Raw genomic sequence first — 47,460 nt, 5'->3', positions numbered from 1 at the left:
AATTTTAGCTCTGTTAAATAGCAGTCAACACTTAACGGAAATAAATTTTTAGGAAAACATATGAAATTTTTATTGGGTGCGCTCTTTACCGTATTTGTGGCAATCGTTAGCGTGTTTGCGGTTGTTACTAGTGGCGTTGTCAATGTGGGAGCTGACCAAGAGCATAGCCCAATGATGTTTAGCTTTTTAGAAACTGCTCGCAATCGTTCCATAGAAAATGCCAGTAAAGATATTGTGGTACCAGATTTAGAGAAGGTTGAGCTAATCAGTTCTGGTGGCGCGGACTATAAGGATATGTGTGCAGGCTGTCACTTGTCTCCGGGAGTGGCACAAACTGACTTTAGTGAGAGCTTATATCCAAAGCCGCCCAACATTACCAAGGCTGATATTGTCAAACGTTATCAAACAGAAGACGGTGCAAAGCAAAGCTTTTGGGCAATCAAGCACGGTATTATGGCATCTGGAATGCCTGCGTGGGGCGCGTCCCATGATGACGGTAGAATGTGGGCAATGGTAGCCTTCATTAGATCGTTACCTGAATTAGATGAAAGCCAATACACGATGCTAACCACTAGGATAGATGGCGATATGATGGACATGTCATTTGACGGTGATATGAATATGTCAGATGGTGGTGATATGGGTATGAATATGTCGGATGATGGATCTGGAATGCAGCATTAATACTTTCTAGATATGAAAGCCTCCTAACTCACGGTTGTCGCTATTAATAATGCAGTACTGAACAGTGCTGCATTTAATGTTTTTAGTTAAGTACATAAGAATTCAAATATAGGGTGTAAGTTTTAGAATATCGAGCATAACAATAGACGTTTAGGAGTAATTTAATGAGACATTACACACATGTGCTTTCTAATGGACATAGCTGGTTATCCGGTCGTGTCCTTTTATTGGTGGTGACATCGTCACTCTCGTTAACGCTAGCCGCTTGCAGCCAATCTAATACCAGTGGCTCTGATTCTCAACCAGTAAAGGTTGAACAGTCTGCTACCCAGAATGCACAAGTACAAAATGAAAGTTCTGCTCCTACAAATGCTCCCGTTAACAGCTCGTCATCATTACTCAAAAACGTCTCAGCCACGGTTTATAAAGATGCCAACTGCGGCTGCTGTAAAGAATGGGTAGGCTATGCAAAAAACAATGGATTAAGTGCAACCACGCACGATGTGGAAGATCTATCCTTATTTAAGGAGCGTTATGGCGTACCACAGCAAATGCGCTCTTGTCATACCACCGTTACCACCGACGGTTTTGTCTTTGAAGGGCATGTCCCTGCTAAACACATGGCTGAATTCTTAGCAAATCCTCCTGCACAAGCTATTGGACTTGCCGTACCGAGTATGCCGGTTGGTAGCCCCGGTATGGAGTATGAAGGTAAATTCATGCCTTATAAGGTAATGCAGCTTAATAAAGACGGCACCACAGAAGTCTATGCTGCTATTGAGTCTCCTCAGCAGCAGCTGTAGTGTTGGCTTAGATGTGAATAGATTCTGTTAAATATCGAAAATATTATAACTATAAGCTTAACCACCATCTCTCAAATTAAATCAGGTTATCATTATGAATAAAAAGAACATACTGAACCGCCGACGTTTTTTAACCGGATCCTCTGCTGTCCTTGGTGCCTCCTTGATGCCGACTATTGCTAGTAGCGCATTGGGACAATCGAGTCGCTCAGGCAGTCAGGGCGCTACTATTAATAGTGATCAAAACGTTCATAAAGTACCTGTATTGACAGGGAAAGAGTTTGATTTATACGTCAGTAAACAGTCCGCTATTGTGAACGGCAAAAAGAGCATGGCGACGCTCATCAATGATTCACTACCAGCACCGACGCTAAAAATGCGTGAAGGCGATACGGTGGTGATACGTGTTCATAATCAGATGGATGAATCAACCTCTATCCATTGGCATGGACTACTAGTACCGTTTGAGATGGATGGGGTGCCGGGCATTAGCTTTGATGGCATTCCTGCGAACAGCACCTTTACTTATAAATTCAAATTAAAACAATCAGGCACTTATTGGTATCACTCACACAGTGGGTTCCAAGAACAAACCGGTATGCTGGGTGCCATTGTGATTGAACCTAAAGGGCGTGAGCGTCATCCTATCGACGAAGACCATGTGATCGTGCTTAGTGATTGGACCAGCCGCAACCCGCATAATCTCTTGAAGCTGCTCAAACAGCGCGCCGACTTTGACAACTACCATCTACCAGACTTCAAAAAACTGCTTGCTGATATTGCCGAAACGGATATGAAAACCGCGTTTGATAAGCGCAAAATGTGGAATCAGATGCGCATGATGCCCACTGATTTTACGGACTTGTCGGGTGAAAACACATTTACCTACCTTATCAATGGCAAAACGACCGCAGCTAATTGGGCGCAAATCGTCAAAGCAGGACAGCGCGTTAAATTACGCTTTATCAATGCCTCAGCGCAAACCATCTTTGATGTACGCATACCCGGTCTTAAAATGACAGTCGTCTCAACGGATGGTAATGATGTCGCACCAGTCGCTATTGATGATTTTCGTATTGGCGTGGCTGAGACCTATGATGTCATTGTCACCCCGACCAAAGATGCGCATACCATATTTGCCCAAAACATAGACCGTTCGGGCTATGTCGCAGCAACGCTTGCCACCAAAGAAGGTGCTCGTGCGGCAACGCCTGCTATGGACAAAATTGAATGGCTCACCATGGCAGATATGATGGGTGCTATGGGTGCTAATGGTTATAAAGCTAAGCACGCTAAAACAGAATATGACTTTAAGTCTGATATGCGTGTGGACAGTCCACGTATGAACCTTGACGATCCAGGTATCAACCTGCGCAATATTAATAGAGAGGTATTGAATTATAGTCAGCTACGCTCTGTCGATGAGGCAATATTTGCGGAGCAGCGCAAGCCTACCCGAGAGATCGAGCTACATTTAACCGGTAACATGGAGCGCTATATTTGGGCGTTTGATGGGGTTAAGTTCAGTGAGGCCACGCCGGTCAATATCAAGCCGGGTGAGCGCGTGCGTATTACCTTAGTCAATGACACGATGATGAATCATCCGATGCATTTACATGGGATGTGGAGCGATTTGCGCATGCCTAACGGTGAGTTTCAGGTGCGCAAGCATACTATGATGGTGCAACCAGCTCAAAAAATTAGCTTTGATGTCACAGGAGAAGCTGGTCGATGGGCATGGCATTGTCATCTGCTCTATCATATGGAAGCCGGTATGTTCAGAGAAGTGGCGGTCGTTTAAGCAAATCTTTGGTTGATAGGTGAGAGATGAGATGAAAATACATAAAGTGGGTTTACGGTTCGCTGGGGTATCATCATTGGTATTACTAGCATCATCATTTGCTAATGCTGCTGACCCTGCCACTGCTAAAAAAGACATGACTATGTCAGATATGGACCATAGTAGTATGGACATGTCGGATATGGATCACAGCAAAATGGATATGTCTGGTATGGGCATGTCGGATATGGATCATAGCAAAATGGATATGTCTGGTATGGGCATGTCGGATATGGATCACAGTGGCATGGATATGTCAGGCATGGACCATGGCAGTATGGATATGTCAGGTATGCAAGGTGGTAAAGCTCCAGCTGATGCTCGCAGTCCTGACTATTCAAACGGTGTTCCCTATGGACGCTATGGTCAGCCTATGATGATGGGTGATATGCCATTATGGGGCGTTTCTGTAGACGATTTAGGCTATCAGTTTGATGACGATCAGATTAATTATGAGGTTAGTGCTTGGTATGGCCTAGATGAGCGCCGTCTATCTTTACGTAGTGAAGGTAGTGTTCAGACCAAAGATGAGAAAGACATTGATAGTCTGACCTCATTGTCTTACTGGAAGCCGCTAAGTATTTTTTGGAATGGCGAAGCAGGGGTCGCCTATGATACCAAGAATGATAAGCCTGCCATTATGGCCGGTATTGTCGGCACAATGCCTTACTTTATTGAAACAGATGCTAGAGCATATCTCTACACCGATGGTCAAGTTAGGCTTGATCTTGGTGCAGAATATGAATGGCGTTTGAGTCAGCACTGGGTTGTGATACCGGAAGTTGGTCTGTCAGCTTTTAGTAAAGACGATATTGACAATCATATCACCAAGGGATTCAATGAATTAGAGACTGAAGTTAGACTGACTTATGAAACCTTAGGTCGTCAACTGGCACCTTACGTCGGTGTGAGCTATGAGACGGCTCTTGGCAGTGCGCGTGACCAGCGGCGTCAAGAAAATGAATCGGTTGATAGCAGTAGTTTGACTGCCGGTGTTAAATTCTGGTTCTAACATTGTCAAAATTATAGGAGATATATTATGAATACTTCTGATCAAAACAGCATGAATCATCAAAGCCATCAACAGGGCATGAATCCTTATGTGAAGTTCACTTTGATGATTCTGACGTCTACGATTGTAATGTTTATCATGATGTATTTTAATACCTATCAATTGGATCATGTTTATTTTAGTGAGACCCGAGCTTATATGGCGCTCTACATGGGTGCCGGTATGGCCGTCATTATGCTGGCCTTTATGGGTAATATGTATAAGAAGACCAAGGTAAATCTACTGGTTTATGGAATAAGTGTAGTAATGTTTGCTGTAGGTATTTGGGGTGTGCGTTCCCAAGCAACGGTTGATCAAGTCGATTGGATGCAAGCCATGATACCTCATCACTCGATTGCCATTTTGACGAGCTCAAGAGCAGATATTGAAGACCCTAGAGTACAACAGCTCGCTGACGATATTATTAAAGCGCAAAAGCGTGAAATCGCTGAGATGCAAGCGCTTATTGAAGAGCTCGAATAGACGGCTATATATAGAGGTATGGCAAGCTAAGAAATTGATTATGAAAAAATGGTGATACCTGGTATCAGCGCTATAGTCTTCGCTGGTACCTTTACCTTAAAAGGACAGATTGCACAGATAATTAATGTGATTTTTTACCTACCCCTTCAACTGCAGTAACTGCTCTTTGTTTTACTGTTCTTATTTCAAAACCTCTTATTCCTATATCGAAATGTTCAATATCTGTCGATTGCTATTCTTGAGTGATAGTAAGCATCTAAAAGTATACGCTCGCCCACCACTGTCAATATGAGTGCTATGAGTCTTGGAGAAATACTATGATGGAAGGCATGGGTTGGGGTTGGATGGCTCTCTGCTTGTTGTTTGCGCTACTATTTTGCGCAGTACTAGTACTAACAATCATGGCACTGCTCAAGTATTTGCGTGATAAAAACTAAATTCCAATTGAAAAGTATAGAAATTATTTTTTAGAGGTTTTTAGATTAATGATTAGATGAATAGCAATCGAGGATTGATGATAGTGCTTTAAGAGTTGTACTTATTATAAATATTTATTGTCTTCAAGGAGTGGTTTTATGAAACATATTGCCGATGAAAAATCTATCAAAGGTGGTCAGTACGATAAAGTACCAGAAAATTATAGTGGTACGGTTTATATCTGCCCGATGCATCCTGAGGTTAGAGATACTGAAAAGAGCGATTGTCCGATATGCGGCATGTTTCTTAAACCTGAAGACGAGGTTGCTGAATCCAACAACCATGAAGATAGTCATGCGCATTGTCATGGAGCGGATGCTAATAATAGTAATGAGGTAAATTCTGTCGAAGACGATAAGTACGACAAGATACCGGAAAATTATAGCGGTACGGTCTATATTTGTCCTATGCATCCAGAAGTAAGAGATGTTGAAAAAAGTGACTGCCCAATATGTGGCATGTTTCTTAAACCTGAAGACGAAGTTGCTAAAGATGATAGTCACGCTAGCTGTCATGGAAAGGATACTGATAGTAGCGGAGTAAAATCTGTTAAAGGCGGTAAATACGATAAAGTACCTGCTGATTACGATGGCACGGTATATACCTGTCCTATGCATCCTGAAGTGAGAGACGTTAGAAATAGCGGTTGTCCGATATGTGGTATGGCGCTTGAGCCCGAAACGCTTACTATCGGTGAAGAGGACACCTCAGAGCTTGACGACATGACTCGTCGTTTTTGGATATGTACCGTGTTGACTGTACCGCTATTAATATATGTGATGAGCGGTATGTTTGACTTAAACGTAGTTAATTTTAGTCAGTATGGTATCTCCTCAAAGATCTTACAATGGGCTGAGTTAGTGCTCGCGACCCCTGTAGTGCTTTGGGGCGCCGCCCCGTTTTTCGTCCGTGGCTGGCAGTCTATAAAAAGCCGCAATCTAAATATGTTTACCTTGATTGCGATAGGCGTAGGCGCTGCTTATATTTTTAGTATTGTCGCGACCTTTTTTCCCGATATTTTCCCAGACAGTTTCAGAGATGCCTCTGGTCAAGTCGGAGTCTACTATGAAGCGGCAGCGGTCATTGTGACCTTGGTGCTACTGGGTCAAGTATTAGAGCTCAAAGCTAGAAGTCAAACTTCAGGTGCGATTAGAGCTTTGCTTGAGCTCGCACCACCAACCGCAAGACGTGTCGATGAAAACGGTGAAGAAGTCGAAGTCTCGCTTGATGAGGTCGTCACTGGCGATAAGCTACGGGTTAAACCAGGTGAGAAACTACCCGTAGATGGTACAGTGATCGATGGTAATAGTAATGTTGATGAATCAATGGTGACGGGTGAGCCAATCCCTGTATCAAAAGTAGCAGGAGATACAGTGACTGGTGGTACGGTAAATGGCACCGGAACGCTATTAGTCGAAGCGGTCAATGTTGGAGCAGATTCAGTATTATCTAAAATTGTACAAATGGTTGCTGAAGCCCAGCGTAGCCGCGCACCTATACAGAAATTGGTAGATAAGGTAGCTGGGTGGTTCGTACCGATCGTGCTTATTTGCTCCGTCATTACCTTTATTGTCTGGGCGATATTCGGCCCTGAGCCCGCTATGGCCTATGCCTTGGTTAACGCGATTGCGGTACTGATTATTGCTTGTCCTTGTGCCCTTGGTCTAGCGACGCCGATGTCCATTATGGTTGGTACCGGCAAAGGCGCGCAAAACGGCGTCCTCATCAAAAATGCTGAAGCGTTAGAGAGTATGGAAAAAGTCGATACCATTGTCGTCGACAAGACCGGAACACTGACCGCTGGTAAGCCCGAGCTTACCGCAATTGATGCGCAGGTAGGTCAAGATGAAGACGAGTTCCTCGCATTGGTAGCCTCAGTAGAAAGCGCTAGCGAGCATCCTTTAGCAGAAGCTATCGTTAGAGCAGCTCAAGAAAGATCACTCATTATTCCTAAAGCTACTGACTTTAATTCGACTACTGGCGAAGGCGTACAAGCCGTGGTCGATGGTAAGAAAGTCGCTATTGGTAACTCTAAGCTTATGGAAAGCCTAAATAGTTTTGATAATGAGCTGTCCACTAAAGCTGATGTCCGTAGAAAAGACGGTGAAACGGTAATGTTTGTGGCTATAGACGGTAAAGCTGCTGGTATTATTTCAGTTGCTGACCCTATTAAACCAAGCACTAAAGAGGCTATTTCACTGCTTCATGACGCAGGTTTAAAAGTTGTGATGCTAACCGGTGACAACGAAAAAACCGCGCAGGCAGTCGCCAATAAACTAGGTATTGATGAAGTTCATGCGGATGTCTCACCAGAGGATAAAAACCGTATCGTCAAAGAAATGCAAGACAGCGGTAAATTGGTCGCTATGGCGGGTGATGGTATCAACGACGCACCAGCGCTAGCGCAAGCTAATGTTGGTATCGCTATGGGAACCGGTACCGATGTGGCGATGGAGAGTGCGGGCATTACCCTGCTAAAAGGTGATTTAATGGGCATTGCCAAAGCTTATAAGCTTAGCCACGCCACCATGCGCAATATCAGACAGAATCTGTTTTTTGCCTTTATCTACAATGCACTTGGTGTTCCTATTGCCGCAGGTGTGCTCTATCCCACATTTGGGCTTCTGCTCAGTCCGATGATAGCAGCGGCAGCGATGAGCTTGTCGTCATTCTCGGTGATTGCTAACGCGCTGCGATTGCGCCGTTTGAAACTATAATTCTGGTACGGTAAAAAGTGTTCTAAAGCACACTGACACATACTGGTCTAAACAAGATCACAAAATATAAGGATACCGTTATGGGCAGCTTTTCTATTACACATTGGCTGATTTTATTGGTCGTAGTGGTGGTCGTATTTGGTACTGCCAAGCTTAAAAATGTAGGTAAAGATTTAGGCGGTGCGGTGAAGGGTTTTAAAGAAGCGGTCAAAGATGAAGAACCCGAGAATGCTCGCAAAAATCATGTGCTTAGCCATGAAAATAGTACGCCAGCTGCAAGTAATGATTTAAATACGCGTGTAGGTAATCAGGCTGATGATATGGAAATCAGCCCTATTTCCACTGATGACCAGCCTAAAGTATGAAGCGCGCCGCTTATAAATAGCGGCACTAAGTAGTCTATTAATATATGTGACTGTTATGTTTGATATTGGGTTTTCCGAATTACTCTTGTTTGGCGTCATTGCTTTAATCGTATTGGGCCCAGAAAAACTGCCGCAAGCCGCACGTACCGCTGGGCAATGGTATGCCAAACTGCGCCGTACAGTATCCACTCTACAATCTGAAATAGAAGCTGAGCTTGATCTAGCTGAAACACGTCAACAAATGCAAAATGAACTTGCGAAAATCCGTCAGACCGAGTCGGATATGAAGCGCGAATTAGCAGAAATGCGTGGCAGTATGCAAAAGTTTGAGCAGTCACAGAACCAAAGCCTAGACGCTTCACATCAGTCAATCACCCCTTATGATAAAGACCATCAACAGAATACTACCTCCTCGTTCATTAAACAGGAGGCGGATCAGTGAGCCTATTTAAACGGCAAAAAAGTCGACAAGAAAAAATAACAGATATAGAGTTTGAGGCGCCAACAGATACAACACAGAATAGTGAGTCTGGAGATACGTTAGGTACGCTTGGCGATATGCCTATTACCGGACATTTAATCGAGCTGCGTACGCACTTAATAAGAATATGCGTGGTCGTCTTAATTATATTCTTAGTATTGGTGGGATTTTCACGCGAGCTTTATAATCTTTTATCAGACCCATTAGTGGCGCAGTTACCCATCAATTCGACCATGATTGCCACTGATATAACGTCAAACTTTATGGCACCCATTCGCTTAACGATATTCGTCGCCGCATTTTTAGCAATGCCTTATATCCTGTATCAAATTTGGTCATTTGTAGCTTCCGGCTTATATAAAAAAGAGAAGAAAATTGCCATTCCTGTACTGCTATCTTCGATATTTCTATTTTATGCTGGTGTTGCTTTTTCCTACTTTGTCGTACTCAAAGGGGTATTGAAATTTTTTATTATGTTCGCTCCGCAGAACGTTATACCAATGACCGATATTGACAGTTATCTGAGCTTTGCCCTCAAGCTATTTATGGTGTTTGGACTGACTTTTGAGATTCCAGTGGTTACCTTATTGCTGATAATGGCCGGAATCGTTTCTACTCAAATTTTAGAAGATAAGCGTCGTTATATCATAGTCGGCTGTTTTGGGATCGCCGCGGTAGTGACACCGCCTGATGGTGTATCAATGCTGTTGTTGGCGATTCCTATGTGGCTATTATTTGAGCTGGGTTTACTCTTAGCAAAGATATTAATTAAAAATGAACGAAATAATGATTTAGTCTCAGGGAATGAAACATTAGAAAGTAGCTAGCACTACTTAAATACGCCAAGAACCTTTTTTACTTTTTACTTTTTACTAGAGTATGTCAGCGTGAGTACTCTACTTAGCGACGGACTCTAAATGGAACACCCAACTAATAACAACGAAAAAAATGACGGTCTTGCAAATCGACTTAACCAAGAGTGCTACTGCATTACCCTTGATCGTAAAGCGCTTAATACAAGCCTTCAAGATCAATTGGTAGAAACTAGAAACAATCCAATAGGAGCGAACGAGCTTAATAAGCTTTTTTCAGCAACACCCGTGTTCGTTCCCAAAACAGAGATAGAGGCGATGGAGCGAATCGTCAGGGCTATCGAGTCAGCTGCCGAACTGCCATTGTATCAAGAGCAAGTGCTGTCGTGGGCACCAGAAATAGCTGCTTTCGACCCAGGCCCAATAGGGGCCCTCATGGGTTATGACTTTCACTTGGGTAGCGATGGACCTCAGCTCATCGAGGTCAATACTAATGCCGGTGGCGCATTTCTGAATGTGTTGCTCGCTCGCGCACAAAAACGCTGTTGCAACCCCTCAGAGCAAAGCGCTGCAACCAATCAAATGCTAGATAGGTTCGAGGAAGCAGTGTTTGACATGTTCAAACAGGAATGGCAGCGACAGTCCGCTGTTGCTATGCCCAATCGGATAGCCATTGTGGACAATGACCCCGAGAGTCAGTTCATGTTCTTAGAGTTTGAGTTAGCCTGTCAACTGCTCCAAGCTAGAGGTATTGATACTGTGATACTTGATCCCTCTGAACTCGAGTATATCGACGGTACGTTAACAGCCCATGGCCAGAAAATCGATATGATTTACAATCGGCTTGTCGACTTTGCATTTGAGGACCCTGACCATGTATTGCTTAAGCAGGCTTATTTAGAGGGTGCTGTGGTAGTGACACCCAATCCCCGCGTACATGCTATGTTGGCCAATAAGCAAAACCTGACATTGCTATCAGACTCCCAAATATTGCGCTCTTGGGGTCTGGATGAGGCTGCAGTGGAGTGCCTCGAAAGGTCTGTACCGAGGACTAAGATTGTATCAAGAGACGATGCAGCAGAGTTGTGGCTTACTCGGCGGCAACTGTTTTTTAAGCCAGTTGCTGGTCATGGAAGCAAAGGCGTTTATCGCGGTAGCAAACTGACTCGACGCGTCTTCGAAAACATTCTGGATGAAGATTATATCGCACAGACCTTTGTCCCTGCAGGAGAGAGATCACTCAAAATTGATGACATCGTAACAACAAGAAAGGTAGATATACGTCTTTATACGTATGGCGGAAAACTGTTACTACCTGCTGCGCGTGTGTATCAAGGTCAGGTGACTAACTTCCGTACGCCAGGCGGTGGATTCGCGCCTGTCTTTCAGGTGTGATCGTCTAGGTCTTATTTAGATGGCATTAGGCTGTTATAAGTCCGGTTAACTAATTCAATATTCTTCTTACCTAACCCCAGTTCGGGATAAGCCACATTGTAACTCATTGATACTATTTACAATGTAGCCACCTGCCCTTGCTGAGGCATGTTTTTGATGGTGGGTTTATAGGGAAACCAGCGATAAGCAATCAAACCTGACAGCAAGTTTGTAATAAAACCCGTGACACTACGATGGCGTGAATGCTCAATCTGACACAAGTTTTTCAGCTCCCCAAACACCGTCTCAACCAAAGAGCGATGATTGAGTAGCGCCTCATCTATCGGCTTGAGTACTTGCGGTTTCATATTACGCCGAAGTTTCGTTATCAGCCTAGTATCACTGTGTTTTGTGAGCCACTCGTTCAGTGCTTTACTGATATAGCCTCTATCCCCAAACACCTTGCCAAACACAGGCGTTGCCATATCCTTAACAGGCACTCTGTCATCCGTATTACCCGCAGTGACTTTAACAGATACAAGCTCGCCCTTGTGATTGATAATGGCGTGCAGCTTAAAGCCGTAAAACCAGCCCATGCTGCTTTTGCCTCGGGTTGCAAGTCCCTTAAAGACTTTATGACGGTAGATACGTTTGTTATGACAAACTGCTATCTTGGTTGAATCAATATAGCTGATACCTGTACAGTCGCCCATCATGCTTTGCAAGTAGGCACACAGTGGCATGATACTGCGCGGCATAAGCTTTATAAATCGTGAGTAGCTCGGCAGGTTTGGAAACTCCTGTTTCATCATGCCATGCATATGGTGGTAGTAAAAAGACTTAAACTGTCGATACCGCCGTTGATGAAACAGTACCAAGATGGTCATAATCTCTGCTACACTTATCTGGCATGCTCTTAACCTTTGGTGTCCCGTTGCGATTAAGTGAGCGTCAAACTCAGGTTTGAATTGCTAATAAAAGTCGTCAATATGGCAGTATAGTTCGGTTAGGTTGTCCATGTAAGAAGTCCTTGTTGTGAAGTTTGTCTTGGTAAACTTACTTTAGCAACTTTGGACTTCTTTTTTATCTTTTTTGAGCGCTTATCCCGAACTGGGGTTATCATAACTAAAGAAGCGAAGTAATACTCAAATACTCAAATACTCAAATACTCAAATACTCAAATACTCAAATACTCAAATACTCAAATACTCAAATACTCAAATACTCAAATACTCAAATACTCAAATACTCAAATACTCAAAATCATTTTGACTATCTGTATCAAGGCTTGTCAAATTACAATGGTCTGTTATCAGCAGTTCCTTTTATACAGTCTGTTTTAAGTAGTTTATTAGCGTAAATAGGGTCAAGAAAAATATTGATTACGTTTTAGGCTATGGTATTTCAGCCGAATCTCTTATAGCCGAATCATCATCGCAACGATGATATTTATACCAGATTGATTATCAAAGTAGGCTTCCCTGCGTATAGCAGGGTTTCCCCTACCTATTCAAATCATCTGTCTCATCTTTAAAGGTTTCTACAACGACAGCAAAAATGTCATCCCAAACTGCCTCATTTGCCAAAAACGGATAATCCTTAAGTAGCTTATTACTTTTAGCACCTTTATTTTGTAGCATGCTGCGAATGATTCTATCGGCATAGCTGTTGGGCATCTCAATAATCTCTTTTATCGCCAGTCGTGCATGGTCATGTTGTCTTAGGTACTGTGACTCGTTATGCATCTCTTTTTCAATAACATGCGCAATCAGTCCTGATAAGTACTGAACATGAGGCGTCAGGTCCATAAAGCGCCATGCCGGTTGAATAAGGTGACTGTCTTCAAAATTTAAGTTTGAGCGAATACCATCAGGGTAAGTAATCGCTTGTTTATCAAAGCTGTAATGATCACGGATTTGCTTCATAAGGGGCACAGAGACACGGTCTAAGATTTTATCATAGGCATGACGGTCTGAGGGATGCTCAGCAATGGCTTGTGATATAGGTAGGATAATCGGCTCATGAATGACTTGGTCTCGTCTAAGGACATCATTAATTAAAAAGCGATGTACGCGGCCATTGCCATCCGCTAATGGATGAATATACACAAAGGCAAAGGAGACAACAGCACTACGCATCAGTGCTGATTGTCCCTCAGTCTTCTCCATAAATACCTGTAATCCTGCTAGCTTATTAGCAATGTCATCAGCAGGTGGCGCGATATAATGCACAATTTCTTTAAAGCCATTCACCTGGGTATGCGACACAAAAACTGGAGATTGACGGACGCCATACTGCTGGATGACCGTTTTGCTACCAAGTATCTCTTGTTGCAACTCTGCTAGCGACTCAGGATCAAGCGGAATATCGCCCTTGCCGGTACGCCGTGCCATCACATCGGCGAAACGTTCAATACGTTTTAACTCTTTCCCTTCACCTTCTATAGTAAAACTGGCTTTACTCTCTCGTAATGTCATCCATACGGAGGCACGCATCAGTAAGTCTTGCCCAAATTCATCGTTCAGCTTGTCAACCATTGTGGCAATATCGAGTGCAGCGGCTTGCGTAAACAACTCTGTTTTCACCAATTGAGGACAGAAATGACGGGTTCCTGCAAGATTGTCATTGATACGCCAACGAGCATTCTTTATGACATGCGCAGGGCTTGAAGTAACCTGCTTCTTAGCATCTAGAGCATCCACATAGTTACCGCCTAAATTACTCGGTACTGCTAACTGCTGACCCATGAGCCATTCATACAAGAAAGCCATTCTACGGGCATAGCTGCCTGTGGGCTCAGCGTTTACCCATGCTTGTACGTCATTAGCCCCTATCTGCTCAAACAGACGAGCCAGTAACTCCAAATTCAGTACTTCATGACGCATGTGAAACTGTAAGTGCGCAATGATCGTGTCCAGTGGACGCGCGGTTTCCTGATAAGCATTATGGATGACATCACCGTCTTTATAGGTTTGCCTGCGCCCACCGATACTACTGCTGACATATAAAGGCGAAACCAGCTCGATGCTGGCATAACGGATAAGCCATGCTGCGCCAATAGGGTCTGAAGTAGGGGTATTCATCATGAGGGGCTCAAGCGATTATAGATAAGCCATTTTGCAGAAAAGCGATTATGAATGCAATATAATGATTATAATGAAGCCTCATTGCATTAAATCGATTTTTATATGACGCTGTGATGTCTTTAGATAAAGATCGAAGGGCGTTTTAAGTGGGCATAATTGAACGAAATTGAATGATGAAAATACACCGTTCTTAACACAGCTACGTAGTAATAGAGTACCTATTTCTGCAAATAAAGCCTTCTTGCCTCGCGTGTAAAGCCTTATATATCAGCTGTTTATGAACAAAAATAAAATAAAATACCTCAGCTATGAGCCTGGCTTTAACACCCGGTAAACAGTAGCTACGCCAACACCAACTGCCTTAGCGATTTCCTCTTTTGTCATATTGCCTTGACTGTCTAATTCTCTAATACGATTGTGTTTCGTTGTATTAGGCTTCTTACCGGAGGGCTTATAGCCACTGTTAGCCAATCCCTGCTTGATACGCTCTCTACGCTTGTCGTTATCAAGCTTTGCCATCGTTGCTAATAAGTCGATCAGCATATGGTTAATCACTGTTAGGATCTCACCTGTCATGCCATTATTAACTGTATGCGTCGTTGGTAGATCAGCCACCACCAATCGCAAGCCTTTGTCTTTGATACGCTGCTTTAGAATTGCAAAATCATCTTGAGATAATCGGCTTAATCTATCCACGCTTTCAACCAGTAGAATATCGCCTTGCTCAGCGTCCTTTAGCAGCTTGGCTAATAATGGTCTATCGAGCTTTGTACCACTGAAATGCTCGACGTACTCAACATGGTTATCATCATAACTTGTACTGAAAGCCACCAAATCAGCCAATGCTCTGGTAGCGTCTTGATCCTTAGTGCTGGCTCTCACATAAATACGAACAGTCATAACCCACCTCTATTATTTAGACTTAATAATTAGTGCTCATTGATAATAACAAGATATTACTATCATTTAATAATATAAAAAGTCTAATGATAGATAGATTATCATTTAAAGGTTTTATGTTTTGGGTATAGGCTAATGATAGGAAAAAAGCACAGCAGCCAGTCTTATAATTCAAAAGTCTGTTATAGATGGTTCCATGCTAACAGTCTGCTTTAAGTAGTCTGTTAATAGGTTTGAAAGGTAAAATAACTGGTTTCCTTGGGGTATACCCTACGATAACAGGAAATCCATCGCGGATGACAAAACCTGTTTAGCTTTTAAACAAGACGGGTTTGTCGATAGTATGTAAGATAAGTTGGAAAAGTAACTAGAGTGTAAGACTATTCATACTGGGTCTGAATCAAAGTTTTATTGTGATTAATTTCTGCTCAATATTATTCATTTGTCGCCATGATGAGTGATGGCGGCTTGTAATTTAGTTAGGAAAAATAATCTTGAGTAATAATATACGTTTGTATCATTTGTATCATTTGTAGCAGAGCTTGTTCTAGGCTTCTTTACTTACACTTTTCTGTAAGTTATTTTTTAGTAAATGATCGAATATAAATGGGCCAAAAGGTAAGAGTGAGCCGAGTACGCCCGCAGGTATTGCCCAAAGAGGCATTTTCATTTTGATAGCTGAGCCTATAAGTATTATGATATAGGTAATAAACAAAATACCGTGTGCCATACCGATGTATTTCACACCTTCTGGAATATCCAGCATATATTTTAGTGGCATGGCGATGAAGAGCAATAATAAGAAAGAGGTGCCTTCTAGGTAGCCTATAAGGGTAAGACTTTTTAACGCGGTCTCTTGTTTTTTTCTAAGGCTGTGAATTTTTTCAATAGTTGGCTGAGCCTGTGACACTGTATTTTCCTTTTGTTATGATCAATAAAGAATTTATGGATTATTCAATGTCTCTATAATAATGGCTCTACGCAGAGCTTTTAAGTATTGGGTTTTAAGACCTAAAATGAGTGAGTACCTATACCAGTCATACATTACCTTCCAGTTCACATTTTATAAACATACTCAAGTATAAAAAGTATTTTTCCGTATAGAGTGACTACGACGCTAGTTCATTTTGTTTGTGATAATCGGCATCAATGTGCTTATTTATTACGCTTACTTTCTAAAAATATCATGTCAATTATAATCAATGCGACACCGACACAGACACCTATATCTGCAACATTGAAAATAGGATAATTCCAGACATCAGCATAATGCACATGGATAAAGTCAACCACTTTACCAATTCTTAAACGATCGATTAAGTTGCCAATCGCACCACCGAGCATTAAGGCTAACCCCATGGACAATAGCTTGGCTGCACGTGGCGCTTTGATTAAATAAACCGTTAAAAAGATAGCCATTACAAAAGCTAAGCCTGAGAAAAACCATTTCTGCCAACCGCCAGCGTCGGCTAAAAAGCTAAATGCTGCCCCATAGTTATAAGCGAGTGTCCAGTTGAGAAATGGTTCAATGACCGGTACGGGGTCATTGAACGCTAATTTGGTTTGGGCCAACCACTTAGTCCATTGATCAAGTATTAATACCATTATCGCCAACAAATACCAGATAAAAGCGCGACTGCCATTGGCAACCATTTTTGGCATTTTATTCAACTTACCTTTAGGTGTTATCGAGTTGCCTGAGGTTACGTACATAGCTTTAGGCGTATGATTCATGGTTTTAGAGTCAATTGATTGATGAGTACTACTCACAGCTATAGGTACTTTATTGTCAGCAATATTAGTACTAGCCGATTCAACGCTATTCAATTTAGTACTATCTAATCTGTCGGTAGATTCAGTCATAGTTGTTTTCTTTATCTGTGTTTATACAATGAACAATGTTAAACGTATATGTTTTTAGTATACGACTATTAATAGCGCCACTTTTAAAAACGGCTCCACTTACCGCTCTGGTATTATGAAACTTACGGTAATAATTTTTTATTAGGGAATCTGTTGATTGATTTCAATATTAACCTGAGTCTGTTCAGCACTAATCACTATCGGATTACCCGATAAGTCGCCTGACTCTGCTATGGCATTACCGCTATGACTAATACGAGCAACGACTGCTAACTGAGTTTTGTCACTACGAGCTGAATTTAACGTGCGATCTGGCATCATCGCATCAAGATTGCTTAAGCGGATACTGGCCTCACCTTGCTCAATAACACTAATGGGTAAACGTTTGGCGGCAAACGGTGGACCTCCTTTAACGTCACGTATCGCAACAAACAACACATCATCAGCTTTCACTAACGGTAATAAATTAGCGTTAATTTTCACTGTCACGTCAATACCTTCTAGCGCTTGCTTTTCTTGCGTGCTAACGTAGTTGCTTAACTCATCTAAGCTTGCTAAAGCTTTAGTATGATCACCTGGTTTGGCCACAATGCTGCCTTGTAAGCGTTTAATCCAACCTTGCGCTTGGGCAAAGTTACTACTACGAGTCTCACCCATTGCCATGAGCATTTGAGCCCGTTCATGCTGCGGATTCTTAGCTAATATAGCTTGTAATACACGGCGAATATTGGCGTCTAACTGACCTTCATTAACGAAAAAGCTAGTCTGAGCATAAGTGGTGGCGATTTCTTCATTTTCAGGAGCTAAACGATAGGCACGAGATAAGGCTTCCAGCGCAGAATCAGTTGCCTCCATAGATAAGAAAAGCTCGGATAGGCGCATCCAGCGATTAGGATCATCAGCATTACGATGAACATTGGTTTGCATGGCGCTAATCAGTTGACGACCATCTTCAAACGCCCATGATGGCGGCTTGTCAATTTTAGCTGTCAATAGGTCGTCAGCCACTTGTCCTACTTTGTCCTCAGCTGTCCACAAATCAAACACGGGCGTACGATTGCCTATTAGTAAATACGCCATTGCAGCCAATATTGGGATCCAAGCTGCGACAATTAAACGGCTTTTGACATCAGGGGTGACCATAGGTGTTATCTGACGCTGCGCATCTAATAGCTGACGCTCAAGCTCCAGCTTTTGATTTTGATAATGGCTATTATTAATAGTACCGCTGTCTTTATCTGTTTGTAGCTCAGCTAAACGTTCGCGAAATACTGCAACATTAATATCTAGCAGTTGATTGTCTATTGGTTTGGACTGCAAACGCGGTGCTCGTAGCCATGGCATAATAGCAATCAGCGCAAATATAAGAGCAATCAGCAAGCTTAGAGTTACAAATAAGCCAAAAGTAGAAAATAGAGTCATTTTTTGTCCTCTAGGCTAGTAATGTCGTGGTCGACACTCTCAGCTTGCGATAATAGACGATCAAGCTCAGCCTTTTCCGTAGAGGTCAAGGCAGCAGTACTGTTCACTGTGACGCCGCTTTGACCACGGGCAACAACTTGGCGACGCTTACTTTGCCAAAACCAACCAATAATTAAGACGAGCAATAATAGTGGTGGAAAAAACCATAGGATCCATGTTGATGGTCGCATAGGCGGCTTGTAGCTAATAAAGTCACCGTAGCGCTCTTGCATATAGACGCGTATTTCAGCATCACTACGTCTATCTTTAATTAAATCATAGACTTTTTGCTTTAGATCCTGTGCAATCGGTGCATCAGAGGCTGCAAGGTTTTGATTTTGGCATTTTGGGCAGCGAAACTCTTCTATTAATCCACGATACTGAGCTTCTTGCTGTGGTGAGTCAAAATCGTATACGTCAATAGCTGCGTTTGCCGTCATGTTAAGCAGACACGCTAGTATTAAGCTTGCTAGTTTTAAAACTATATTGGGTTTTAGTTGAGGAGCTCTTATTCGAATAACGTTCATTTGCACATCTCCTCAACCTGAATGAGATCAGGACTATCGTTGTTCTTATTAGCCTCATTAAGTACGGTCAGGCACGGCTTAACACGCTGTTGCCAATTGGCTTCATTAACCTCACCAACAATATGCTGACGAATGATGCCATCTCCATCCACAACAAAGGTTTCGGGCGCACCAGTTATGCCTAAGTCTAGAGCAAACTGACCCAATGAATCCTGAATAGACATAGAAAATGGATCACCGCCTCGGTTTAAGTAACTGAGCGCATTACCAATCTCATCCTTATAATTCACACCAACGATATCAACGCCGCGCTCTTCTAGTTGCATTAAAAACGGATGCTCAATAACGCAAGTTGGGCACCATGAGCCCCAAACATTAAGTAAAAACGGCTTATCCGGCAAATTATCATTGGTGATAGTACGGGTAGTATCTGCTAATAACGGCAGCTCAAAGGTAGGAACCGGACGCTCAAGAGCGGTATTGGTCACAATGTCTGTTGGTTTACCTAAGCGCATGTACAATATAACTACCAAACCAAAAAAGAGGATAAGCGGAATTAAGAACCATAGCTTCGTCTGCTTTTTTTTCATTGTCTTTGGGTTACGCTGCTTACTGTTTTGGCTATCTTTTTGCTCAGGAGTATTATTCGACATAGTCATTTATTTCTCCTTTAGTGTCGACATCGTCGATGCTGAGATTGCCTGTTCAATAGCTACCTCATTGACTCCATCAGTAGCCAGATCACCAGTAACTAGCAATGGAGCTTTAACTTTTTTGATGCGGTATCGTTTATCAAGCATGCTAATTAATCCACCTAGAGCCATGATAATTGCCCCTAACCAAATCCAGCGAATTAATGGTTTTACATAAATCCTTAATGCCCATTGGTTACTACCATCGGCAATAGGTTCGCCCAGTGCGACATAAACATCGCGCATAAGATTGGGGTCAATAGCGGCCTCAGTTGTTGGCATAGTGCTGATAATATACGTACGTTTTTCAGGATATAGCGTTGCCACTTCTTGGCCATTCTTAGTCACTACAACCTCAGCTTGCGTTGCATCAAAGTTACTCCCCTTTATTTCAAAAAATTCAGTTACTTCAAAATCGTAACCTTGAACATTGACTGTATCGCCAATACCCATTGCTACGTCACGCTCAATACTCAAGCTACTAGTAAAGGCTATGCCAATGACAGCAACCAATACGCCAATATGAGCAGTCTGTTGACCCCAATAGCTCAGACGCAGCTGACGCAGACCTTTAAAGAAATTAGGGGCGTTCTTGGTTTTGTCTCTAAAGTCAACGATCATCCATAGCAGTACCCAAAAGCTCACCGCTAAAGTCACGCCAATATTGAACATAGCAGATGGACTGGTAAAGTAGGCGATAATAGCAGCCAATACGATACTACTAGCGGCAATGGCGATACCCACCCCTAGTAACGGACGCTTATCTTGTTTCCAGCGAATATTAGAGCCCATACCCATAGCGATTAACAACAGCCATGTCAAAGGCACAAACAGCGCATTGAAGTATGGAGGCCCTACAGATACCTGACCGAGACTAAAGGCATCAGCGATAATAGGATAAAGTGTACCGAGCAATACCACGAGCGTTGCAATCAAGATAATAGCGTTATTAATGACTAAGAAAGACTCGCGCGAAACCAGCTGATACTGACTCTCAACCGTCAAACGCCAACCGCGAACGGCAAACATTAATAGACCACTACCGATGATAATGCCAAGAATAGCTAAGATGACCAAACCACGCGTCGGATCAGCGGCAAACGAATGCACTGAGGTAAGGACTCCAGAGCGTACCAGGAACGTGCCAAGCAAGCTTAAGGCAAAAGCGAAAATAGCCAGCATGATGGTCCATGCTTTAAACACCCCGCGCTTTTCAGTGACTGCTAATGAATGCAGCAATGCTAAGCCGACAAGCCAAGGCATAAACGAGGCGTTCTCTACCGGATCCCAAAACCACCAACCGCCCCAGCCAAGCTCGTAGTAGGCCCACCACGAGCCCAGTGCAATACCAATGGTCAAAAATCCCCAAGCCGCGAGCGCCCATGGACGTGACCAGCGTGTCCAAGCAGCATCTAAACGCCCTTCCCACAATGCCGCCATACAAAATGCAAAAGGCACTACCATACCCACATAGCCCATATATAACATGGGCGGATGAATAATCAGACCGAAATCTTGTAGGACAGGATTTAAATCAGCGCCATCGACCGCTAGATTGGGTAAGGTACGCTCAAACGGTGACGAGGTAAATATCAGCATTGTTAGCATCATTAACTGTACACCGGCCAAAATAACTAATACCCGCGCACGCATTGATAACGGCAAGCCGCGACTAAAGTATGATACCAGTGCACACCATGTGGCCATGATGGTCATCCATAGCAGCAAAGAGCCCTCGTGTCCGCCCCATGTCGCCGATAATTTATAGTACCAAGGCAACAGCGTATTGGAATGCTGCGCGACGTAACTGAGGCTAAAATCATTATAATAAAAACCTGCTATCAAAGCGCCAAATGACGTTATCATGGCGGCAAACTGTGCCCAAGCTAAGCTAGGGGCTAGTCGTTGCCAAGCAACTTGGTTACGAATAACACCAATAGTTGGCAGAATTACCTGCAATAACGCCAATACAAAAGCGGTAAGCAAGGCAAAATAGCCCAATTCTGTAATCAACATACGGTCTAACCTTATTTACTCTAATGCGGTTGCAGTTTACTGTAGCGGTGGAATTTTTATTATTAGAACCCACCCCCGAAATCTGCTGCTATCTCTAGTTTTTAATTGATTTCGAAGGGTTTTATTTAACTACTTTAGGCGGAGTTACCAGTGGAGGCGCGCCTTTAAAGCGCAGTAAACGTAACGCATTGAGAGTAACGAGCACTGTTGCTCCAGCATCAGCTAGAACCGCAATCCATAGTCCAGTAATGCCGAATACGGTCGTGATCAGAAAGACGCCTTTGAGACCTAAAGCGAAAATGACGTTCTGATGAATGTTGCGCATGGTGGCACGCGAAAGTGCAATCAGATGGGCCATGTCTGTAACACGACTTTTTAATAATGCGATATCGGCCGTCTCAATGGCCACATCGGTACCACCACCCATCGCGATGCCAACATCAGCGGTTGCTAGTGCTGGCGCATCGTTAATACCATCACCCACCATCGCTATTTTGCTGTTATTCTTCATCTCGTTAAGCAAGCGCAGTTTGTCCTCAGGCAACAGCTCAGCTTCCCATTCCACGTCTAAATTACTGGCAAGTGCTTGAGCGGTTAAGCGGTTGTCGCCTGTTAGCATGACGGAGCGCACACCCATCGCTTTAAGTTGAGCCACACCTTCATGAGCGTCGTCTCGTAACTCGTCTCTTAGTGCGACCAATCCAAGCACTTCTCGACTTTGCTCATCGAAAAGAACTGAGACGGTCTTGCCCTCATTTTGCAGCGCCTCGATTTGTGCCTGTTGCTCGGCTGAAATTGATGCCTCATCTGCGGCATAAACAGGCGAACCGATAGCTAGCGCGCGCCCAGCGATAGTTGCGTGTACCGCTTTACCCGCAGTAGCAGAAGCTTTAGAAGCCACAGGTATGACAACTTTGGCGGCTTTGGCATGACTGACAATAGCTTCAGCAAGCGGGTGACTAGAACCTGTCTCCACACTGGCAAAGAGCGCCAATACCTTATCTTTACCTTGAGAACCCTGATCCTGAGAATCCTGACCTTGAACACTTGAATACTCTTGTGTAATGTCAACAACATCGGTCACGCGTGGTTTACCTTCAGTTAAAGTGCCTGTCTTGTCAAAAGCGACTGTCTTCACTTGGCCGATGGTTTCTAAAGCACTACCGCCCTTGATCAGCAAGCCGCGGCGCGCACCGACCGCTAGACCAGAGGCGATAGCAGCTGGTGTTGAGAGCACAAGAGCACAAGGACAAGCGATCAATAATAAGGCTAGACCTCGATATAACCAAGTTGACCAATCTCCGCCCATGGTTAACGGTGGGACGATGATAATTAGGGCGGCAATAGCCATCACAGCCGGTGTATAGTAACGACTGAATTTCTCAATAAAACGGGCAGTGGGTGCTTTGGAAGCTTGCGCTTGCTCTACCAAATCAATAATGCGCGAAATAGTGTTATCGGCGGCTGTCTTTTCTACGCGCACTTGGAGCACACCATCGATGTTAATTGACCCTGCAAATACATTGTCACCCATCGTCTTGGCAACAGGAACAGACTCTCCCGTCACGGGCGAATCATCAAGGCTGGACGCACCTTGAACAATGGAACCATCAGCAGATACCCTATCTCCAGGACGCACCAGCACAAGGTCATTCACTTGTAGTGAAGTCGCTGGAACGTTACGCTGCCCACCTTGAGCATCAAGTAAAATCGCACTTTTCGGAACCAGCGATGATAAGGCTCTGATGCCAGCGCGAGCGCGATCAGCAGCGATACTCTCAAACAGTTCACCGATTGAGAACAAAAAGACAACCGCTGCGGCCTCTTCAGCTTCACCAATGATAAGTGCGCCAAGCACGGCGACGGACATCAGCGTTTCAATTGAAAAGAATGAACCTGTTTTAGCCAGTGCTAAGGCTTTGCGTGCAAATGGAAAAACGCCTACAATCACAGCGATGGCAAACACCCATATCCCATAAGCGGGGAACAGTAGTGACAGTGCATAAGCGCTGCCCATCAAAATACCGAGACCAACAACCTGTTTGCCTTTTTGAGTTTGCCACCACCGCTTATCCTGCGGAGCCATCTGATTGTCGCTGTCAATATCAATAGCCGATACAGTTTGTTGACCAGTATTGGCAGATATACCGAACCCTAGGCTTTTGATGGTTTTTTCAATATCACTAGCCTGAGTCGGCGCATCAGGGGCCAAGCTTAGCTCTAGCGTTTCTGTAGCAAAATTTAGCTCAACATCAGAAACCCCAGGCATACGTTTCAAAGCCGTTTCAATCTTGCCGATGCAACTGGCACAGTCCATACCTTCAATATGATATTTCATAATAATTTACCCTTTGAATAATGGTATTATGAACCCTCTAGTGGCTTTAGAGTCAAGGTTGTCTATCTTCAGTTTTGAAAATTTAATTTCTCTAGCGCCAGTCTTTATAGCCACTTTAATTATTTAAATCATAGAGGTTATTATGACAATCAAAATTGGTGAGCTCGCTAAACGCACAGGTGCCACAGTGGAAACCATTCGCTATTACGAAAAGGAGCACTTATTACCTGAGCCTTCTCGCAGCGCAGGGAATTATCGTTTATATAATGAAGAGCACATTGAGCGTCTACAATTTATCCTACACTGCCGTACGCTTGACATGGCTCTAGACGAAGTACGAATCTTACTTGAGTTTTGGGAGGAACCTGATAAAGACTGTGGTGATGTGAGCTCCTTACTAGATAAGCAAATTTATGCTGTAGAAATACGAATGGAAGAACTGATGCACTTAAAGCAGCACTTGACTGTTTTGCGCCAGAAATGTGCAAGTAGTGCACCAGCGGTATCATGTGGGATATTAAAGGCTCTTGCCGATAATTCTTGTCATGAGTAATGATATTAGTAGTGTTCATTTCTGACTGATCAAATCATGAAAGGTTAAATACACCCTGATGTTAAGCACAAAAAAACCCAGCAATGATATTAAGATCACTACTGGGGTTGGAGGAAATAATAACTATGTTGTGCTGACTTATCAGGTCTTATTTATCATTCATAGCAAGGTAGATATTCCGATCTGATGCGGATGCGTCATCCACGTATTTTGAATCACGCCATGTGGTATAAGCATAGACACCACTGTATGGGCTGATGCTGTTCTGACGGAAATCAGAAATCCAGTTTTCGCCATCAAAGATTTGGATATGGCCATGTGGACGCTTTGATGAGCGATCATAGACAATAACATCACCTACTTGGGTTGGCATATCATTACTGATTTTGCTAAAACCTGCTTTATCAAGCGTGCCACGAGTGGCGTACTGATAGGCTGAAGGATTGGGGGTGAACTCATAACCTGCTGATTGTAGTGCTTTACGTACGTAACGGGCACAGTATCCAGAGCTACCAGATAGAGCCACTCGTGAAGCACGAGCAGCAGCGATAGCGGGGGCTGAATTGCTATCAGGAACTGTATTGACTTGCTGCTGTTGTTTTTCAGCGTATAAGCGGCTGTTTAATGATGAAAGCCGACTCTCTTTTTGCTTAGCCTGCGCACTTAGGTTGCTAATAGCTTGACTGATTTCGTCATTACTAGAAACATAAGCACCACTGCTAGTGCTATAGATGTTTTTTGATGAACCGTAGTTTGATGCCACAGAAGTATTGGTGATGGTATTATTTGTTTGAGAGATTGTGATAGCAGCACCACTCGTTTGTGCTATGCCCATACCCAGTACTGACAAAATCAATAAAGCCTGTTTCATAAATCTAATACCTACGGTTAATTCAAAATGGTCTGTTATCAACAACAGCGCAGTCAATTAAATTTCAACAACTCAAGTATATATACGTCATAGTGACTGATACTTCTGCTGCATATTATTCATATAAAAAATGATTATTGGCGATCACAGCATCATTGAAGTCTTACGAAGCTGTTGCAAATCAAGCTGCTGGCCAAAACACAAAGCCGACTTTAGCATAGGCTGTTTAGCCTGTCATCACCCTTAAAAACCCCAAAAATACTTTTTTGATGTTGAAAAAATTGCTAATATTCCACATTTTACAATGTAAGTTTGTGTAACATATACAGAATATAGCTGACTAAATTGACAACAATTTCTACTGTTTTATAAGCAAAAAAACGTCTGAGGGTTAAATCTAAATTACAGATTTAACCCTCAGACGTTTTTTTATTGATGAAGTAATTACCCTATATAGGGTCTAACTAATTATTAAGATAATATAATAATTTATAATATTAATATAGATGTTAATTCCCTACTGGCTTATGTAATATTACGTAATTGTTTCGATACATCCTGTATATTCTTGTATTAACCCTTAATTATTTATCTATTTTAAGGGTTAATAACCGATAAATCCGCTTACATTGTCATCAAAAGTTACAAATTCAAAGTTGTTTTTGCTTTTAAAGTCGCAATAGCTAATGATTTTTTTGATGAAGAATCATTTTATAAGCAATAGAACAGTCTTATACCTGCCTCATTTACTTTTAACGCTAACACTATAATCAAAGTATTCTTAACTGCTAACACACTATAATTGCTGCTCTACCGATTCAATATCAGCATAAACTTGGGTCGTCCCGTCTTTATTGAGCTGCATAACCTGATAGGGCATGAATTTATTTTGATACTCCATACCTGGGCTACCAACAGGCATGCCAGGTACGGCAAGACCCATAGCTTGTACTGGCGGATTTTCTAAAAACTGCGCCATATACTTAGCAGGTACATGACCTTCAAAGACGTAATCATCAGTAGTGACTACAGTATGGCAAGAACGCATCTCAGTTGGAACGCTGTAGCGCTCTTTAAATACGGCTAAGTCCGCAACATCTTGCGCGGTTGCACTTAGACCATTATCTTCTGCATGACTTATCCATTCTTTACAGCAGCCGCAATTGGCATCTTTATAGACCGTAGCTGAGACGTTTTTTAGTAGGTCTGGTTTACTTACTGACCTTGTCATCATGTGAGCACTTTTAGCGTTTGGTTCATCTTCCTTTAAAGTGATAGCTGTTGCATTTTCGGTTGTTACTGATGTTGTGTTTGCATCAGATACGCCACTACTCGGTTGGCTACAAGCAAATAGTGATGAGGCGGCAAGTAACACCAGCGTACCACGCAACCCCTTAGACAGATGACGATTGAATATAAGACTGGATTTTATTTTTAAGGGGGTCATAGTGCTCTCTCATGTACTGTAGATATTGTGAGCTATAGAAGGTCAAGTAACACTTCATATCGTTTGGTAATGTAGCATAATAACCCATCAAACGGGGTACGTAAATTTATACATTGAGCAGTGCGGACTGGTATCATAAGCAGTTTTTATTTTGAAATGCTGCCTGTAGTATTAACGGGTCTATCTGAGTTTTGGATTTTGATTAAAAATTCAAGGCTCATAATTTTGGATAATTTGCGATGCACCTGTCTACTATTAGTCTACAAAAGCGTTTGAGTACTCACTTAAATCAATTACCGCTATGGCTTACGCTAGTAGCAGCATGGCTTGCAGGGGCTATTTTTTTATTTGCATTATCGCCTTATGGGTTCTGGCCGCTAGCAATAGTGTCACCAGCGATTTTATATGCGCTGTTGGTGCCAAATATGAGTGGTCGTCGCGCTTTTATTATCGGTGAAGCTTACGGTATGGGGCTATGGTGCGTCGGCGGCTTTTGGCTCTATACAGCTATCCATGATTATAGCGATACTCCAACGTGGCTCGCATTGATTATGATTGGATTGATGGGTCTCGGTATGGGACTGTTTCATGGATTTTTAGCACTAGCCTTTAACCGTATGGTAGGCAAACAACCCTTTTCATTTGCTGCTCTTTGGGTGCTACAAGAATGGTTAAAAACTTGGTTATTCACAGGCTTTCCGTGGCTGTTTGTTGGTTATGCGTTTACTGAAGAGTATTGGTTATCGTCCTTAGCACCCGTTGCTGGTGTTTTTGCCGTCTCTTTTGTTGCCATACTATTGGCTGCAAGTTTAGTAGAGCTACTGCTTCGGCGCAGTAGTTATGCCGTCGTTTCTGTACTGTTATTGGCCATTAGCACATCATTATGGCTGGTCAATCCGCAATGGACAAAACCTAAGGGCACACCTGATCTGTCAGTGTCATTGATTCAAGGTAATATTTCACAAGATATAAAGTGGCTGACTCAATATCAAGTAGAAACGCTAAAGATTTATGCGAAGTTAACGCGCACTGAGTGGGGACGTGATGTTGTGGTGTGGCCTGAATCATCTATTCCGATGTTTCAGGATGAGGCTGCGGGCTTTATTAGTGAAATGATAGAAATGGCTAATGCGACCAATACGACATGGATAACTGGTATCCCTTATAAGGATAAAGCGGCATTCAATGCCAGTACGGATAAGTATCCCCCATTTTACAATAGCGTGATTGCTCGAGGTGTAGAAGCGGAAGGCCTATACAAGAAGCAGCGTCTGGTGCCTTTTGGAGAGTATATTCCATTTGAAGGCGTGCTCGATATTTTCCCAAGTTTGGCCGGTAGTCAGGATATTAAGAGCTATAGTCGCGGTAGTGATCAGCAGTCACCGCTACAGGTGCGTGGACACAATATAGGGACGGCTATCTGTTATGAGGTAGCTTATCCAGATACCACGCGTAAAAATGCCATCGATACTGACTTTTTGTTGACGGTCTCTAACGATGCCTGGTTTGGCACTTCAGCAGGACCATTGCAACATTTGCAAATGGTACAAATGCGCGCGCTTGAGAACGGGCGCTGGTTTATTCGAGCGACCAATACTGGTGTTACCGCTATCATTAACCATAAAGGTCGTATTGTAGAACGCGCACCGCAGTTTGAGCGTACTGTACTACGTGGTGAGATACAGGCACGGGTTGGTAACACTCCCTTTATGCTTATGGGAAATTATCCTATCTTGATAATAATAACTCTGTTATTACTACTAAGCTATTTTGGCAAAGGTCTAACCACACTTAGAGGACGAGGGTAATAGTAAACTTAATTATAATAATTTAATCAGCGTAAGTTTTTTATTTTTTCTAGGTAACGTCCTAACGCACGTAAATATAAAAGTTTTAAACTATTGATCACATAAGAACTGATTGAAAAAATTATGTCGACATAAAGCACGCGCCTCATACTTAAAAAGAGATAGCTATATACGGTCTATCATCTTTTAGTTGATACTTTCATTTAATGCACGCGATTTTTGATTGTCATCTGCCTTAATACCAAATTCAATAGTTGCATGTTGTATATTCTGATGCGCCAAATCTTCCTTAATATTTTCTTTCATAATAAGAGTCTCTTCTAATGTCACATCGCTCTTCGGTACGATATGAACTGTCAGAGCATTCTCAGTGGTACTCAAGGCCCAGATGTGCAGATGATGAAAGTTTTGAATAAATTTATAGCTCTCTAAGATAGCAGTGATTTTACTGAGATCAACATTTTGAGGTACTCCGTCAATAGCAAGCTTGATACTCTCTTTTAGTAGACCCCAAGTCGATAACAGTATCACGACTGAAATAATCAAGCTAACTAGAGGATCAACGATATTCCAACTTGTATAGTAAATAATAATGCCCGAGATAACGACACCTACAGAGACCAATGCATCTACCATTAGATGCAAGAAAGCACCTTTAACATTAATATCGTCTTTTTGACCTTTGTAGAATGCAAAAGCAGAAACAGTATTTATAAATACACCTATTAGAGCTGTAATAATAATAACTTTTCCTGCAACTTCCGGTATGGTATCAAATCGACCCAAGGCCTCATACGCAATACCTATAACGATTGTAACTAACAATATGGCGTTAATAAGAGAAGCCATTATAGAAGCTTTTTTGTAGCCATAGGTATAAAGCGTAGTAGATGCTTTCTGTGCTAATTTCATTCCAATTAACGAGATTATTAAACTGGCAACATCACTTAAGTTGTGGCTAGCGTCTGCGATTAAAGCTAATGAATTAGTTGAGTAGCCCACTATGAACTCGATGAGCGTAAATGCAGAATTTAGACCAATTCCAATATAGAAAGCCTTATTCATATTTTTAGGGTTTGGAGCTTGGTGACTGTGGTTATCTGAATTACTCATAATTTACCCTTGTTTAGGTTGCTGCATTTTATTAAAGGTAGAAAATAATTTTATTGCATATCTTCTATATTGCACAGTCAATATTGCTCTAATACCGTAGACACACTTATTGTTATCAATAAACTGAGCCACAACTGGATTGTATGTCCTATCTCTCCTTGGGCGAAAAAAGCGGCTTTTACTGTAATCTAACTGGCTTACGTAAGCTTCTTATTTTCACGTTCAAGCTCTTTAGTATGTGTAGCTTAGTCTTGAATGTTGGTTAGTATGGTTTCATTAGTGCGCTTTTTATGACATGACCACAATGTTCCAAAAGTAGATTCTATTTTCAGTACTATAACTTGAATGGTTGACCACATAGAGGTGTAATCGTTTAATGCTTCAATCAGCATGCGAACGGCGCGTTTTTTAATCTCAGGAGTGTAGGTTTGTCTTTTCATTGTCGTATTCTCTCAGAAAGTTGAGTCTCCGACAATCTCGGGGCGGTTCAGAATAATGATGGGGCTAGAAGCCCCTTATATTTTGTGTAACTTAAATCGTTATTGAGTACGCTTTGATTAAGGGCAATATACCTTAGCACTGCTAACCGTTTTTGGTTCTATTATATGGTACTGATATAGGAAACAGTGCTTGTTTTGCCATGGGCATTTTTTTTGCAGCTTGCTTCTACGTCTGGCTTAAGAAAACAAGCATCTGATGATACTAGAAAGGTACACAGCGTTCGATGATATATATAGTTTTTTGAGTTTTTTATACATATCCTTTTTTTAGGTATAAAAAATCCGATTTTTTATATCTATCGTTCAACCAACTTTTCATCAATCATTTCAGTCAACAGCTCAGTAACCGTTTTTCGGCTTTCAAGCGCGTACCGTTTGAGCGCAATGTGTTTATCTTCATCTAGATTAAAATTCACGCGTACCGTCTTTTTGGGACTGTCCGTCACATCCGATAGAGCTAACTGATCCTTAACGTTCTTACTAGGGCGACCTGCTGATAAACTCATGACCTACTCCTCACCAAAAAATGTTTGAATCTCACTGACTAATGCAGTTATCTCTTGTATCGCATTGCTGTTAGGCGATTCGGTATCAAATACTGTTTTACCAAGGGCAGCACTGTTAGGATAAGCAACACGCTGTATAACTCTAGTTTCTAACACTGGAAGATTGTAATCCAGTAGTGCTGTCGCGACTTCCTTACCTATATTGGTGTTTTGAATAGCACGTGATACGACAAACGCCGCCTTTAGTTGACCATCCATCATCTCTATACGCTGCTGCACCAGATCAACCAAATCGCTGGTCGCCCAGATATCATAGGGGCTCGGCTGCACCGGAATCAATATAAAATCTGCGGCTTTAATAGCTGAAATGGCCAAACTAGTAGCTTGCGGCGATCCATCGATCACCACGTAATCTTTATCAGAAACGCTTTTTAAATCTTTATCAAGTGTTGGTCTATCAAGCCCGATCACTGGTACCGGATTGTCTTCATCAACCGCTCTCCAGTCACGCGCACTGCCCTGCTGGTCGCTATCCACCAACAAAACACTATGACCTTTTAGTTGTAAGCCACGAGCCAAATGCGTTGCGATGGTAGTCTTACCGCTACCACCCTTTTGATTTAATACCGCGATTACCTTCATAAATACAGATCCCTGTAGTATGTATTGAGTATATAAGTATATAAGTATATAAGTATATAAGTATATAAGTATATAAGTATATAAGTATATAAGTATATAAGTATATAAGTATATAAGTATATAAGTATATAAGTATATAAGTATATAAGTATATAAGTATATAAGTATATAAGTATATAAGTATATAAGTATATAAGTATATAAGTATATAAGTATATAAGTATAACTAAAAATGTACGTCACATCACTATTAATAGCAATACTTCATAGTAAAAATAGCATCGCCTTTTCTAACTAGCGTATATCCATCATGATAGACGTCCTGTATCAAAGACAGCATAATAAACTGCCTATTACTAGGCAAATTGCGCTATTGGATACCAATTTGAGCTACTAAAAGGAATACTTTAGCCGCTCATATTCGTTATAATCCGTTCACCAATCAAAAACTACTAATCGTTAATGAGGAAACCACTATGGTGAAGTGTCACTTATCGACCATCATGGGCGAAAGACGCCTTAAAATTGCCGATGTCGCAAGAGATACTGGTATCAATCGTGGCACCATTACTCGCATGTATCATGAAGAAGCCACCCGAGTTGATCTAGATATCATCGAGTCTTTATGCACGTATCTTAGAATCAATGTTGGTGATTTATATGAAATCATAAATGAGGACAGCAGTGAATCACCTGAGTGAACACCTTCGCTCATAAGACATTATCACCTTTAAAAGTATAAAAAGACCTATAGAAGGTCATTTTCTCTTGCAATAGATTAAAATATAGGTATAATTTGACCTGTAGTAAGTCATTTTATCCATTATTTATACACAATAATCTACAGGAGAATACCAATGAATAACAATCTATCTCGGCTCAACAGCTGCGCTTGGTTTAGTGAACAGACTAAAGCTTTAGCCTCTCAGCTGTTATTCAGCTTACAAGTACAGCAAGGCGTACAACTGGCATCATTACTTGGTGTTGACGCTATTCTTTATAATGATGAAGCGATTTATGTCTGGGTGCAACGACAGATAGATGACGGTCTTATGATTGATGATTATGCGTTAAGTACCCTTGAAACTGCTTTTATAGAGTTGGTCACAGCTCATACTGACCAAGCAGCCTAGTCACTTTAGCTTATATTTACAGACTTCTTGTTTAACAAGAAACAATAACCCTTAAAGCCAGATAAAGTGTCATTATCTGGCTTTTTAATATAGACAAAGATAACGACAATCAAACAAGCCTTTTTTCAGTCTTATATGTTTCAGAAGACGCACTTTTGGGCAATATAGCTCGCTATTACCATACGTCTTTACTCAGTCGGCTTTGCACGCGGCACCCCAGCTATTTTATAATAAACAAAGCCTCTCTCATCTCTCAAAACACTCTTACTGTCTGCTCTAACGCACCAGCTGATTGCATCAGGCTGCTCTTTATTAACATCACAAGCCAAAATAAACTGCGCACTTTGAGCATTATTAAAGGCCTGTTTCCAACCCGTTTCAAGCTCATCGATGCCGCGCTGTAGCTCTGCTTGCTGCTGTCTCATTTCTGCAATCTCATCAAAGCTTGGCACATACCAAAAGATCAGGGCCACAAGGCTTATTATCACAGCTGCCATACAGGCGGCGGCCACTGCTGCTATCCTTTTAATACTCATGGACTCAATAGACTTGTAAATCTTATCCAAGTCTTTTTCAGCCTCCTCTTTTACTTCTCCAATCCGCTTTTTTGTAGCGGTCTCAAGCGCCTCAATATCGGTAATAATCTGCTTATGACCAGCTTGGTACTGATTGGTAAAGAGTGCAAGACTGTCCGCACTAGCGCCAAGCTTATCAGCCACCGCTTGCATGGTAATCACTTGCGCCTCTATGCTGGCGTTTTTAGCAGTGACGACCGCCTGTACAGCCGTATCAATCTGCTGTTTCATATCGGTGATGATACCCGCTATTTTGTCATCATAACGACGCGGCATTTCAGTGTCAGTAAAGGTGGTCACTGCCGCTTGAAGCTGCTTTAATACAAGTTCTTGATACTGACTCAATGCCTTCGAGGCACTGCTTGCGCTACCATCCAGCTTTTGAGTAACTGAAGTCATCTCATCTATCTTGGTATCGATACGGCTAAGAGAGTGATCAAGGCGCGTTGCCACTACATCGTCAGCTTGTCCAATCAGTGCTCGCAGAGCTTCGATCACAGGTTTGAGTCTGGTCACGAGATTAATAAGCTCGTCGTGAATGTCCTGCTCATTGCTATTGTCTTTATTCATGGGATGCTCATTATCATAATGCCGCCTAAAATGGACGTGGTGATGGGTAGCGGCGTGTTTGTGCTTGTTCATGCGCTTGGATAGCGCTCTTCGTTTTTTGCAAATGATCTGTCACGGTTTGCGTGAGCGTTGCCGCATCTATGGTGATAGCAGGAACGTGCTCAAAGCGCTCATTGATCTGGGTTAATACCTCGACCTTATCTTGATTGTCAGGCAAGCGCTCAAGCTGTTGCCACAGCGATGTTGCTGCCTTCTGCACCTGCGTTGCAATTTTTTTGGCATCGGTGTCTCGTAAACTCTTTTGTAGTGTCGTAAAGCTGTCAGCGCGTTTTAGAGTGGTGAATATAAATGCTTGTGCGGCAACCGCCTCAGCCGCGTTGATCACTTCGATCGGTGCATCAACGGCCTTAAAATCAAGGGTATCAACGCGGTCACGCACCCGTACCACTAAATTGTCAAATCGATCTCGATATGCTTTGGTCTCATTGATTCGCTGACGCTTAAGAGATGCCTGCTGCCGTCTCTGTTGTAAAGCTACTCGCCGCCTGATTAAAGCCTCCTCTCGTGCGCGCTCAGCCTCTTCCTTAAGCTTTGCTTGCTCATGTGCTTTATTGAGCTGGTGGTGAAGCACCATCGTACGGTTGCGCCAGTCATCAAGCCGATCTGCGTTCAATTGAGTGGTCTTGGTACGGGTAATCTCATCGTATAGGTCATCATCTTGCACAATCACAGCTTCACTTTGATCCAGTAAGGCGATACGCTGCTCATAAAACGGCGACAGGCGCTGATAGGTTTTTTGACTGGTATTAATTTGCTGCTTTAACTGTTTGATGTCTTCATTATTTGTGGTCTTAAACGCTTTAACATCAGCGGTCAATGCCGTTAAACGAGTGTAAGCATCCGCGTCTACCTCTACTGCTTTTAACGTACTGAGCGCCTCACGCTCTTTTTCAAGGTATTTAAGGCGCTCAACATCCAGATCTGCAAATGCGGCAAACTTATGATAAGTGTCCATGTTATTGGTGACGTCTATCTCTTGTAGATCCGCAAACGCTTGATCCCACTGTAAGGATAAGTCGGATTTTTCAATATCAATCTCATCAAGTGCTTTAAAGCCAGTCGCCAGTTTATTCAGCTTTGCGGCAAATGGTTTTAGGGTGGCCTTTAACCCTTTGTAGTCAGCAACGACTTCATTATTAAGCGGGATCAGCTTTTTTAGCACCGCTTTATTGTTCAGCACTATTTTATCAATCTGTGACAGTTGCTTCTCAAGACTTGTAACGGCGCGGCCCGTTTGTAAGGTGTCGTCTTGTCTAAACTGCTCAACCAACGCTAAAGCCTCATTTAGAGCCTCGCTTTTCTCTTTTGTGTTTATTTGCTTGGTAAGCTCAATCATTTTTTGGCGGGACGTGCTGTAATCCTGTCCCACCTCTTCGGTGAACCTCGGTGTGCTTTTAATATTTTTGTCAATAGTGATGGTCTGTTTAGACTGGTGTGCTAACTCTTCATGCAGCCTATCAATGGTTGAGAATAAGGCGCTGCGTACCATCTTTTTTTGCTGCTCAAAATCGTCTGAGATCACTAAAAGCTCATCAAGTACGTCATCATTGGCCGCATCACTATGAGTCTGACTGTCCTTTTTAAGGGTAGCGGGTGTCAGTTCAGCGGCGGGATCCACCAAGCGAATGTTACTAAGCTCAAGTCGCGCAAAGGGTTTACGCTTTTTATAATGCACTGTAACGCCATTAACCTCTTGTGCGTTGCTCTCAAGATCAATGCGACCCTTGTCGTCATACTCAATTACCAGACCATTTTTTTCGATGTAGGCATTGATCTCATCAATTGTCTCGTTGTATTCATGAATCACTGAGCGCTTACCTTTTAAGACATCCTTATACAATGACTTGCCCAGTTTCATTTTTGGTAAACGATTAATGCCCTGCTCACGGTACGATTTCTCATTGATCGCTTTATTCTCAGGCAATAGCTCGTTAGCCATATCCGCCCAAAGGGTGCGTTGATATTTAAGCTCATCACCGCGCCCATTTAGTCCTTTGGATAGCCGCTCACCGGTTGACCACTGTGTCCAATTCTTACGCTTCGATAAGACATAACCTTTATCCGCATCCGCTAATACTTCACGGCTTGAGAGTAAAATATGGGCATGAAAGTTACTACTGGTCAGCTCAACCACTTCACCTTTCCCCACATGTTTCTCATGACTGTGGGGTCGATGGATGGCCACATCGACAAGCACATTATAGCGATCAGATAAGGTTTTAAAAACTCACGGTGCTTTTTTAAACGGTATACCTTCATCATGGGCGTTCAAAAATATAGCTTGTAGTTCATGATTGTCATCATCGTCTAATGCTAATAACTATTCCCCAACACCTGATGTGCCTCAAGTGATTGATTTCTTTTTTAATAGCCTGACTACTGCGCCCACGAAACAATGTGGTCTTGTGTATTTTACTACCTTGCATCCCTATGTGTACACTGCTAGGATCAACTCTATCATAGTTGACTAGAAAAGGATGAGATAATGTCAGTAATATCAGACGATCTATTCGCAGATAAGATAAAGCAGTTACAGGCTATTAAAAAGAAATCAATCAGGACAGACTTGAGGCACATCAGGTGTTGGGGGAATGGTTAGCCAACGCATTAGACGATGATGACAATCATGAACTACAAGCTATATTTTTAGACGCCCATGATAATGAAAGGTACGTTCGTTTAAAAAAGCACCGTGAGTTTTTAAAATCAATCGCTCATAAGATGCAAAGTGAGGCTAAGGAAACACCAAGCAGCTTTACACCACCTAAAAGCAGTCAGGACAGTGACCACGGTTCATTGCTTGATGCTTACTCATCAGCACAGTAGCTGCTAGAAATCGCCTAATTGAAGGTACAGCTGGATCGTCTACTAATTAGCGAAAGGTTAGGAGACGGTTATCGGCTGTTTTAAGCGTTTTAGAATAGCTTTAGCTACCATCGTATCGGACAGAGCGTAAAACGTATATAAGAGTGGTTTCTAGGCTTTTTAGCAACGGTTTGATAAGTGTTTACAGATGTGTCGATAATGGCTACTGAAAATGAAGACAAACTATCTACAAAAAATGAGACTGATATTGAGAATGTGAAAACAGGGTTGTCCAGAATGACAGACGAAGATATTCAAAATATCTTTGACCATGCTTTTGAAGATCTTCAAAGATCTAAGCTTGATCCGAACCATGCGAACGTGGAATAACATTAAGTAAATGGACAATTGCATTCTGAGCTACTGATCAGTTTTACAAGTGATTGGTCGATCAAATTATCATCTTAAATCCGTCGGTTTTTTGGTTTTTTCCTTATTATTTAAAATAAAAATATATTTTTTACTTTTAAAAACTTTTAAAGACTTTTAGACAGTCTGTAAGCTTTGCTATTAAAGGGTTACGCACTCTATTATGCTACTTTTATCCCGCATTATGCTACTTTTATCCCGCATTATGCTACTTTTATCCCGTTTAAATGCTACTTTTATCCCGCATTATGCTAGTATCTTAAAGTAACTAGCATAATGAGGTTGTCATAATGAATGATGTCGAGCTATACGAAAAAAAATATCCTGAAAAATGGATTGTTATGCAGAATAAAATTACTCAAGCTTTTAGAGAGATGTCTATTGATGAGAAGCGCATCATTATTCTAGCGAGCCCATTGGTTAGGGTTAATAATGCTACTGAAAAACACCGATAGAGGTTGCGTCTTCTGAATTTGCTAAGCTTAGCGGAATAGATAGAAACTCGGCTTATAAGCAAATGAAATCAGCTAGCAAAAAATTAATGAAGCGTACATTCATTTATGAGGATAAGGATGGTGATGATACAGAGGTTCAATGGCTAATCAGGTCGAAATATGCAGATGGCTATATATCGATGCATTTTACAGATGAGGTAATATACTTACTTCAGGTTTTTGATAAGCTCAACCCTTACACTAAATATTTAAAAGAAGATATCTTAAACCTCAAATTGACTTACTCGTTAGACCTTTACCATCTAGCAAAAAAGTCTGAGGGGAAGGGTGGTTTTTCTATGACTTTAGATCAATATAGGCAAGAACTTGGCACGCCTAAGTCGTATGAGCGCATCAACAATTTGAAAGAGAATGCAGTTGATGGGCCCATAAAAGAAATTAATCAGAAAACCGACATCAAAATCACCTATGAAAACATCAAACGTGGACGCACAGTTACAGGTTTGACATTCACCGTCAAGGCCAAGCCAACTAAGAAAAAAGGACAGGAGGGCCTAAATCAGAATAATGAGGATAGAGATATCCCACCTCTAACCGTTAAGCAAATTGATCGTTTTGCCCCTTTGTTGGCTAACTACTCACCGTTTGGTAGTTACGCACCATCAGGTAAAAGCACTCAAGAAGTTATTAGTTGGTTACACACTCAATTAAGAGATGAGGCTTTTTTAAAGACCCACAAAAAGCACTTACTGGCGATAGGCTATACGTTCCCTAAGCAGAAATCATAGCAAAGAAAAAAAGAGTAATTGAGCTAGCGTAGCCTATACAAATGGCTTATATTATATGTACATAAATAAGCTAAAAGTGATGTTATGACGACAACTAATTATAATATTAGGCTCGATCAAGAGCTAAAAGAAAATGCTTTTTCGGTATTTGAAAGCTATGGATTAACACCGTCTCAAGCGATCAAATTATTTTTGACCCAAGTGGCGCAAACCAATAAAGTGCCACTATCTTTTGAGTATCAGAAAGTAGCAGCTGTCAGTCAAGATGAATTGCCAATCTATAAAGAGCATACTGATTGAGAGAAAAGATGAGTATTAGATTTGAATGGGATGAACAAAAAAACATCACCAATCAGTGCAAACACCGTTTATCATTTGAGGCAGCTACCCGGGTTTTTTAGATCCTTTATGCCTGCGTCAGCAAGACAGGTATGAAAATGGTGAGGAGCGGTGGCAGGCGCTGGGTACAATAGACGGCACAGCAGTCTTATTAGTAGCCCATACGCAGACAGACATAGATGGTGGCGAGGTTATACGCATTATCTCGGCTAGGCGTGCCACAAAGAGTGAGAGGAGGCAATATGAACAAGGTTAGCTATCAAATAGACGATTTACCACCACTAACGGCAAAGCAACAAGCGGACTTAGAATATTTAGCAACGCTTAGTGATGACAATATTGATTTATCAGATATTCCAGAAGTTACGGATTGGTCAAACGCTATCCGTGGCAGTATTAAGCCGCAAGCGTTCTCTGCTGAAGCGAGCGTCATCAACCCAAGTATCATTGCCAAGTTTAAGGATAGAGCCAAGCAAACAGGTGGTGACTATCAAGAAATGATCAATAATGCGCTAGAAGAATACTTAGCGGATCACTAACTATAATTTAATGACCGTGACCTCAAGATCACTTGAGGTTTTTTTATATTTTGTATTGTAGTATATTGTAAATTGTATTATACTACATACATAATATACAACAATTACATATTTATTCATACAAAATTAAGGACGATGATGATGGCCATCACTATTCAGCAAATTCATGCTACTGCCGACCAATTGCAAGAACAAGGAATTAAGCCAACATTAGCTGAGGTGCGTAAGGCTTTGGGCGGTGGTTCATTCACAACCATCAGTGAGGCGATGAAGTCTTGGCGTCAGGATAACCAAGAAGAAGAGCAGCTCAGACAGGTTGAGCTACCAAGTGGTATCACTGAGCGCTTACAAGCGCTTGGTGCGGATATGTGGCAGACGGCCATTGATATCGCTAATGATCGCTTGGTGAAAGAGCGTGAGGCACTAGAGAGTATTAAGGCCAAGGCACAAGCTGAAACAGATGAGGCGCAAGAGGCGGTTAAAACGCTAGAGAGTGAACAAGCCGATTTGTTGGTACAGCTCGATGAAGTCACAGCAACGGCAGAGGCAGCGGCAATCAGTACAGCTCAAATGACTGCTGAGCGTGATACGCTGTTACAGACGCTCAGTGATACTCAGCACGCGCTTGAGCTTGAGCAAGCTAAAACAGATGCAGCCCAAGTGCAACTTGCAGAGCTACACAGCAGCTTTGACCAGCAAGCAAAAGAGCTTAACGTCAACTTATCAAAAGTGGCCACGCTTGAAGCCACTGCTCATAGCGATAAAGCAGAAATTTCACGTCTGCAAATAGAACTGACCGCGACTAAGGATGAGCTAAAGAAAGTCACTACTGAACGCAATGAGATAGCGACTGACACAGCAGAGGTTAAAGGGGAGTTAAAGGCCATAATCGCTGAGCGTAACAAACTATCAGGACTCAACGATCAGTTGACTCAAACACAGGCTAAGCTTGAAGCTGAGCATAGCGTATTGAATAAACAATATAGCGAGCTATCAAGCCGTCATTTATCAAAGCAGGAACAAGTGACTCTGTTACAAGATCAACTTAAGAAAGCACAAGATGCTCTAATACTTATTCAAAACAAAGATAATACTTTGGATGCTGACTAAATAAAAGTATTCGAGGTTTCAGTTTAATTAGGATTTCAAGATAAAGAACAGTTATAAGTTTGGGAGGTAGTTTACCCAAGGCATAGATCTCGTTCTATTCACACTAAGCTTATGAATCAACCATGACAATATCGACTCACTGAATAAGTGACTGCTGTATAATAACTATTCTAAATTTTTCTCTGGACTCTTATAGTATATAGCCGAGTGGGCTATATACTACTTAAATTAGCCTAAGTGAATTTATGCTGATTTTGGAGCCTTGAGCAGATTTCAAGGAACACTCACCCTAAAGCAGTTATGAGTATAATAAAAACACTCACAAACACTTTAGTGCATTCCTTGAATTTGATGTGATTAGTCATGCCGACTTCATCGCCCATCGCGTCATCAAGACCGTATCACTGTATCAAGCTACGGCTGTTATGATTACGGCTGATAGCACCGCCTAGACACGCTCATAACCGCTACTGTGCTGTCATACGCTAGCAAGGGCGTTCGCCCAATATACCGCTACGATATGCACAAGTAACCACTCATTGCGTTGCTCTGATCCTTTGTCTAGTCACCCCTGTAGGGAGCTCACCCTTATGTCAAACGCAGTCGTCACCGAGGCCTGCCACCCATTTGACGGGTAACGGGTACAGAGAGAGCAGCACGAAAATGTAACGAGCGAACAAGCAGTTTTTAAAATGTATAGCAAATAGAGTTGATATGAAAGCAGATTTTGGATAAAATGACCCTAAACGGGCATTTAATGCTGTTCAAATAACGCAGTCTGTGTGCTTATTTGTTCGTTACAGCGTGTTGTCGCACACTGTAACCGTTATCTACATTTAAAACTAAATGCCTCTGGGAGTCAACTCCCAGAGGCATTTTTTTGTCTAGTCCTTTGATAAGATTTTCGTAAAATTTTTAGGCACTGATACAATCAATTGGTTTAAGTAATTCAGATCGCTTTGGCAGTGTCATACTCTCTCAAAAAAAACTATCTGAACCGCCTCAGGTTTTCGGAGACTAAACAGTCTTAGAGAGTACGACGAACTCGGGGTGGTTTACCCATACGCTTTGAGCTAAGCCACATCTTCATGAGCGTCGTTTCGTAATTTGTCTTGTAATGCTAGCAATCCAAAAATTTCTCAGTTTTGCGCCAGAAATGTGCAGGTAGTGCACAAGCGGTATCATGTGGCATCTTAAACGCGCTTGCCGATAATTCTTGTAATGAGTAATGATATCAGTAGTGTCTATTTCTGACTGATCAAATCATGAAAGGTTAAATACACCCTGATGTTAAGCACAAAAAAACCCAGCAATGATAGTAAGATCACTACTGGGTTGGAGAAAAGCAATAAATATGTTGTGCTGACTTCTCAGGTCTTATTTATCATTCATAGCAAGGTAGATATTACGATCTGATGCGGATGCGTCATCCACATATTTTGAATCACGCCATGTCGTATAAGCATAGACACCACTGTATGGGCTGATACTGTTCTGACGGAAGTCAGAAATCCAATCTGTACCATCGAAAATTTGAATATGGCCATGTGGACGCTTTGATGAGCGATCATAGACAATAACATCACCTACTTGGGTTGGCATATCATTGCTGATTTTGCTGAAACCTGCTTTCTCAAGTGTGCCACGAGTAGCGTACTGATAGGCTGAAGGATTTGGAGTGAACTCATAACCAGCTGATTGTAGTGCTTTACGTACGTAACGGGCACAGTATCCAGAGCTGCTAGATAGAGCCACTCGTGAAGCGCGAGCAGCAGCGATAGCGGGTGCTGAATTGCTATCAGGGATAGTATTGACTTGCTGCTGTTGTCTTTCAGCATATAAGCGGCTACTTGATAACGAAAGCTGTTTCTCTTTTTGTTGAGCCTGCGCACTTAAGTTGCTAATTGCTTGACTGATTTCATCATTGCTAGAAACATAAGCACCACTTTTGGTGCTATAAATATTTTTTGACGAACTGTAGTTTGATGCCGCAGAAATATTGGTTATATTATTACTTGTTTGAAAGGTCGTTACAGCAGCAGTACTCGTTTGTGCTATGCCCATACCCAGTACTGACAAAATCAATAAGGCCTGTTTCATAAATCTAATACCTACGGTTAATTCAAAATGGTCTGTTGTCCATAACAGAGCAGTCAATTAAATCTCAACAACTCAAGAATATACACATTGTGGTGACTAATAATTATGCTGCAAACCCTTATTTCATAGGCGGCCGGCATTATCAACGATTTCGCTAAAACCTTATAAATTTATTGGAAGTCAAACTGTTAGCCAAAACACAAATCGGACTTTAGCATAGGCTGTAAAGCATGTCATCACTAATAAAAATCTGATAAAAGCTCTTTTTAAGCTTATAAAATGATAAAAAATACCTATTTTATAATGTAATTTCGTGTAACATTTATAGAATATAGCTGACCAACCTGACAACAATATCTCCTGTTTGATAAGCAGAAAAAAACGTTTGAGGATTAAATCCTTAATTTAGATTTAATCCTCAAACGTTTTTTTAGTGGGTGAAGTAATTATGCTATATAGGGTTTAACCAATTATTAAAATAATATACTAGTTTATAGTGTCAATATGAATTTTAATTCGCTAAGGAACTATGTAATCTTACGTAATTGTTGCGATACATCATGTAGTTCCTTGTATTAATTTCTAAGAAATTGGTTATTTTAAAGACAGATAACATCTAAAATAGGTTACATTGACATAAAAAGTTACATATCCAAATTTATTTTTAGCTTTTGAAGTTCCACTATCTGATGAAAAATTAGGTTTAGGAATAAAAATCCTTGTACTAACATAGGTATTAATTCTGCAAATGGAATGTATCTTGTTAGAACTGCATTTATATTTATTTGTTCATGCACCTCGACACTTATTTCTAATATGCAGACTGCTTACCCCAATCATAAATACCGCGTTTGTAAGCATAAATCAGCATGATTAAGCCGGCGATAATCATCGGCGCGCTTAAGATTTGCCCTTTGGTCATCCAACCTAATAATATGAATCCTTGGTCAGCATCTGGCTGGCGGAAGAATTCAATGATAAAGCGGCTGATGCCATAGCCTAGTAAGAATACAGCGGAGGCGGCCATACGTGGACGTGGTTTTGATGAATACCACCATAAGAATATAAATAGCAGCAGACCTTCGGCAAAGGCTTCATATAGCTGTGATGGATGACGAGGCAATATGTATTGACCATTGACTTCAATCATCAATTCTTGCAATTGTGGATTGCTCTGTAATTGCTCCATATCAAACGCCGCGGCTTGCGGAAAGTAGGTCAGCCAGTTATAGCCACCGTCTGAGACGCGACCCCATAATTCGCCATTGATATAGTTGCCGATACGCCCAAACAGTAAGCCGGTTGGTACACAAGGAACGATAAAATCGAATACTTGAAAGGTAGTCTTTTTATATTTACGGGCAAAGAACCACATACCTAGCATGACGCCGATAAAGCCGCCGTGGAAAGACATACCGCCTTCCCAGACTTTTAATATATAGGCAGGGTTTTGGAGTAATTCACCGAACTGATAAAACAGCACATAGCCAATACGACCGCCTAAGATGACACCAAGCGCGCCATAAAAGACTAAGTCAGAGACCATGTCGGTGGTCCAATTGTCGCGTTTGGTACTGCGATACCAAGCCAAACCGTAAGCGGCAGCAAAGGCTAGCAAATACATTAGCCCATACCAGTTCACTTCCAATGGACCCAAGGAAAGCGCTACGGGATCATACTGAGGATGAATCATCATAAAGGCATCATAATTATTGGTAATAGAATGTATGAAATAGGCTTATATAAGAAATTTTTTGTCCAACAATTGAAAAGTACAACTATCGCAAGTCAGAATCTCATCTTATGGATAGAGAGACCTTCCAAGTAAACTCGCCTTCGATCTAATCTGAGCGGTTCATAGACAGTATGAAGGTATTTACTACCTGGCAATCAACAACTTTACAGCAACCTCAAAAAGACACTCATCTTTGATAGTAATACTAACTTTGCCATTATGAGCATTGGCGATAGCTTGCACAATAGATAAGCCTAAGCCTGTTCCTGAATGCATCGTATTCGTTTTATCATGACGATAGAATCGCTCAAACAGTTTATCGGCTTCAATCTGATTTAATGGTTTGTCTAGACGGTTGGTCATAGTTATTCTTAACCAGAGCTGCTCTGGGGATTGAATATCGTCTTTTGGCGCATTAAGCGAGGTGCTTGAAGTGAGGACAGTAGCGGATATCATAATAGTGCTATTACTAGCCGCATAATAAATCGCATTTGACATCAGGTTGGCAAACAGCCGTTGCAATAAGCCTTTATCACCTAGTACTGTTTTAAAATCACCCGATTTTTCAAAGATTATCTCACGATCCTCAGCAATCATCTCATAATAATCTATAAGCTTTGTGATCAAGCTCTCTATATCGACATGACTGATTTGCGAATCACTCAGCTCTTTTTGAGTTTTTGCCAGTAATAACATATCGTTAATCATGGCGGATAACTGCTTTAACGTATCATGCTGATGATGCAATTGCTCAATGTATTCGTCGCTTTCTCTTGGCTTAGTTAACATGACTTGCGTTTGCGTACTCAGCGTCGCTATTGGCGTACGTAGCTCATGGGCGATATTGTCTGAAAACCGTGATAATGATTCAAAGTTACTTTCAAGCTTGACCATCATAGAATTATAAGACTCCGTTAGTGGACGTAATTCTAACGGCATATCGCCAACCACAATTCTTTCATCTAACCTTTGAAGATTAATGCCTTTCATCTTTTGTACGATAGTAGCTAGGGGAGCAAAACCCCAGTGTACACTTAGTGCTGCTACTGAAACCAATAATAAGGTAATGGCGATAAGTATCAAGCTCAGCTGGCGATTAAACTGGATAAGATATTGATTATGCACATCGATAGGTAGAGCAAAAAATCCCAAACCCTCTTGATGTGTAATGATAATGGCTCGGTAATGCCTATTATTTATCTTGATCATAAACTGCTGATCGCGATAGTCCTGCAATAGTTGTAACAAGCTAAAATCTGCCGGTAGATCATTGATGAAATTACTGGGATCGCTGGATAATAATTTGCCATTTTTATCTGATACTAAGGTTTTTAAATCATAATCCAGCCAAGAAGAATGTAGATGATTGGCATCAATTAGCGCTTGCGACTTTGATACTGTGAATGGTTCTATGTGATCTTCCAAACTAACCATACGTTTGCGCAGGTTAAAAGCTGCATGAGTAAGGATTTCTGAGTCCATTTGCTCAAAGTGTCCACTCACAGAGCGCTGAACCCATGCGTAGATAATAACCTGAGAGATAATAACGAACAATGTCAGTAAAAAAATAGTTCGCCATAACAGTGACCAACGCCGATTCTTAGATTTATGTCTCATTTGATGTCAGACTGTCTTTATTAATACTATCGTCGCCCATGCCACTATCCACGTCGACAGCCAGTGGCTCTAACTTGTAGCCCATTCCGCGTACCGTATGAATCAGCTTTATATCAAATCCATCATCAATTTTTATCCGCAAGCGCCTTATAGCCACGTCAATGACATTCGTATCACTCTCAAAGTTTATATCCCATACTTGCGAGGCGATCACAGTGCGCGGCAGTACCTCACCTTGACGTTCTAAGAAAAGTTGTAATAAAGCAAACTCTTTAGCAGTCAATTTTATATTAGTGTTGCCTCTATGAACGGTGCGTTTGGCAATATCCATTTTCAGATCAGCTATGTGTATGACCGAGCTTTTATAATCAGATTGATTGGCACGGCGCAATAGGCTTTTTATTCTAACAATCAGTTCAGCAAAAGCAAAAGGCTTGGTCAGATAATCATCGCCACCAATTTCAATACCTTTGATCCGATCGCTTAAATCATCTTTAGCCGTTAAAAATAAAACTGGCGTATGCTTTCCAGCAGCTCGGTAGCGCTGTACCAACTCAAAGCCACTGACGTCAGGTAGCATGACATCCATCAAAACCACACTAAAATCTTCAGTCATTAACGCATGATAGCCATCTAAACCTGTCATGTGATGATCCACGATGAAACCGGCCTCAGTTAAGCCTTTCTTAATATATTCTCCAAGGTTTTTCTCATCTTCTACTAACAGTACTTTCATCGTTGCTTACCTTTATATCATTATAGTTGTCAACAGCGTATCACTAACATTGTTAGCTTATCAGCCATATATTTATCAGGAACCCTTGTTATAACAGTGTTCTTTGGATAGAGACAGATGCTGGTATTTGGTTTTAATGACAAGAAGATGACAATATTATGCTGTTCCTAACGAACATGTAATATCCGTGTCATCTAGCTGTCAGCCACCATTTAGTATTCTAAATCAACGCCGCATATTGGCTTGTCTCTGATACAGACTGCCTCTACGAGTAAAGCAATTATCCTACTTAAACAGTTTGTTATTTATCTTTAAAGGGTCTTATATGAAAAATTATAGTTCATTAAAAAAAGCAGCTTTGCTTTCAGTATCGATGTTAGTGGGCATGTCAGCGGCCAATGCGCATACCACAAACTTAGATGCTTCTGTTCTCGGTAATTGTGATGCGCTCACTAGTTTTGCAAAGAACGCAGATCATAACGATGCACAGATTTCTAGCGCGCAAATGAAAGGCTATGTTGATGCGAGAGTCGCGTGTCAGGTACAGCATCAAGATCAACACTTGCAGTCTGAAAAGTATTTTGTGAAAAAATATGGTAGCGATCGTGATAGAAATGCTGAAGCCATATTAAATGAATATATCGCGCATTAAAATCTAAAGCGGTGAGAATGACAGCATTGTAATCTTAACGTCATCTACCAGTCAGAATGATTAATGTATCATTTAGGCTGGTTTAACAGCTATTGAACTCAATAGCCTTTAATCCAAACAATAGGAATTAATCATGTCACAATTTAAATTACTGTCTAAATCAATCGCAATGACGGCCATCGCTCTTGTCGTATCGACCTCAGCTATGGCGCATGACCCTAAAATGCATGCTGAAAAAGATCAAATGAACTGTGAAAAAATGCAAAAGCATATGGATATGATGGGAAAAATGGATCATAGCAAGATGGACATGAGCGATCCTGCCATGAAAGCGATGATGGCTAACATGGGTAAAATGAAGCAAATGTACCAAAAACACTGCGTTACTAACGACAGTAAATCTTAAA

Annotated in this window: 44 protein-coding genes and 2 pseudogenes; 24 read left to right on the top strand and 22 right to left on the bottom strand. The window is 41.7% G+C overall.

The window, feature by feature from the left end; genetic code table 11:
- The first annotated feature begins 60 nt into the window (after positions 1 to 60).
- From JMY05_RS13625 to JMY05_RS13580, 10 genes are all read left to right on the top strand, one after another.
- On the top strand, positions 61 to 684 hold the full coding sequence (locus JMY05_RS13625; protein ID WP_201615425.1) for a c-type cytochrome: 624 nt from the start codon (positions 61 to 63) through the stop codon (positions 682 to 684).
- A gap of 164 nt (positions 685 to 848) precedes the next feature.
- On the top strand, positions 849 to 1,487 hold the full coding sequence (locus JMY05_RS13620) for a DUF411 domain-containing protein (RefSeq protein ID WP_011959987.1): 639 nt from the start codon (positions 849 to 851) through the stop codon (positions 1,485 to 1,487).
- 94 nt (positions 1,488 to 1,581) lie between these two features.
- Positions 1,582 to 3,288 (top strand): copper resistance system multicopper oxidase, encoded by a 1,707-nt coding sequence (locus JMY05_RS13615; RefSeq protein ID WP_045448091.1) that lies wholly within the window; start codon positions 1,582 to 1,584, stop codon positions 3,286 to 3,288.
- A gap of 31 nt (positions 3,289 to 3,319) precedes the next feature.
- A complete protein-coding gene (locus JMY05_RS13610) occupies positions 3,320 to 4,339 on the top strand; it encodes a copper resistance protein B (protein ID WP_201615424.1) in 1,020 nt (339 codons plus the stop codon).
- 27 nt (positions 4,340 to 4,366) lie between these two features.
- A complete protein-coding gene (locus JMY05_RS13605; RefSeq protein ID WP_060492335.1) occupies positions 4,367 to 4,861 on the top strand; it encodes a DUF305 domain-containing protein in 495 nt (164 codons plus the stop codon).
- A 575-nt stretch (positions 4,862 to 5,436) separates the two neighbouring features.
- Positions 5,437 to 8,055: a copper-transporting P-type ATPase gene (locus JMY05_RS13600; protein WP_087945736.1), complete on the top strand. Its 2,619-nt coding sequence runs from the start codon at positions 5,437 to 5,439 to the stop codon at positions 8,053 to 8,055.
- Between the two features lie 80 nt (positions 8,056 to 8,135).
- Positions 8,136 to 8,420: a Sec-independent protein translocase subunit TatA gene (tatA, locus tag JMY05_RS13595; RefSeq protein ID WP_045448085.1), complete on the top strand. Its 285-nt coding sequence runs from the start codon at positions 8,136 to 8,138 to the stop codon at positions 8,418 to 8,420.
- Between the two features lie 55 nt (positions 8,421 to 8,475).
- A complete protein-coding gene (gene tatB / locus JMY05_RS13590) occupies positions 8,476 to 8,862 on the top strand; it encodes a Sec-independent protein translocase protein TatB (protein ID WP_036599454.1) in 387 nt (128 codons plus the stop codon).
- Positions 8,859 to 9,728 (top strand): twin-arginine translocase subunit TatC, encoded by an 870-nt coding sequence (gene tatC, locus JMY05_RS13585; RefSeq protein ID WP_011959994.1) that lies wholly within the window; start codon positions 8,859 to 8,861, stop codon positions 9,726 to 9,728. The genes tatB and tatC overlap by 4 nt, the downstream gene beginning before the upstream one ends.
- Positions 9,729 to 9,818: 90 nt before the next feature.
- Positions 9,819 to 11,108, top strand: a complete 1,290-nt coding sequence (locus tag JMY05_RS13580; protein ID WP_036599449.1) for a hypothetical protein — start codon at positions 9,819 to 9,821, stop codon at positions 11,106 to 11,108.
- A 116-nt stretch (positions 11,109 to 11,224) separates the two neighbouring features.
- On the opposite strand, the pseudogene JMY05_RS13575 reads toward JMY05_RS13580, so the two are convergent.
- From JMY05_RS13575 to JMY05_RS13530, 10 genes and pseudogenes are all read right to left on the bottom strand, one after another.
- Positions 11,225 to 12,106: pseudogene (locus JMY05_RS13575) on the bottom strand (IS982 family transposase).
- Between the two features lie 483 nt (positions 12,107 to 12,589).
- Complete coding sequence (locus JMY05_RS13570; RefSeq protein ID WP_087945737.1) at positions 12,590 to 14,173, bottom strand: Fic family protein; 1,584 nt, start codon at positions 14,171 to 14,173, stop codon at positions 12,590 to 12,592.
- A gap of 306 nt (positions 14,174 to 14,479) precedes the next feature.
- On the bottom strand, positions 14,480 to 15,073 hold the full coding sequence (locus JMY05_RS13565; protein ID WP_011959997.1) for a recombinase family protein: 594 nt from the start codon (positions 15,071 to 15,073) through the stop codon (positions 14,480 to 14,482).
- 547 nt (positions 15,074 to 15,620) lie between these two features.
- On the bottom strand, positions 15,621 to 15,983 hold the full coding sequence (locus JMY05_RS13560; protein ID WP_087813587.1) for a DUF3817 domain-containing protein: 363 nt from the start codon (positions 15,981 to 15,983) through the stop codon (positions 15,621 to 15,623).
- Between the two features lie 245 nt (positions 15,984 to 16,228).
- Entirely contained in the window at positions 16,229 to 16,936 is a 708-nt protein-coding gene (lspA, locus tag JMY05_RS13555; protein WP_045448075.1) for a signal peptidase II, read from the bottom strand.
- Positions 16,937 to 17,077: 141 nt separating this feature from the next.
- Positions 17,078 to 18,358, bottom strand: coding sequence for a c-type cytochrome biogenesis protein CcmI (ccmI, locus tag JMY05_RS13550; RefSeq protein WP_045448072.1), 1,281 nt, complete (start codon positions 18,356 to 18,358; stop codon positions 17,078 to 17,080).
- A complete protein-coding gene (locus JMY05_RS13545) occupies positions 18,355 to 18,837 on the bottom strand; it encodes a cytochrome c-type biogenesis protein (RefSeq protein ID WP_020443538.1) in 483 nt (160 codons plus the stop codon). The genes ccmI and JMY05_RS13545 overlap by 4 nt, the downstream gene beginning before the upstream one ends.
- Positions 18,838 to 18,920: 83 nt before the next feature.
- Positions 18,921 to 19,583 carry a DsbE family thiol:disulfide interchange protein gene (locus tag JMY05_RS13540; protein WP_082638013.1) on the bottom strand — a complete coding sequence of 221 codons (663 nt, stop codon included), beginning with the start codon at positions 19,581 to 19,583 and terminating at the stop codon, positions 18,921 to 18,923.
- The gene (locus JMY05_RS13535; protein WP_087813586.1) at positions 19,584 to 21,632 is read right to left on the bottom strand and encodes a heme lyase CcmF/NrfE family subunit; all 2,049 of its coding nucleotides are present in this window, start codon (positions 21,630 to 21,632) and stop codon (positions 19,584 to 19,586) included.
- 121 nt (positions 21,633 to 21,753) lie between these two features.
- Positions 21,754 to 23,970 carry a heavy metal translocating P-type ATPase gene (locus JMY05_RS13530; protein ID WP_011513680.1) on the bottom strand — a complete coding sequence of 739 codons (2,217 nt, stop codon included), beginning with the start codon at positions 23,968 to 23,970 and terminating at the stop codon, positions 21,754 to 21,756.
- Positions 23,971 to 24,112: 142 nt separating this feature from the next.
- Between JMY05_RS13530 and cadR the strand changes: the two genes are divergently transcribed.
- On the top strand, positions 24,113 to 24,523 hold the full coding sequence (cadR, locus tag JMY05_RS13525; RefSeq protein WP_011513679.1) for a Cd(II)/Pb(II)-responsive transcriptional regulator: 411 nt from the start codon (positions 24,113 to 24,115) through the stop codon (positions 24,521 to 24,523).
- A gap of 148 nt (positions 24,524 to 24,671) precedes the next feature.
- Here cadR and JMY05_RS13520 read toward each other — a convergent pair whose 3' ends face one another.
- Both JMY05_RS13520 and JMY05_RS14000 read right to left on the bottom strand, forming a co-directional pair.
- Complete coding sequence (locus JMY05_RS13520; RefSeq protein WP_011513678.1) at positions 24,672 to 25,394, bottom strand: CHAP domain-containing protein; 723 nt, start codon at positions 25,392 to 25,394, stop codon at positions 24,672 to 24,674.
- A gap of 796 nt (positions 25,395 to 26,190) precedes the next feature.
- A complete protein-coding gene (locus tag JMY05_RS14000; protein ID WP_011513677.1) occupies positions 26,191 to 26,841 on the bottom strand; it encodes a DUF411 domain-containing protein in 651 nt (216 codons plus the stop codon).
- Positions 26,842 to 27,080: 239 nt separating this feature from the next.
- On the opposite strand from JMY05_RS14000, the gene lnt reads away from it, so the two are divergent.
- Positions 27,081 to 28,649 (top strand): apolipoprotein N-acyltransferase, encoded by a 1,569-nt coding sequence (lnt, locus tag JMY05_RS13510; RefSeq protein WP_045448063.1) that lies wholly within the window; start codon positions 27,081 to 27,083, stop codon positions 28,647 to 28,649.
- A gap of 186 nt (positions 28,650 to 28,835) precedes the next feature.
- Here the strand turns inward: lnt and JMY05_RS13505 are convergent, their stop codons facing one another.
- The 4 genes from JMY05_RS13505 to parA all read right to left on the bottom strand — a co-directional run bounded on the left by JMY05_RS13505 (position 28,836) and on the right by parA (position 31,410).
- Complete coding sequence (locus tag JMY05_RS13505) at positions 28,836 to 29,762, bottom strand: cation diffusion facilitator family transporter (protein ID WP_087813585.1); 927 nt, start codon at positions 29,760 to 29,762, stop codon at positions 28,836 to 28,838.
- Positions 29,763 to 30,007: 245 nt separating this feature from the next.
- On the bottom strand, positions 30,008 to 30,202 hold the full coding sequence (locus tag JMY05_RS13500; protein ID WP_140412949.1) for a hypothetical protein: 195 nt from the start codon (positions 30,200 to 30,202) through the stop codon (positions 30,008 to 30,010).
- Between the two features lie 356 nt (positions 30,203 to 30,558).
- Positions 30,559 to 30,768 (bottom strand): plasmid partition protein ParG, encoded by a 210-nt coding sequence (locus tag JMY05_RS13495; protein WP_045448060.1) that lies wholly within the window; start codon positions 30,766 to 30,768, stop codon positions 30,559 to 30,561.
- A 3-nt stretch (positions 30,769 to 30,771) separates the two neighbouring features.
- Complete coding sequence (gene parA / locus JMY05_RS13490; protein ID WP_045448057.1) at positions 30,772 to 31,410, bottom strand: ParA family partition ATPase; 639 nt, start codon at positions 31,408 to 31,410, stop codon at positions 30,772 to 30,774.
- Positions 31,411 to 31,886: 476 nt separating this feature from the next.
- Between parA and JMY05_RS13485 the strand changes: the two genes are divergently transcribed.
- Both JMY05_RS13485 and JMY05_RS13480 read left to right on the top strand, forming a co-directional pair.
- The gene (locus tag JMY05_RS13485) at positions 31,887 to 32,111 is read left to right on the top strand and encodes a helix-turn-helix domain-containing protein (RefSeq protein WP_045448313.1); all 225 of its coding nucleotides are present in this window, start codon (positions 31,887 to 31,889) and stop codon (positions 32,109 to 32,111) included.
- A gap of 156 nt (positions 32,112 to 32,267) precedes the next feature.
- A complete protein-coding gene (locus JMY05_RS13480) occupies positions 32,268 to 32,543 on the top strand; it encodes a hypothetical protein (protein WP_045448311.1) in 276 nt (91 codons plus the stop codon).
- 188 nt (positions 32,544 to 32,731) lie between these two features.
- Here JMY05_RS13480 and JMY05_RS13475 read toward each other — a convergent pair whose 3' ends face one another.
- Positions 32,732 to 33,688: a hypothetical protein gene (locus JMY05_RS13475; RefSeq protein WP_201615423.1), complete on the bottom strand. Its 957-nt coding sequence runs from the start codon at positions 33,686 to 33,688 to the stop codon at positions 32,732 to 32,734.
- A gap of 25 nt (positions 33,689 to 33,713) precedes the next feature.
- Positions 33,714 to 35,945, bottom strand: coding sequence for a MobA/MobL family protein (locus tag JMY05_RS13470; protein ID WP_201615422.1), 2,232 nt, complete (start codon positions 35,943 to 35,945; stop codon positions 33,714 to 33,716).
- Between the two features lie 383 nt (positions 35,946 to 36,328).
- Between JMY05_RS13470 and JMY05_RS13465 the strand changes: the two genes are divergently transcribed.
- The 8 genes and pseudogenes from JMY05_RS13465 to JMY05_RS13430 all read left to right on the top strand — a co-directional run bounded on the left by JMY05_RS13465 (position 36,329) and on the right by JMY05_RS13430 (position 40,213).
- Entirely contained in the window at positions 36,329 to 36,574 is a 246-nt protein-coding gene (locus JMY05_RS13465; protein ID WP_201615421.1) for a hypothetical protein, read from the top strand.
- A 198-nt stretch (positions 36,575 to 36,772) separates the two neighbouring features.
- Positions 36,773 to 36,943 carry a hypothetical protein gene (locus JMY05_RS13460; RefSeq protein ID WP_157292455.1) on the top strand — a complete coding sequence of 57 codons (171 nt, stop codon included), beginning with the start codon at positions 36,773 to 36,775 and terminating at the stop codon, positions 36,941 to 36,943.
- A 329-nt stretch (positions 36,944 to 37,272) separates the two neighbouring features.
- Positions 37,273 to 37,437, top strand: a complete 165-nt coding sequence (locus JMY05_RS13455) for a hypothetical protein (RefSeq protein ID WP_201615420.1) — start codon at positions 37,273 to 37,275, stop codon at positions 37,435 to 37,437.
- Entirely contained in the window at positions 37,434 to 38,225 is a 792-nt protein-coding gene (locus tag JMY05_RS13450) for a replication initiation protein (RefSeq protein ID WP_201615426.1), read from the top strand. Before JMY05_RS13455 ends, JMY05_RS13450 begins: the two co-directional genes overlap by 4 nt.
- 84 nt (positions 38,226 to 38,309) lie before the next feature.
- Positions 38,310 to 38,525, top strand: a complete 216-nt coding sequence (locus tag JMY05_RS13445; protein ID WP_045448298.1) for a type II toxin-antitoxin system RelB/DinJ family antitoxin — start codon at positions 38,310 to 38,312, stop codon at positions 38,523 to 38,525.
- Between the two features lie 8 nt (positions 38,526 to 38,533).
- A pseudogene (locus tag JMY05_RS13440) lies at positions 38,534 to 38,820 on the top strand (BrnT family toxin).
- Positions 38,807 to 39,103, top strand: coding sequence for a hypothetical protein (locus JMY05_RS13435; protein ID WP_045448295.1), 297 nt, complete (start codon positions 38,807 to 38,809; stop codon positions 39,101 to 39,103). The pseudogene JMY05_RS13440 and the gene JMY05_RS13435 overlap by 14 nt, the downstream one beginning before the upstream one ends.
- 141 nt (positions 39,104 to 39,244) lie before the next feature.
- Positions 39,245 to 40,213: a DNA-binding protein gene (locus tag JMY05_RS13430; RefSeq protein ID WP_060492332.1), complete on the top strand. Its 969-nt coding sequence runs from the start codon at positions 39,245 to 39,247 to the stop codon at positions 40,211 to 40,213.
- 1,377 nt (positions 40,214 to 41,590) lie between these two features.
- Here JMY05_RS13430 and JMY05_RS13425 read toward each other — a convergent pair.
- From JMY05_RS13425 to JMY05_RS13410, 4 genes are all read right to left on the bottom strand, one after another.
- Complete coding sequence (locus JMY05_RS13425) at positions 41,591 to 42,313, bottom strand: CHAP domain-containing protein (protein WP_045448103.1); 723 nt, start codon at positions 42,311 to 42,313, stop codon at positions 41,591 to 41,593.
- Between the two features lie 811 nt (positions 42,314 to 43,124).
- On the bottom strand, positions 43,125 to 44,009 hold the full coding sequence (gene lgt, locus JMY05_RS13420; RefSeq protein WP_201615419.1) for a prolipoprotein diacylglyceryl transferase: 885 nt from the start codon (positions 44,007 to 44,009) through the stop codon (positions 43,125 to 43,127).
- Between the two features lie 183 nt (positions 44,010 to 44,192).
- Positions 44,193 to 45,665: an ATP-binding protein gene (locus JMY05_RS13415; RefSeq protein WP_201615418.1), complete on the bottom strand. Its 1,473-nt coding sequence runs from the start codon at positions 45,663 to 45,665 to the stop codon at positions 44,193 to 44,195.
- Positions 45,655 to 46,401 carry a heavy metal response regulator transcription factor gene (locus JMY05_RS13410; protein WP_045448100.1) on the bottom strand — a complete coding sequence of 249 codons (747 nt, stop codon included), beginning with the start codon at positions 46,399 to 46,401 and terminating at the stop codon, positions 45,655 to 45,657. The genes JMY05_RS13415 and JMY05_RS13410 overlap by 11 nt, the downstream gene beginning before the upstream one ends.
- Positions 46,402 to 46,726: 325 nt before the next feature.
- Between JMY05_RS13410 and JMY05_RS13405 the strand changes: the two genes are divergently transcribed.
- Both JMY05_RS13405 and JMY05_RS13400 read left to right on the top strand, forming a co-directional pair.
- On the top strand, positions 46,727 to 47,053 hold the full coding sequence (locus JMY05_RS13405; RefSeq protein ID WP_045448097.1) for a hypothetical protein: 327 nt from the start codon (positions 46,727 to 46,729) through the stop codon (positions 47,051 to 47,053).
- Between the two features lie 133 nt (positions 47,054 to 47,186).
- Positions 47,187 to 47,459 carry a hypothetical protein gene (locus JMY05_RS13400; protein WP_011959985.1) on the top strand — a complete coding sequence of 91 codons (273 nt, stop codon included), beginning with the start codon at positions 47,187 to 47,189 and terminating at the stop codon, positions 47,457 to 47,459.
- Position 47,460: the final 1 nt, after the last annotated feature.

Source organism: Psychrobacter sp. JCM 18902 (genome assembly GCF_904846615.1).
Classification (GTDB): domain Bacteria; phylum Pseudomonadota; class Gammaproteobacteria; order Pseudomonadales; family Moraxellaceae; genus Psychrobacter.
This window is presented reverse-complemented; position numbering and strand designations above follow the sequence as displayed.

Bases quoted from the DNA above. Each gene is read 5' to 3' on its own strand.
- lspA (WP_045448075.1), bottom strand. From the start codon at position 16,936: ATGACTGAATCTACCGACAGATTAGATAGTACTAAATTGAATAGCGTT.
- parA (WP_045448057.1), bottom strand. From the start codon at position 31,410: ATGAAGGTAATCGCGGTATTAAATCAAAAGGGTGGTAGCGGTAAGACT.
- JMY05_RS13610 (WP_201615424.1), top strand. From the start codon at position 3,320: ATGAAAATACATAAAGTGGGTTTACGGTTCGCTGGGGTATCATCATTG.
- JMY05_RS13580 (WP_036599449.1), top strand. From the start codon at position 9,819: ATGGAACACCCAACTAATAACAACGAAAAAAATGACGGTCTTGCAAAT.
- JMY05_RS13435 (WP_045448295.1), top strand. From the start codon at position 38,807: ATGAACAAGGTTAGCTATCAAATAGACGATTTACCACCACTAACGGCA.
- JMY05_RS13460 (WP_157292455.1), top strand. From the start codon at position 36,773: ATGGCTACTGAAAATGAAGACAAACTATCTACAAAAAATGAGACTGAT.
- JMY05_RS13605 (WP_060492335.1), top strand. From the start codon at position 4,367: ATGAATACTTCTGATCAAAACAGCATGAATCATCAAAGCCATCAACAG.
- JMY05_RS13520 (WP_011513678.1), bottom strand. From the start codon at position 25,394: ATGAAACAGGCTTTATTGATTTTGTCAGTACTGGGTATGGGCATAGCA.
- JMY05_RS13430 (WP_060492332.1), top strand. From the start codon at position 39,245: ATGGCCATCACTATTCAGCAAATTCATGCTACTGCCGACCAATTGCAA.
- JMY05_RS13475 (WP_201615423.1), bottom strand. From the start codon at position 33,688: ATGAATAAAGACAATAGCAATGAGCAGGACATTCACGACGAGCTTATT.
- tatA (WP_045448085.1), top strand. From the start codon at position 8,136: ATGGGCAGCTTTTCTATTACACATTGGCTGATTTTATTGGTCGTAGTG.
- JMY05_RS13600 (WP_087945736.1), top strand. From the start codon at position 5,437: ATGAAACATATTGCCGATGAAAAATCTATCAAAGGTGGTCAGTACGAT.
- JMY05_RS13405 (WP_045448097.1), top strand. From the start codon at position 46,727: ATGAAAAATTATAGTTCATTAAAAAAAGCAGCTTTGCTTTCAGTATCG.
- JMY05_RS13615 (WP_045448091.1), top strand. From the start codon at position 1,582: ATGAATAAAAAGAACATACTGAACCGCCGACGTTTTTTAACCGGATCC.
- JMY05_RS14000 (WP_011513677.1), bottom strand. From the start codon at position 26,841: ATGACCCCCTTAAAAATAAAATCCAGTCTTATATTCAATCGTCATCTG.
- lgt (WP_201615419.1), bottom strand. From the start codon at position 44,009: ATGATGATTCATCCTCAGTATGATCCCGTAGCGCTTTCCTTGGGTCCA.
- JMY05_RS13415 (WP_201615418.1), bottom strand. From the start codon at position 45,665: ATGAGACATAAATCTAAGAATCGGCGTTGGTCACTGTTATGGCGAACT.
- JMY05_RS13620 (WP_011959987.1), top strand. From the start codon at position 849: ATGAGACATTACACACATGTGCTTTCTAATGGACATAGCTGGTTATCC.
- JMY05_RS13445 (WP_045448298.1), top strand. From the start codon at position 38,310: ATGACGACAACTAATTATAATATTAGGCTCGATCAAGAGCTAAAAGAA.
- JMY05_RS13545 (WP_020443538.1), bottom strand. From the start codon at position 18,837: ATGACGGCAAACGCAGCTATTGACGTATACGATTTTGACTCACCACAG.
- JMY05_RS13505 (WP_087813585.1), bottom strand. From the start codon at position 29,762: ATGAGTAATTCAGATAACCACAGTCACCAAGCTCCAAACCCTAAAAAT.
- JMY05_RS13500 (WP_140412949.1), bottom strand. From the start codon at position 30,202: ATGAAAAGACAAACCTACACTCCTGAGATTAAAAAACGCGCCGTTCGC.
- JMY05_RS13530 (WP_011513680.1), bottom strand. From the start codon at position 23,970: ATGAAATATCATATTGAAGGTATGGACTGTGCCAGTTGCATCGGCAAG.
- JMY05_RS13400 (WP_011959985.1), top strand. From the start codon at position 47,187: ATGTCACAATTTAAATTACTGTCTAAATCAATCGCAATGACGGCCATC.
- tatB (WP_036599454.1), top strand. From the start codon at position 8,476: ATGTTTGATATTGGGTTTTCCGAATTACTCTTGTTTGGCGTCATTGCT.
- cadR (WP_011513679.1), top strand. From the start codon at position 24,113: ATGACAATCAAAATTGGTGAGCTCGCTAAACGCACAGGTGCCACAGTG.
- JMY05_RS13455 (WP_201615420.1), top strand. From the start codon at position 37,273: ATGAATGATGTCGAGCTATACGAAAAAAAATATCCTGAAAAATGGATT.
- lnt (WP_045448063.1), top strand. From the start codon at position 27,081: ATGCACCTGTCTACTATTAGTCTACAAAAGCGTTTGAGTACTCACTTA.
- ccmI (WP_045448072.1), bottom strand. From the start codon at position 18,358: ATGACTCTATTTTCTACTTTTGGCTTATTTGTAACTCTAAGCTTGCTG.
- JMY05_RS13565 (WP_011959997.1), bottom strand. From the start codon at position 15,073: ATGACTGTTCGTATTTATGTGAGAGCCAGCACTAAGGATCAAGACGCT.
- JMY05_RS13410 (WP_045448100.1), bottom strand. From the start codon at position 46,401: ATGAAAGTACTGTTAGTAGAAGATGAGAAAAACCTTGGAGAATATATT.
- JMY05_RS13495 (WP_045448060.1), bottom strand. From the start codon at position 30,768: ATGAGTTTATCAGCAGGTCGCCCTAGTAAGAACGTTAAGGATCAGTTA.
- JMY05_RS13485 (WP_045448313.1), top strand. From the start codon at position 31,887: ATGGTGAAGTGTCACTTATCGACCATCATGGGCGAAAGACGCCTTAAA.
- JMY05_RS13480 (WP_045448311.1), top strand. From the start codon at position 32,268: ATGAATAACAATCTATCTCGGCTCAACAGCTGCGCTTGGTTTAGTGAA.
- JMY05_RS13570 (WP_087945737.1), bottom strand. From the start codon at position 14,173: ATGATGAATACCCCTACTTCAGACCCTATTGGCGCAGCATGGCTTATC.
- JMY05_RS13535 (WP_087813586.1), bottom strand. From the start codon at position 21,632: ATGTTGATTACAGAATTGGGCTATTTTGCCTTGCTTACCGCTTTTGTA.
- JMY05_RS13425 (WP_045448103.1), bottom strand. From the start codon at position 42,313: ATGAAACAGGCCTTATTGATTTTGTCAGTACTGGGTATGGGCATAGCA.
- JMY05_RS13625 (WP_201615425.1), top strand. From the start codon at position 61: ATGAAATTTTTATTGGGTGCGCTCTTTACCGTATTTGTGGCAATCGTT.
- JMY05_RS13540 (WP_082638013.1), bottom strand. From the start codon at position 19,583: ATGACTATGTCGAATAATACTCCTGAGCAAAAAGATAGCCAAAACAGT.